Annotated in this window: 42 protein-coding genes, 1 tRNA gene and 9 pseudogenes (1 of these 52 running past the window's edge); 15 read left to right on the top strand and 37 right to left on the bottom strand. The window is 37.6% G+C overall.

From position 1 onward, the window contains the following. The 6 genes and pseudogenes from JCM21531_RS05060 to JCM21531_RS25005 all read right to left on the bottom strand — a co-directional run. Positions 1-126, bottom strand: partial view of a M56 family metallopeptidase gene (locus JCM21531_RS05060; RefSeq protein WP_038287927.1) — the beginning only. Its footprint begins 2,049 nt before the window's first position; 126 of the gene's 2,175 nt are visible here — the first part of the coding sequence; its start codon is at positions 124-126; its stop codon lies off the left edge, out of view. Between the two features lie 2 nt (positions 127-128). After that, positions 129-490: pseudogene (locus JCM21531_RS05055) on the bottom strand (BlaI/MecI/CopY family transcriptional regulator). A 113-nt stretch (positions 491-603) separates the two neighbouring features. Further along, positions 604-1,785, bottom strand: coding sequence for an aminotransferase-like domain-containing protein (locus tag JCM21531_RS05050; RefSeq protein WP_038287948.1), 1,182 nt, complete (start codon positions 1,783-1,785; stop codon positions 604-606). Positions 1,786-2,491: 706 nt separating this feature from the next. Next, positions 2,492-2,980 carry a flavodoxin domain-containing protein gene (locus JCM21531_RS05045; protein ID WP_038287925.1) on the bottom strand — a complete coding sequence of 163 codons (489 nt, stop codon included), beginning with the start codon at positions 2,978-2,980 and terminating at the stop codon, positions 2,492-2,494. 195 nt (positions 2,981-3,175) lie between these two features. Beyond that, positions 3,176-4,405, bottom strand: coding sequence for an SGNH/GDSL hydrolase family protein (locus JCM21531_RS18240; protein ID WP_500784526.1), 1,230 nt, complete (start codon positions 4,403-4,405; stop codon positions 3,176-3,178). 132 nt (positions 4,406-4,537) lie between these two features. Further along, positions 4,538-5,616, bottom strand: a pseudogene (locus tag JCM21531_RS25005) (rhamnogalacturonan acetylesterase); the annotation flags it as partial. A 317-nt stretch (positions 5,617-5,933) separates the two neighbouring features. Between JCM21531_RS25005 and JCM21531_RS05030 the strand changes: the two are divergent. From JCM21531_RS05030 to JCM21531_RS05000, 8 genes are all read left to right on the top strand, one after another. Then, on the top strand, positions 5,934-6,572 hold the full coding sequence (locus JCM21531_RS05030) for a TetR/AcrR family transcriptional regulator (RefSeq protein ID WP_038287923.1): 639 nt from the start codon (positions 5,934-5,936) through the stop codon (positions 6,570-6,572). Between the two features lie 19 nt (positions 6,573-6,591). Next, positions 6,592-7,152, top strand: a complete 561-nt coding sequence (locus tag JCM21531_RS05025) for a hypothetical protein (RefSeq protein ID WP_038287920.1) — start codon at positions 6,592-6,594, stop codon at positions 7,150-7,152. Between the two features lie 82 nt (positions 7,153-7,234). After that, positions 7,235-7,957: a response regulator transcription factor gene (locus tag JCM21531_RS05020; RefSeq protein ID WP_038287918.1), complete on the top strand. Its 723-nt coding sequence runs from the start codon at positions 7,235-7,237 to the stop codon at positions 7,955-7,957. Next, positions 7,950-9,182: a sensor histidine kinase gene (locus JCM21531_RS05015; protein ID WP_038287915.1), complete on the top strand. Its 1,233-nt coding sequence runs from the start codon at positions 7,950-7,952 to the stop codon at positions 9,180-9,182. Before JCM21531_RS05020 ends, JCM21531_RS05015 begins: the two co-directional genes overlap by 8 nt. A 150-nt stretch (positions 9,183-9,332) precedes the next feature. Next, positions 9,333-10,016, top strand: a complete 684-nt coding sequence (locus tag JCM21531_RS05010) for an ABC transporter ATP-binding protein (RefSeq protein ID WP_038287912.1) — start codon at positions 9,333-9,335, stop codon at positions 10,014-10,016. Next, a complete protein-coding gene (locus JCM21531_RS05005) occupies positions 10,013-12,556 on the top strand; it encodes an ABC transporter permease (protein ID WP_038287910.1) in 2,544 nt (847 codons plus the stop codon). The genes JCM21531_RS05010 and JCM21531_RS05005 overlap by 4 nt, the downstream gene beginning before the upstream one ends. Positions 12,557-12,778: 222 nt before the next feature. After that, on the top strand, positions 12,779-13,120 hold the full coding sequence (locus tag JCM21531_RS20680; protein ID WP_243467242.1) for a hypothetical protein: 342 nt from the start codon (positions 12,779-12,781) through the stop codon (positions 13,118-13,120). Next, positions 13,095-14,597: a S8 family serine peptidase gene (locus JCM21531_RS05000; RefSeq protein ID WP_243467241.1), complete on the top strand. Its 1,503-nt coding sequence runs from the start codon at positions 13,095-13,097 to the stop codon at positions 14,595-14,597. The genes JCM21531_RS20680 and JCM21531_RS05000 overlap by 26 nt, the downstream gene beginning before the upstream one ends. 228 nt (positions 14,598-14,825) lie before the next feature. Here JCM21531_RS05000 and JCM21531_RS04995 read toward each other — a convergent pair whose 3' ends face one another. Together JCM21531_RS04995 and JCM21531_RS04990 are read right to left on the bottom strand one after the other, a co-directional pair. Further along, complete coding sequence (locus JCM21531_RS04995) at positions 14,826-15,326, bottom strand: hypothetical protein (RefSeq protein ID WP_038287907.1); 501 nt, start codon at positions 15,324-15,326, stop codon at positions 14,826-14,828. Positions 15,327-15,630: 304 nt separating this feature from the next. Then, entirely contained in the window at positions 15,631-16,440 is an 810-nt protein-coding gene (locus JCM21531_RS04990) for an alpha/beta fold hydrolase (RefSeq protein WP_038287905.1), read from the bottom strand. Between the two features lie 266 nt (positions 16,441-16,706). Here JCM21531_RS04990 and JCM21531_RS04985 point away from each other — a divergent pair, with 266 nt between their 5' ends. Further along, positions 16,707-17,303 (top strand): NAD(P)H-dependent oxidoreductase, encoded by a 597-nt coding sequence (locus JCM21531_RS04985; protein WP_038287904.1) that lies wholly within the window; start codon positions 16,707-16,709, stop codon positions 17,301-17,303. 78 nt (positions 17,304-17,381) lie between these two features. On the opposite strand, the gene JCM21531_RS18235 is transcribed toward JCM21531_RS04985, so the two are convergent. The 3 genes and pseudogenes from JCM21531_RS18235 to JCM21531_RS04970 form a co-directional block, all read right to left on the bottom strand. Beyond that, positions 17,382-18,239, bottom strand: a complete 858-nt coding sequence (locus tag JCM21531_RS18235; protein WP_094184736.1) for a phosphotransferase family protein — start codon at positions 18,237-18,239, stop codon at positions 17,382-17,384. A gap of 127 nt (positions 18,240-18,366) precedes the next feature. Then, positions 18,367-20,061 (bottom strand): annotated as a pseudogene (locus tag JCM21531_RS04975) (vWA domain-containing protein). A 54-nt stretch (positions 20,062-20,115) separates the two neighbouring features. After that, positions 20,116-20,856: a hypothetical protein gene (locus JCM21531_RS04970; RefSeq protein WP_038287903.1), complete on the bottom strand. Its 741-nt coding sequence runs from the start codon at positions 20,854-20,856 to the stop codon at positions 20,116-20,118. Between the two features lie 821 nt (positions 20,857-21,677). Between JCM21531_RS04970 and JCM21531_RS04965 the strand changes: the two genes are divergently transcribed. The 3 genes from JCM21531_RS04965 to JCM21531_RS04960 all read left to right on the top strand — a co-directional run bounded on the left by JCM21531_RS04965 (position 21,678) and on the right by JCM21531_RS04960 (position 23,912). Beyond that, positions 21,678-22,754 carry a hypothetical protein gene (locus JCM21531_RS04965; protein WP_157833648.1) on the top strand — a complete coding sequence of 359 codons (1,077 nt, stop codon included), beginning with the start codon at positions 21,678-21,680 and terminating at the stop codon, positions 22,752-22,754. A 124-nt stretch (positions 22,755-22,878) separates the two neighbouring features. Beyond that, positions 22,879-23,019, top strand: a complete 141-nt coding sequence (locus JCM21531_RS19130) for a hypothetical protein (RefSeq protein WP_162149299.1) — start codon at positions 22,879-22,881, stop codon at positions 23,017-23,019. Between the two features lie 188 nt (positions 23,020-23,207). Continuing rightward, entirely contained in the window at positions 23,208-23,912 is a 705-nt protein-coding gene (locus JCM21531_RS04960; RefSeq protein WP_038287899.1) for a hypothetical protein, read from the top strand. 246 nt (positions 23,913-24,158) lie between these two features. Here the strand turns inward: JCM21531_RS04960 and JCM21531_RS04955 are convergent, their stop codons facing one another. Continuing rightward, on the bottom strand, positions 24,159-24,362 hold the full coding sequence (locus JCM21531_RS04955) for a response regulator transcription factor family protein (RefSeq protein WP_038287897.1): 204 nt from the start codon (positions 24,360-24,362) through the stop codon (positions 24,159-24,161). A gap of 410 nt (positions 24,363-24,772) precedes the next feature. Here JCM21531_RS04955 and JCM21531_RS04950 point away from each other — a divergent pair, with 410 nt between their 5' ends. Continuing rightward, on the top strand, positions 24,773-26,014 hold the full coding sequence (locus JCM21531_RS04950) for a C1 family peptidase (RefSeq protein ID WP_038287895.1): 1,242 nt from the start codon (positions 24,773-24,775) through the stop codon (positions 26,012-26,014). Continuing rightward, positions 25,993-28,176, top strand: coding sequence for a Kelch repeat-containing protein (locus tag JCM21531_RS04945; protein WP_038287893.1), 2,184 nt, complete (start codon positions 25,993-25,995; stop codon positions 28,174-28,176). The genes JCM21531_RS04950 and JCM21531_RS04945 overlap by 22 nt, the downstream gene beginning before the upstream one ends. Before the next feature lie 146 nt (positions 28,177-28,322). Here the strand turns inward: JCM21531_RS04945 and JCM21531_RS04940 are convergent, their stop codons facing one another. The 12 genes and pseudogenes from JCM21531_RS04940 to JCM21531_RS04905 form a co-directional block, all read right to left on the bottom strand. After that, positions 28,323-29,435 carry an SLC13 family permease gene (locus tag JCM21531_RS04940; protein ID WP_038287891.1) on the bottom strand — a complete coding sequence of 371 codons (1,113 nt, stop codon included), beginning with the start codon at positions 29,433-29,435 and terminating at the stop codon, positions 28,323-28,325. Between the two features lie 100 nt (positions 29,436-29,535). Further along, positions 29,536-30,870 (bottom strand): annotated as a pseudogene (locus JCM21531_RS24315) (NAD(P)H-dependent oxidoreductase). Between the two features lie 514 nt (positions 30,871-31,384). Then, on the bottom strand, positions 31,385-33,580 hold the full coding sequence (locus JCM21531_RS18230; protein WP_094184735.1) for a M56 family metallopeptidase: 2,196 nt from the start codon (positions 33,578-33,580) through the stop codon (positions 31,385-31,387). Between the two features lie 199 nt (positions 33,581-33,779). Further along, positions 33,780-34,689 (bottom strand): annotated as a pseudogene (locus JCM21531_RS04925) (NUDIX hydrolase). Positions 34,690-34,884: 195 nt separating this feature from the next. Further along, entirely contained in the window at positions 34,885-35,334 is a 450-nt protein-coding gene (locus JCM21531_RS04920) for an Hsp20/alpha crystallin family protein (RefSeq protein WP_038287889.1), read from the bottom strand. Between the two features lie 312 nt (positions 35,335-35,646). Further along, entirely contained in the window at positions 35,647-36,018 is a 372-nt protein-coding gene (locus JCM21531_RS20650; protein WP_243467248.1) for a class I adenylate-forming enzyme family protein, read from the bottom strand. Between the two features lie 126 nt (positions 36,019-36,144). Continuing rightward, positions 36,145-36,716 (bottom strand): annotated as a pseudogene (locus tag JCM21531_RS23555) (AMP-binding protein); the annotation flags it as partial. A gap of 26 nt (positions 36,717-36,742) precedes the next feature. After that, a complete protein-coding gene (locus tag JCM21531_RS23550) occupies positions 36,743-37,279 on the bottom strand; it encodes an AMP-binding protein (protein WP_279378981.1) in 537 nt (178 codons plus the stop codon). A 253-nt stretch (positions 37,280-37,532) separates the two neighbouring features. Next, positions 37,533-38,786, bottom strand: a complete 1,254-nt coding sequence (locus tag JCM21531_RS20645) for a peptidoglycan-binding domain-containing protein (protein WP_243467234.1) — start codon at positions 38,784-38,786, stop codon at positions 37,533-37,535. After that, complete coding sequence (locus JCM21531_RS20640) at positions 38,759-40,990, bottom strand: peptidoglycan-binding domain-containing protein (protein ID WP_243467233.1); 2,232 nt, start codon at positions 40,988-40,990, stop codon at positions 38,759-38,761. The genes JCM21531_RS20645 and JCM21531_RS20640 overlap by 28 nt, the downstream gene beginning before the upstream one ends. A gap of 44 nt (positions 40,991-41,034) precedes the next feature. Beyond that, positions 41,035-41,808: a vWA domain-containing protein gene (locus tag JCM21531_RS20635; protein WP_243467232.1), complete on the bottom strand. Its 774-nt coding sequence runs from the start codon at positions 41,806-41,808 to the stop codon at positions 41,035-41,037. An 83-nt stretch (positions 41,809-41,891) separates the two neighbouring features. After that, on the bottom strand, positions 41,892-43,529 hold the full coding sequence (locus JCM21531_RS04905) for an S-layer homology domain-containing protein (RefSeq protein ID WP_243467231.1): 1,638 nt from the start codon (positions 43,527-43,529) through the stop codon (positions 41,892-41,894). 348 nt (positions 43,530-43,877) lie between these two features. On the opposite strand from JCM21531_RS04905, the gene JCM21531_RS18225 reads away from it, so the two are divergent. Then, a complete protein-coding gene (locus JCM21531_RS18225; RefSeq protein WP_094184734.1) occupies positions 43,878-44,045 on the top strand; it encodes a CDIF630_02480 family spore surface protein in 168 nt (55 codons plus the stop codon). 154 nt (positions 44,046-44,199) lie between these two features. On the opposite strand, the gene nifJ is transcribed toward JCM21531_RS18225, so the two are convergent. The 13 genes and pseudogenes from nifJ to JCM21531_RS04845 form a co-directional block, all read right to left on the bottom strand. After that, positions 44,200-47,727, bottom strand: coding sequence for a pyruvate:ferredoxin (flavodoxin) oxidoreductase (gene nifJ, locus JCM21531_RS04900; protein ID WP_038287887.1), 3,528 nt, complete (start codon positions 47,725-47,727; stop codon positions 44,200-44,202). 116 nt (positions 47,728-47,843) lie between these two features. After that, complete coding sequence (locus JCM21531_RS04895; protein ID WP_038287886.1) at positions 47,844-48,503, bottom strand: flavin reductase; 660 nt, start codon at positions 48,501-48,503, stop codon at positions 47,844-47,846. A 24-nt stretch (positions 48,504-48,527) separates the two neighbouring features. Beyond that, the gene (locus JCM21531_RS04890; protein WP_038287884.1) at positions 48,528-48,917 is read right to left on the bottom strand and encodes a bacteriohemerythrin; all 390 of its coding nucleotides are present in this window, start codon (positions 48,915-48,917) and stop codon (positions 48,528-48,530) included. A gap of 134 nt (positions 48,918-49,051) precedes the next feature. Next, a complete protein-coding gene (locus JCM21531_RS04885) occupies positions 49,052-49,807 on the bottom strand; it encodes a ZIP family metal transporter (RefSeq protein ID WP_038287882.1) in 756 nt (251 codons plus the stop codon). Positions 49,808-49,906: 99 nt separating this feature from the next. Then, entirely contained in the window at positions 49,907-50,491 is a 585-nt protein-coding gene (locus tag JCM21531_RS20625; RefSeq protein ID WP_243467230.1) for a class I mannose-6-phosphate isomerase, read from the bottom strand. Next, a complete protein-coding gene (locus tag JCM21531_RS20620) occupies positions 50,455-50,997 on the bottom strand; it encodes a type I phosphomannose isomerase catalytic subunit (RefSeq protein WP_243467229.1) in 543 nt (180 codons plus the stop codon). Before JCM21531_RS20620 ends, JCM21531_RS20625 begins: the two co-directional genes overlap by 37 nt. Positions 50,998-51,120: 123 nt before the next feature. Then, positions 51,121-52,157: pseudogene (locus tag JCM21531_RS04875) on the bottom strand (glycoside hydrolase family protein). Positions 52,158-52,161: 4 nt separating this feature from the next. Then, positions 52,162-53,327: pseudogene (locus tag JCM21531_RS04870) on the bottom strand (glycosyltransferase family 4 protein). Positions 53,328-53,436: 109 nt separating this feature from the next. Beyond that, positions 53,437-54,480: a nucleotidyltransferase family protein gene (locus JCM21531_RS04865; protein WP_038287880.1), complete on the bottom strand. Its 1,044-nt coding sequence runs from the start codon at positions 54,478-54,480 to the stop codon at positions 53,437-53,439. A gap of 60 nt (positions 54,481-54,540) precedes the next feature. Next, positions 54,541-55,539, bottom strand: a complete 999-nt coding sequence (locus JCM21531_RS04860; protein ID WP_038287878.1) for a glycoside hydrolase family 130 protein — start codon at positions 55,537-55,539, stop codon at positions 54,541-54,543. 308 nt (positions 55,540-55,847) lie between these two features. Next, on the bottom strand, positions 55,848-56,327 hold the full coding sequence (locus JCM21531_RS04855) for a DUF6530 family protein (protein WP_038287875.1): 480 nt from the start codon (positions 56,325-56,327) through the stop codon (positions 55,848-55,850). A gap of 150 nt (positions 56,328-56,477) precedes the next feature. Continuing rightward, positions 56,478-57,240: pseudogene (locus JCM21531_RS04850) on the bottom strand (tRNA threonylcarbamoyladenosine dehydratase). 352 nt (positions 57,241-57,592) lie between these two features. Beyond that, positions 57,593-57,668, bottom strand: a tRNA-Asn gene (locus tag JCM21531_RS04845). Positions 57,669-57,671: the final 3 nt, after the last annotated feature.

Below are 57,671 nucleotides of genomic sequence, written 5' to 3'. Positions count from 1 at the left end.
ACCCCATAAGGCATAAGATATGACCTTTGGGGCTTTTTTCAATAATAGTCTTACAATTATCACGCAAAGGATTACATAACTTGCGGTAAGGCTCATCTTTAAAACAGTAAGAAACAATTCAGTCATTTTTACGCCTCCTTGTGCTCATCAATCAGCCTTTTTAGCTCTTCAGCCTGTTGTTTGCTGATTTTTTACCGCTGATAAATGCTGTCAGAAACTTCGGCAAGGAGCCTCCAAAAGTATCTTCAACAAAAAGCACACTTTGCTTGGCGTAATATTCATCCTTTGTAATTAGAGATGTAACCATAGCATCTTTATTTTGAAAAATGCCCTTTTCACATAATTTTTTGAGCACTGTGTATGTTGTGGACTTCTTCCAGTTCATTTCTTTTTCACACAGCTTTACAAGTTCGCCGGAGCCAATCGGCTCATTCTGCCAAATTAATTCTGCAAACTTTTTTTCACTTTCTGCAAGTTTATATTCCTTCATGTTAATCCTCCTTGGTCTATTTATTATAGACTTCATATTATTAGTCTATAGCAAATAGACCAAATAGTCAAGGATATTAAAAATAAGATTTTGATAATTTTTTTGATTAAATTTTACTTTATAAGTTGATTTATAGCTGCCGACAAGCGCTTTATTCCTTCTTCTATCTTTTCTTCAGTAGAATTTGTGTAATTTAGCCTCATTGTATTTATTCCTTTTTTGGTAATATAGAATGGGTCACCCGGAACAAAGGCAACATTCTGCTTTGACGCTATGTCGAATAATTCTAATGCCGAAAATCCTTCAGGCAAAGTTGCCCATAAAAACATTCCGCCTTCCGGCTTTGTGCTTTTAACCTCTTTAGGAAAATACTTTTCAATCATTGAAACCATACAATTTCTCTGTTCCCTGTATAACTCCGTAATCTTTTTAATATGATTGTCAATATCGTTATCAACCAGATACTGATAAACAATCCTCTGAGAGAAATAGTTTGTGTGCAAATCCGAAGCTTGCTTTGCAATTATCAGCTTCTCCATTATTTCACGTTTGGCACATATCCAGCCAAGGCGCATTCCCGGGGCTACGATTTTCGAAAAAGAGCCTAAAAGAATAACATTATCGCCCAGATAAGTCTTCATTGGCGGTACATGTTCTCCTATAAATCTTAGCTCTCCATACGGGTCATCTTCAACAAAAATTGTATCGGTATTTTTCAATATGTTGGCTACGCCCTCTCTATTTTGTGCCGTATATGTAATTCCGGAGGGATTTTGAAAATTCGGAACAGCGTAGAACAACTTGGGATTACACTTATTCAAAACCTCTTTCAATGAATTTATGTCAACTCCATCATCGCGCAACGGAACAGTATGAAATTTAGGTTCAAAAATTGAAAGGGCTTGAATGGCGCCCAGGTATCCGGGCTCTTCCAAAATAATATCATCATTCTTATTTAGAAGGACTTTCCCAATCAAATCAAGTCCTTGTTGCGAGCCGCTAGTGATTAAGATTTCGTACGGGTCAATAATTATGCCTTTTTTCTTTAAATATCTTTCGGCAATATATTGTCTAAGGGGCAAATACCCCTCTGTAGTGCTATATTGAAGTACACTACTGCCATCATCATTTAAAACCTTTTGAGTAGCTTCCTGAACTGCTTCAACCGGAAATGAGGCAGGATTGGGAAGGCCACCTGCAAAGGATATTACTTCTGGATTGACAGTTGCTTTAAGAATCTCCCTTATAAAAGATTTGTGAACATTATTCATCCTATCTGCAAATTGAATATTCATCATTACTACACCTCACTTCAAAAGTTAATTTTCCAAATGTTATCACAATATAACTTAAATGTAAACTAGTTTTTACTTTTATATTTTAAATCGCAATGTAGGAAATGTTTCTAAAGCAAGGCTTTTCTTCTTCTGCCGATATTAACAAAAGCTGGGGAAGAGTACTTAGACGGTAAGGATGTCTTTATACTGACCCGAGGCTTAAAGGGAAACCCGCTTTCAAAGTCCGACAGATTTGGTGACACTCGTGTCAAATTCGGTGAGAAGTACGTAAAAAGCATCGCAAGGCTTCACAAGGCACTTAAAGCTATAGAAAAAGACATTTCACCGGATGAAGTAGATTTATATAAAAACGTCATCGACTGGGCCTGCCAGCTGTCAAGAAACAGAACATTCAGTGGAACATGGGGATTGATGACAGTTTTTTTGACGATTATATCGAAAACTTCGGAATTTTATTTGTATTGCCTTTTTTGAAAGCAATGACATGTACAAAGAGCTGGCAAAAACAACTCGCAAAATGCTTAAGTTTATAATTGAAAATAAAGAAAAAATAGCAAATGTTTTTAAGAAATCTTTTGATTAAGCTTCTTTCCCTAAATTGTTTTAAATCTGTAGCACTAAAAGCGCGGACTATTTTAAGCCCGCCTTGGCTCTATCATTAACTTCCGGCTAAGGCGGGCTTCTTTTACACATTTGATTTCAATTACTTGTTTTTGCTTACCCATTGAAGTACAGGTTCAAGATTTTCCTCTCTCACACCATCAAAACCGTTTTCAATGTTTGAAATAGCTTCTTCAATTTTCGCATCTTTGTCTTTTCGGCTTTTTAGCATCTTTAAAAACATGGACAGCAAGATTTTATCCATACCCTGAAGCTCTTTTAAAGGCAAACATCCGCCGCGCAAATAAAAAAACGGTATTCCTTTTATCTTGTTCCTTGCAATAACTGTTTCTTCATCAGGTTCAGCGTTTCGTGCGGTACCTGATGCACAAACAGCCTTAATATTATGCTTTTTCACTTTGCCAAGTCCCTGTATCTTGCCGGCTTTTATCCAACCAAGAAATATGATTTCTTCATCTTTGATATCTTTAGGAAGCTCCTTTACCCGATAGGCTTTGAGCTTTGTCTTTTGGGCAAGCATATCGGCATATTTCTTGGTAAAACCCGTTTTAGACTCATAAACTATTATCATTTTGTCCAGTACCCCCTTAACTCCGACATAGCTGTTTTACGTCGCGTACCAAGCATTAGATTTGTCACTTCTATGTTATTATAGCACATGGTTCAATAGAATAGTTTTCATTTTTTGTATTTTTTGCAACTGTTCTGAATTTAATACATCACCATTCAATCTTTTATACCGGTATTAGTTTTTATGAGTCATTAGTCAGTTGGCCTTTAAATACTTCGAAATATCCAAATTTATTTCTTTAACACCTTCCGCCACCAACCGGGCAATCTGCAAAGCTCCCTTTTCCGTAAAGTGCGTATAATCCGTATTATTCACAGATACCATAAAGAGCTTGTATGTTTCATTATAACCTATCGAAGTGTAGTAATTTAAGCTCTTTGTCATTAAGTCTATAAGCTTTACATTCTTTTCTGCCGCTACTTGTTTCATAGCTGTGCAATAATCCGGGAAATCATTGACAAAGACATTGTTTTTATAATTAAGTCTTCCTACAGGAGTTATCAATACCGGTATGGCTCCTTTTTGACGTGCTCCGTCTACATATTTTGCAAGATACTCTTTATATGTCGTATATGGAGCAGCATATCGATCGGGATTACTTATGGTTGCATCATTATGTCCAAACTGAATAAGCAAATAGTCCCCTGGTTTTATCTCATTTAAAATACTGTCCAATCTTCCTTCATCCACAAAACTTTTGGAACTTCTTCCTGCAATTGCCCTATTGGCAATAACAACGTTTGAAGTAAAGTATTGGCCTAAAAACTGCCCCCATCCGGCTTGCGGTGCATATGATGCTCCATATGACTGTGCTGTGGAATCGCTGGCTATGTAAATTGTAATTTTATCTTCAGATACCGGCTGAAAAGCACTTGACAAAAATACTTTAAGATAGTCAACATTTGGGCCGCCATCGGATGCAATAGCTGTTGCCCTGATAACGTTATTTCCTTGATTAAGTTCTGCCACTACACCAGCTTCGCTCCAAGATGTCCATGCTCCTGTGGAAATAAAGTCCATGCTCGGCTTAACGATATTGCCGTTAACCGTTATTTGCATGGGTCTATTGACAGTAGTTCCGTTCGCATACCTAAATATAAGAGCATATGAGCCTGATGATGGCGCATTAACATTCCACTCAATATAGCCCCCAACTTCATTGTGATAATTCACATACGAGCTTCCCGTATATCCTGCATTGACAGTTTCCAGAATGGCATTGTATATTACCGCATCCTCAGCCTGATATATTACCGGCTCATTTTTTTGCTTTTGCACCGGAAACTCGTTAATAGCTTTTAATATAAATCTTTTCAGCAGTTGATAGTCCGTTGAATCTATTGTGCCGTTTCCGTTTACGTCAGCCGCTTTAGCACCGTTTTCGTTCGGAAAAGAGTCTATTTGCTTTAATAAATATCTTTTCACCCATGCACAGTCTGTGGACTCCACAGTTCCATTTCCGTTAACATCACCATAAACAAAGCTGCTTGGAGTGGGCGTAGGAGTTGGTGCGGGCGTACTTATAGGAGTTGCAACAGGTGCTTTTAAAAGATCTGACAATTCCTCGGCTACAATACGCGCAAGCTGTGTCGCTCCTGCACGGTTCGGATGCAAGGTATCATCCGGCATATACAGCGCAAGTGTTGCCTGTGGCCCTATTGATGTGAAATACGCGGAACTTAAGACATTAAGGTCCACCAATCGAACACCTTGTTCTCTGGCCACTTCTATAGTAGCCCTTCTATACCATCTGTTTTGGGAATCATGTACATTTGATGAATTAAAGTCGGTCGCCCTGCCTTGCGGTGTTGACAATACCACAGTTGCACCGGTAGCTTTGGCCTTTACCACCATGTCGGTCATAATTTCTTTGAATTGTGCTTCGGTTGTTGAGTTTTTGGAATTGGTATCATTTATGCCTAGTTGCAATATGAATATGTCGCCGGGCTTAAGATATTTCATTATCGCTTCAAATTGACCGTCATCTCGAAAACCTCTTGCAAATTGGCTGATGAAGCCATATTTCTAATTTGAAAAGTGTTGGTATCGACAAATTTATGGAGCATCTGTCCCCAACCGGCCTGAGCACTTGAATCCAGCGGATAATAGTTGCAAACGGTCGAGTCTCCTCCAATATATATGGTCCTATTGGTTACAGGAATATCCGATATCTTTTTTATTTCAAGGGCACTAAGAGTAAACGGAGTACCTTCTTTTCCCTCAGTCACCAGTATGTTTAACTGTCCGTCGGTAATAGGGATTTGAAACTTGTCCGTTGCACAGTTACCGGTCATATTTATTATCTGATAAACACCTTCTGCTGCCACACTGGCTCTTGAAGTATTTCCCAAAGTCACCTTTACCTCATATAAACCGTTACTAAGGTCCACATTAAAAGTATTATCACTCTTTGTACCATATGTCAGAAATTGAACAGCATCGCTTGTAAGACCGCTGCCTGATGCCGAAACATTTTTCATATTCCAGGGAGTATTAAAACCATAGCCTCTTGATTTATCGTAAGCCATGGAAGCACTAACACCTATGTAACCCGGTTCTACAGCACCCCCACCAAAATCAAACTTGTACTCATTTGCGGCGGCACTAATATGTAAGTCTAAAAAACAGCCAAACATTGATATTATTGTAATAACAATAATAACCGAAAATCCTAATTTTCTTTTCCGCACAATATCCCCTCCAACCTTAATATCCAATACCCTAAAAAATTCTTTCTGTTTTAATATAAAATACGTAGAAGTAAGTTTTTTTAAGGGTATTTTTTATCTTTTTTTCTTTTCACTGTTTTTTATATTCCCTTTCGGCCCGGGATTTTCCAAGATAGAAGCATTTAATTACTCAATGCTGACAGATTGACAATATGACCATGTGGTCATATAATGTAAGTAAGAATATGACCATGTGGTCACTTTTCTTTGAAAGGAGACCTACAGTGCCAAAAGAAACCTTTTTTAACCTGCCAAAGGATAAAAGAAACCTGATAATCTCAGCTGCTGTAGACGAATTTTCTAAAGCCGGCTATAATACGGCCAGTATAAATCAAATATGCAAAAAATCAAACATTCCCAAAGGAAGCTTCTATCAGTACTTTACAGACAAGCTGGATCTATACGTTTATATAATGACTTTAGCTATAGAAGAAAAAATCAAGTTTTTCTCAAGTGCCATAGCAGAATTTCATGCTCTGACTTTATTAGAGCAGTTTCGTTTGCTTTTTCTCAAAGGTTTGGAATTTGCAAAAAAACATCCTCAATACGCTGCCTTGGCTGACCAATTTTCCAAAGAAGATAACGAATCGGCTAAGTCGGCAGTTATAAAGGAAGGAGAGAAGCAATCGGAATCATTGTTTATGCAAATGATAGACAATGCAAAAACTAAAGGTGAAATAGACAGCAAAGTTGACTCTTTAGCCTTATGTTTACTGCTGCAATCCTTAAACAGTACAGTTGATAAATATATGATTGGCAAGTTCGGCAACATTAGTTATGAGCATAATCAAGAAGACATAAATAACTTTGTAGATTCGCTCCTAGATATTATATTTAACGGGATTCAGAAAAAATCTGATTAAAATTTAAAGGAGGCTTACCATGAAAAGAAAAATGGATTTTGTATTCGGAATGCTGTTTGCAGCTGCCACTATAGTATTTATCGTATTATTTCTAACTAACAATACGTTTTTTAATTGGGCATTTGAAAGACATCATAATATATTAAGCTGGTATATTAGACCATTATTTATAATACCTATAGTCATATTTGCATTTAAAAAAAGTTTTACCGGTATATTCGCTTCAATATTTGCACTATTTACAAGTATGTTCTGGTTCCCTGCCCCGTCCGCAAGCAATCCTCAAGTTTTAGAATTTTTAGCTTTTGAAATGGATTATCTTAAGGGTCCATGGACTGCACCCAAAATAGTAATGAGTCTGGCAGTGCCCCTGTTTTTCTTCATGCTTCTTATGGCAGCATGGAAAAGAAACTGGAAATTGCTTTTAGGTGTTATCATAGGAGCAGCTGTTCTAAAATTTATCTGGAGTATTGCATTTAGCGGTGAAGCAGGCATGTCTATTCTAAAACCTGCATTACTGGGCTTGATTCTATGCGTCGGTGTATTAAGTTACTTTTTGAGAAAAATAAAGCGCAGCTGACATGTCACTTAATTATGGCAATCTCATAATTCTTTATGGTAGAATTAGAAAAAACACATCATTGAATTGGAAGGTGTTTTTATTGGACAATAGAATTTTGCTCGTAGAAGATGACGAAGACCTTGTAAGGGGAATATCCTACACCCTAGAAAAAGAAGGCTATATTGTAGATAATGCATCTAATCTTACGGAAGCCTTGAACAAAATGAATACCAAAAAATATAATCTTATACTGCTTGATGTAATGCTTCCCGACGGCAACGGATACGATTTGTGCAAAAAAATCAGGGAAAATTCATCAGTGCCAATAATATTTATTACCGCCTGCAGTGAAGAACTTGACATAATAATGGGTCTCGACTTGGGGGGCGATGATTATATTGTAAAACCCTTTAAAGTCAGAGAACTGCTGTCGAGAATCAGAGCTGTTCTGCGAAGAAATACAACCCTTCCGGAGCATACCTCAAGAAATACTATTATTTCAGGTGAAATTAAAATAGACCTTATAGAACGAAGGCTGTGGAAAAACAACGAAGAAATAATTCTTACTCCTACCGAGTTTAAAATAATAGCATACCTTGCTCAAAATCCGCTGATGAACCTTGACAGAAGCCGCATACTTTCGAAATTGAGCAGTACCGGAGACGAATATATTGACGACAACACTTTGAATGTCTATATAAGAAGAATACGGACCAAGATTGAGGACAACCCTTCCCAACCGAAATACATTGTTACCGTAAGAGGCTTTGGTTACAGATGGGTACAAGAATGCACCGGGAAAGAGAGTGAAAAACATGTTTAGAAACAGAGAGCAACAGCTTTTAGTGCTTTTTGCATTAATAACAACAGTATTTTTTTCAATTCTTCTTATAATAACCTTGTCAAATTCGCACAACAACTTTGTCTCAGAGGTTGTTGAAAGGGACATCGCAGTCATAGGAAGACTTGTTATGAGCCATCCGGAGCTCGAAAAAGACATAGCGGCAGCTTTTTCATCCTCCCTCAATGAAGAATATTATGTCGAAGGACTTAAGGCCGCAGCTATGCTTGGCTATACCGAAGATTTTGTAACCGACACAGGATTTCTAAAACAAAGCAAAATCAAATACATTACAGAGGTAATTGTACCCGGCACACTCATTTTTTTTGCCTTTTTCATTTGTGCATATATACTGCTAAACAGAGTATTTAAAAAAATGACCCTAATCTCAAAAGAAATAGAAAATGTTATGGACGGGCAGGCTAACATAAATTTACCCGAAGATACCGAAGGTGACACAGCAATACTATGTTACAACGTAAATCAGTTGACTTCAAGAATGAACAGTCTGATTGAAAAGCTTCAGACGGAAAAGAATTTCTTAAAAAGCATGATGTCCAATATGTCTCATCAAATAAAAACCCCCATAGCATCCCTGAAAATGTTTAATGAAATACTAGAAAAGGACGGTGAAAAGGCAGAAGTACGAAAAGAGTTTATTCAAAGAAACACCCGGCTTATTGAACGTATAGAAAGGCTTGTCGAAAACCTTTTAAAATATTCCAAAATGCACTCCGGTGCCATAAAGCTCAATATATGCAAAGGCTGCATTACCGATGTTTTAAATGATATACTGGATGCTCTTTATCCCATCTTTAAGTCACGGAATCAACAGGTTATTGCAAAATTTAATGATATCGGAGAATCTTCCTTTGATGCCGATTGGATGTATGAGGCACTGGCAAATATAATCAAAAACGCCTCCGATTATACGGAGCAAGGTAAATCAATTGAGATTTCTGCATTTAAAGATATAGAAGGAATAAAGATAAGAATAAAAGATACGGGTCCGGGCATATCTTCCGAAGACAAGGGCCGCATTTTCGAACCTTTTTACACAGGGCGAACCTCTTTAAAAAGCAATGCAAAGCATCGTACGGGAATTGGCCTTGCACTTTCAAAAATAGTGATTGAAAAACACAACGGATATATCACCCTCGATACAAGCCCCGGCAAAGGCAGTACATTTACGGTAATTCTTCCTTGAACTGTCCCGGATGGGCGTGTTCAATAGTAATATTAAATGCAGCAAAGATTACTAAACTGTAAGGTTTTATAAATTGAATAGTAAGAAACCCATATTAAAATTATTAATGTGTACTGCATTATCTCATTCGGAATTATGGGGGGATTAAAAATGGAAGTCCTACGGGCGGAACAACTGTCAAAGGTTTACGGTAAGGGCGATACTGCAACCATTGCCCTTGACAATGTTAATTTGACAATTAACTACGGAGATTTTATTGCCATAACGGGTCCGAGCGGCTCCGGCAAAAGCACACTTTTACACTTGTTAGGAGGTTTGGACAAGCCCTCTGCCGGTAAAGTTTATTTGGAAGGCAAGGATATTTACAAGCTGAATGAAAATCAGCTCTCTATTCTTCGCAGAAGGAAAATCGGTTTTGTTTTTCAGTTTTTTAACTTAGTACCGGTACTTACCGTTAAGGAAAACATAATTTTACCTATTGTCATGGACGGAAAACAGCCGGATATGGAATATATCGATGATTTGATTCAAACATTGGGGCTTGAAAGCAAATCCAATGCTCTTCCCCATACCCTCTCCGGCGGGCAGCAGCAGCGGGTAGCCATAGGAAGAGCTTTAGCAGCAAAACCTTCTGTAGTTTTGGCCGATGAGCCTACAGGAAACCTTGATATCAAAACAGGAAGGGAAATAATCGGACTTATAAAAAACATGTCCAGAAAATATCAACAGACGGTAATCATTATTACCCATGACCCTTCGGTGGCTTCGGAGTGCAACAGAATAATACACATAGAAGACGGGCAAATAACCGGTGACGAGGTGATGACGGCATGAAACATGGCTTTTCTATAGGATATAAATATGCTGTCCGCCAGCCCAAGCGAACCCTCCTTATTCTTATAGGAGTTGCAATTGCTGTAATGCTGATGACTGCGGTATCCATAACCACACAGATGTATAACAGCCTGTTGATTAAGCAAGCCACCGAGCAATATGGAGCATGGCATGCGGCCTATGAAACCGACAGTTTTAAAACGGTTGAATTGGTAAAGCAGCATGCCATGGTGGAAGAAATAAATGTTTTACTGCAGCATGACTTTTATTGGGTAAACGAAAATAAAAAAATTGCTCCTACAACGGCATCACAGCAAGGACTGGAGCTTACCGGGATTGTTCTGTCAAAAGGGCAGATGCCTCTATCTCCCAGTGAAATGGTCATTGAAGACTGGATGGCTGATATTTTAAATATTAAAAGCTTTCCAACCCAAATGGAAATGAACGGATTGATTTATACAATCACCGGTACCGTAAAAACCAGGGCCGAGTCCCTTAGAAGAGGAACTTCTATAGGACTTACGGTTTATGACTTAAATACCGGCTTAATAGAAGAAGGTGCAAAACATAGCCTTCTTATAAGGTTTAAGCCAAAAGCCGATATAGAAGAAGCAATTGAAAGCCTGAGAACTGTTCCGAACCTTTATGCAACGGAAGAAAAAGACGGTTTTTTGCATCCCAAAGAAAATACCGTTCTTCTTAGAGCAGAGGGCAAAAAAGGACGTGACACCAACGAAGTATTTATAAATGTTTTGGGGCTTGTCATATCAGGTATCGTATTGTTCACGCTTTTTATATCAATATATAATATTGTTAACATATCAATCTACGACAGAATAAGGCAATTCGGTCTCTTAAGAGCCGTGGGCCTGTCTCCGGCACAGCTTTTTCGCATGGTAATACAGGAAACGGTCATGATTAGCTTAATTGCAATTCCCATAGGAATCTTGGCCGGAATCGGTATATCACGGTTAATCCTTGTCAGATTCGGATTTTTCTCCATGAGCGGTATGCCGTTGATTATACCCATTGGAAAGCTTTTAATAGGTATAATAGTTTCCATAGCATCGGTTCTGTTCTCCTGCGCCATACCCGCCTCAAGGGCGGCACAAATATCCCCCATAGGCGCAATAAGAAGCGGAGCCGGATTAAAGATAAATGAAAGCAAGATTAAATCCTTCGGCCCATTCCTGTTTACCAACATTAAAAACCCGTTTGTTTTTCCCGTTGTATTGTCCTTCAAAAATTTATGGAGAAGGAAGAAGAGTTACATATTCACGGTAATCACGCTTAGCCTCTCCACATTTCTTCTTATTGTATATTCCTTTGTCGTAAAAAGCGACAGGGCGCGTACAGCAAGCAGAATAGATGCCTATCCCGTTGATTTTATGATATATATAGATTACTTTGATTATTCCCAAGATGAATTCGATAAAGATATAGAATCTCCGGATAAAGACTTTATTGCTTCCATAGAAAATATTGATGGGATTCGGGATGTGTTTGCACCGACTGACTGGTATAATTGGAATGAGCATCATACTATTGGGCACATACCGAAATTTTTGAAAGTAAAGATTGATGCCGATAAAGTATCTAAAAGTTATTGGAATGATTACGTAATTCAAGAAAACAATGGGAAAATGGTTTTCGGTTCTACAGCAATAGGTTATGACGACAAAGAGCTCGAAGTATTGAAGAACTACCTGTGTGAAGGCTCTGTTGACGTTGAGCTATTGAAGAAGGAATTTGTTATCTTCATACCTAAGTATAATATGCAAATAAGCGCTAGAAACATACCCTATACCGACCTGAAGCCGGGCGATAGTGTTGAAATTTCACTAAACGGTAAAAATGTAACCGCTACAGTAGGAGGTTTGTTTGAAAAACTCCCTTTTGCACCAAACCACTGGATAAACGAAGGCTTCATGGTGGTTATGCACAACGAGAAACTTGCTGAATTGTCTGAAAATACTTCTAAATACTACAGTATTTATATCACTGTGGACGAAAACGCAGATCGAGAGCAAATAGAATATGAGCTTGGGAATATAGCCGGAAACAAAAAAGGATACAAAGTATCGGACCTTGTCAACAACCCATACAAAATTGAATTAAGAAAACTGCAGGCGCAGGTAGACACCGCAATATACAGTGTATTGGCATGCATTGCAGCAATATCAATGCTGACAATACTAAATACAGTCAGTTCCAATATTATAGTGAGATTTAAGGAATTGGGAATGTTAAGAGCCACCGGTATGACTGGCAATCAAATCAGCACTTTAATAAGGTGTGAAGGACTGTTTTACGGTTTAACCGGCTGGCTGGCCGGGACAATAACAGGCCTTGGAGCTTCGTATATTATCTACAGGATTATTCAAAGGAACGAAGCAAATGTTGTATGGATAACCCCATGGCCTGAAATATTGATTGCTCTTGCAGTTTGCTCGATCGGCAGTATTATTTCAACGGCTCTTCCCCTTTCAAAGCTGAGACGTATTAGTGTTGTTGAAAACATAAACAATATCGAATTCTAGATAACACTCCAGCTTGACTTTAAATTGGGGCATAGGAAAAGGAGGCATCCCCTTTTTCTATGTCCTTGTTTTCATGAAAATTTCAACTTTTTTCAATTCTTTTGCATTCATTTTTTCCAAGAATTCTTTATAATAGTATTTATAATGTAAGTTTAGGTTACATAATGCGTACGCTAAACTTTTTCAGAACAATATTCAAATTGTCAAGAAGGAGGTATTTTTATGAGTTTCAAAAAGCACATAGCAAAGTTTCTGGCTTTAACAACAGTAATTGTAGGAACATTTGCAGGAAGTCAGTTTGCATTGGCAAATAGTAATTCAGTTGATTTAGGGCTAAAAAGCAATTATGTCAATTCAGATTATTCTTTCGGAGAAGGAAGGGTAATTGCTGTATTTAAAGAGGGATATGATATAAGTATTATAAGTGATAAGCTGCAAGATTTGGGAGTTGAATCGTTCGAAGATTTGACAAAAGCCCAAAAGCCTGCAAAAGCAAATGATAACAGCACTGAAAAAAAGAAAAAAGAAAAAAATTTACTTGTTCCATCTAAAGGACAAAACTAAAGATGGAGTGCTAAAGGCGATTGAAAAGTTAAATAATGAACCTAATATTGCATATGCTGAACCCGACTTTCTGATAGAAACTGCAAGTGAAGAAAGTAATAACAAAGAAAAAACAAAAAATCCTATGGAAATAATTAGTGCATTAGAAGCAATGGGACTATGTGCCGGCAATCAGGATGTAGTTGTGGGAGTTATAGATACAGGAATTGATTATAATCATCCTGATTTGATAAATCATATGTGGGTGAACACAGCCGAAGCTAATGGACTTCCGGGAGAAGATGACGATGGAAACGGGTATCCGGATGATATTTATGGGTATGATTTCGGTGCTGACGACCCTGATCCTATGGACATAGGAGACCATGGCACACATTGTGCGGGAATAATTGCAGGGTTTGGACCTAATGTAAAGATTGCCTCACTTAAGCATCATAGCGGAAATAAATCTAAAGATATGGACAATTGGGTTTCTACTATGATTAAGGCAATTAATTATGCCGATGCAATGGATATTAAAATTGTAAGCGTTAGTTTGGGAGTACATAAAATGCACATAGGAGATAGGTTTTTTGATTCTCAGGCTCTAAATGATGCGATAAGCAATGCAGACTTGCTATTCGTAGTAGCTGCCGGAAATGCCTCCCACAATATAGAGATACCAGAGGATTTTACTTATCCTGCAAGCTGTACTGCTGAAAATATTATTACTGTTGCAAATACCGATAACGATGATAAACTATATCAATCTTCAAATTATGGGGTTGTTTCGGTTGACCTTGCTGCCCCCGGGACAGATATTCGTAGTACTATTCCAACACATCTCGCAGGACAAGACGGACCTTACGGCATAAAAACAGGTACATCCATGTCTGCACCGCATGTGGCAGGAGCAGCTGCTCTGTTGTTATCTTCAAATCCGTCTTTAACCACACAACAATTAAAAGATCTGATTTTGTCCAGTGTGGATTATCTACCGAGCTTACAGGGTAAAGTTGCTACAAGCGGAAGGCTAAACGTTGCAAAAGCCATGAGAAAGATTAGAACTTCTGTCAAAATTGGAGATTTAAACGGAGATGGAGATATAAACTCCCTTGATTTCGCGAATCTTAGATCATATTTACTTAGGTCAAACCTGACATTTGAGCAATTAGCTGCCGCTGATTTAAATGGGGATGGATATGTAAATTCCCTCGACATTGGTATATTTAGAGGGTATCTATTAGGTAAGGGCGTCACATCAGATATCGGTAATAGTCGCATATATACGTATGGCGACATTGACAATAACGGAATAGTAGACGAGAATGATTATATACTGATATGCAACCATATTAACGGTACCGGGCAAATACCGGATGCTAGTCTGTTTGCTGCAGATGCTGACGGAAATAATATTATAGACCAAACCGATATAACCCTTTTAGAAAAATATATCACAGGAAGAATTACTCATCTACCTGTCGGAAATCAATAATACATATCTCAGCTAAAAAACTTTGATAGAAATAACATAATTATTGTCAATTTATTCGGATTCTATCTATAACTTCGAATAAATTGACAATTTTTTATGTTCTTCAGCCTACTTAGATTTAGATTGAAAAAGGGCTCTGCCCCAAAAATTTATCCTGTTTTGAGACAGTCCCTTTTTTTGAATCCCATTGCATTTAAGCATCTGCCCATCGAAAATTCAAATGCCTTATCATTTAAAAACAATAGATGCCTTTTTATTATTTACCAATGCCGGAAGCGAAATCTTTTCAAATACACTGCCCTTTACAACCTCACCGGAAGCAATCGTCACTTTTCCCTCAACACTTTCAGCAAATCTCTTTTCCAAAACACACCACAACTCATGAACTTGTTCTTTTGTCAAATCAAAATCCGGATCAAACATATCCAACAGCATGAATTCTTGTGCAGCTTTTGTTGATTCAATAGTGCCATAATCAATTATTTGGCTAAGGCTACTATATATCTTTGGAGTATAATCAACTTTTTTATACTCAATATCTCTATTCCACTTTACATTCTGCAAGTATTCAATTTCTTCATTAAAGTAATTTATATTTTCAGGAATGTATAAAATATCAGGTCCAATTACCATTGGTTCAATAGGAAGGCATATTATCTTGTCACTGCCGGCAATAACTAGACCTTTCCACAGCATTTTTAATTTGCTACCGTTTTTTAACTCTATCATGTTTATCCCCCTTGATATTCAAGAATAGGCTTCCTTAAATCTACATTGCTTTATGCAAGTCATAAAAGGTGTACCATCTTAAAAAACTTCAATCCCATTTTAGGTTACTGCCGTGGAATAATCTTTATTAATAACCATATTGTACTAATACGATTTATCTGCCCTACTTCTTGAATACACCTCAAAAAGGGGAAAATCCAATTATTCCTTTTTCCTATTATAACCTTTCCGTTTTTTAGTGTCAATTTTAAACCAGTAAAAAGCTATAACAAAGGTCTAAATTATAGGTAAAATATTCAAAAAATTAACTTTCTACAAACCTTGCAAACAAAGCATTAAATTCGTCCCTCTGATCATAAAAAACTCCATGTCCGGATAATTCAAACGGTACCAACCTAGAGTCTCGAATCATCCTTTGTTGTATCTCTCCCAACTGGAAAGGAACCACTTTGTCATGAACACCGTGAATTATTAAAGTAGGCACATGAATAGCTTCCATATCGACGAATAATACTTCGTTAATCCAGGTCTTTGCAATCGCTGCCGTTGCCCATCCTGCTGCCTGCAAACCCAACTGGAAAAACCAATCGGAAAATGCTTGGGATGTATGTTGAAAGAAAAATCTACTGCCAAAATCCCTAAGCATTTGAGGACGGTCACTATATGTACCTTCAATTATCTGTAATACTGTCTCTTCATCAATACCATACGGAAAATTGGGACGTTTGATTAAACTTGGTGCAGCAGCTGCGATAAGGACCAGCTTACTTACCCCGTATCCTTTATGACGCCCCATATATCTTACAGCTATTGCACCGCCGGTGGAATGCCCGGCCAAAGTAAAATCGCGCAAACCTAAAGCTTCCACTACACCCCTCACATCATCGGATAGAGTGTTATAATCATATCCGCAAAACGGCCTATCCGACTTCCCAAAACCCCTTGTATCGATCCCAATACATCGATACCCTAATTGGGGCAGCTTGTCAAATTGGTATTCAAACAGGTTGTGATTACCCGGCCAGCCGTGTAGAAAGAGTATTGTCTTTTTGCATTCCGGATTTAAATCCTCAACATATAGGTTTACATTATTCACACGAAGATAATAGCCCATATTTTCTCCCCTCAATGAATAATTTATAGATTATTGTATTCATTGAATGGGTTTCGTGTGCTGATACTCTTCACCAAGTCTATTTATCTTTACCAAATTATTATAGAAAGTAAAATAAACAAGGGTACCGCTTTTACTCTATAATATTTCAAACATTTATTTTATAAAAATATACAGTGTAGATACCACATATTGACATTAGCAGGTAATTTATATACAATATGTTTGACAATATTCGGTTATAACAAGATTTGGAGGATTAGGGCATGAAAATTCTTGTGATTTTGGGGCATCCACATAAAGGTAGTTTTAATCACGCAATTGCGCACACCGCTATTGAAGCTTTAAAAAGCAATGGGCATGAGGTAGTGTTTCATGACTTGTATGAAGAGGGCTTTGATCCTGTTATAAGGTATGAAGAAATTCCAAGAGACGGAGAAATTGATAGTGTAATAAAAACACACTGTGAGCAAGTTGCAGATGCAGATGGAATAATAGTTGTACATCCAAATTGGTGGGGACAGCCTCCGGCAATTTTAAAAGGATGGATTGACAGGGTAATACGTCCCGGTGTAGCTTACAAATTTGAAGAAAACGATAGCGGTGAAGGGGTTCCGATCGGCTTGCTGAAGGCAAAAGCTGCCATAGTGTTTAATACATCAAATACTTTCCATGACAGAGAAATGAGGGTTTTTGGCGATCCACTCGAAACTATATGGAAAAATTGCATTTTTGGACTATGCGGCGTAAATAATTTTTATAGAAAAATGTATGGGGTAATTGTAACTAGCACTTTAGAAGAACGGCAGAAGTGGCTTGATGATGTGAAAGAGGTAGTTAACAGGTTTTTCCCTTGTGCCTAGTCGTCCCCTACGGACTGTAAAACTTGATTCTGAAAATTCTATTATAACTTATTTGCCCCTTCAATAAAAAGTGAAAGACTAGACCCTTTTTAAAAGTTTACTTTCCAGCTCCATTATATTCTTCTCCAATAGGAATATGTCTTTTCTTTCTTCAACCCCTATCCACACTTTATCGATAATAATCCGATATATGAAATTCATATCGATATTGGCTTTTGCAACTTCACTATAACCATCCAAAACAACATCAAGAACCTCTATCGGAATCATATAAAAATCTATTGCCGGGTCTGCCAAGCCGGCATCGCCCCAGTCAATCACAGACAATAACCGGTCGTCTTCGGTGCACAAAAAGTTAAATGGATTGGTATCTCCATGGACAAAACACTTTTTGTATGTAAAAACCTCATCTTTGTATTTATTTTGAATCAGATTTAATAAATACGAAGATTTGCTGCCGGTATCATTCAGGCCTTGAATTATCATATCTTTGGTATAGTCCCTATCGGGGTTGTCAAGCCAGCCTTTCGGGTCCTCAAAATGTTTAATGTTAACATGTATTTTCCCAAGTTCAAAGCCTATTTTTCTCCATGTATTATAATAGTTGAGATAATTCTCCATTTCACCAAGGGTAAAACCGTAAACCCTTTCCCAAATGGAATATGTTTTATTTAATATGGTATAAGAATCATCAAAACATATCAATTCCGGTGTTTTTATTCCGTTTGATTTTGCCAAAGGTGCTGCTACCGACTCCGTGAAAGCGTCCGAAATTGCATCCGGATGGTCCGTAGGAATTCTTATAATATAGTTTTCTGTTGCATATATTTCATTTGCGATACCATGGGTATTTAATTTAATACACGGTTCATTTATGCGATTTTTACGTAAAATCTCCAAAATTTCCTTCTTCAAATTTTCCTTCCCATTATCCATTGTTCATAACACCGCCTTCTATCTTGAACTATTACCGATACTTTCGAATTCTCCCAGCCTTACATAAAAATCTCCTCCTTGGTTTTGTCATTTATGATTTGTACCAAGAAGGAGATTAAGTCCCTAATTACATTTGGGCGTTGAACAAGCTTCCCAATTGATATACAACATCCTCTGTATCCGCATTTATACTTGCAGCTTCGTTTATTTGAGACAGAGTCTCCAATGCCTTTATATTTGCGTTATACCCTATGGTGTAAATCGGAATTCCAAAAGATTGCATCATACCTTTTATATCATTTAACGAGTGACCATAATTTGTCTCACCGTCACTTAACACAAACAACATCAACTTGGCATTGGGGTTTTTGGCTTTTTCTTCCCTAAGCATTTTAGTTGCCACAACTATTGCATCGAACATTGCCGTATTCCCGCTTGCACTCAAGCTTTCAACAGCACCTACAAACAAAGACCTCTGGTTTAAATCAAATTTACCGATAGGAAGATTTATGTTTACGTCTGTTGAAAAAGATACAAGCCCTATGGAAGCATCCGAACTTATGTACTGCGAGCCGGTTATAAGAGACTGCTTCAATCTGTTGAGAGGCTCGCCCGCCATACTTCCCGATACATCGGCAACAAATACTGCTACGATATCATTGTTAACGTCCTTCTTTTCTTTCCAGAGCTTCTGAGCTTCTATTACGGTTTCGCCATCGATATCGGCTATTTCGGGAGAATACTCATTAAGCCTGTTAAAACCGTAGTCCGTTGCAAGCTCTTGTGACTTTGCATTTTTGCAGAACTCGATGAATTTATCAAGTATTTCTTTTTTCTCAGCGCTAAGATTTCCGACAGCATACATGGGACTGTCATGTCTTACACCAAAAGGAGTAAAAACATAATCCTTTTTCAGCTCCGGAATATTCTCATAAGTCTGATACTCCAGTATAAAACCGTCAAGAACACCGGACTGAGCAGATTCCCTCATTTGTAAAGTGGTATAAGCCACAAAAGGAATATTGGTCTGGAATTTTTCAAAACCTTCAATGGCTTTTTCGCTCAATATGTTTTTACTGTCAAACGTACTTAATGTTGAAACAAGAAAGTTCATTCCCGTGGAGCTCGCAAAAGGATTTGTATATCCCATTGCAATTTCATTTGCTGCAACGGCCTCAGTAATATTTTTCAAGTTTATTGAGCCGTATTTTTCAACCAATTCATTGTATTTTCCTTTTGAAAGAAGTACTCCTGCAACATTGCCGGCAAGCCTCTTTTCCACAAGGGATATTTCCACGCCGCTTGCTTGATCATTTCTCCCCAAAGCTCATTAGAAGGTGTAAAGGCATCGGGAAGATATTTGCCGGAAATTATGTAGTCCGTTGCCAAACCGGATGCAATTCCCCTGATTCTTACAGAAACAGGTTCACCGTTTACTTGTATATTGGCTCTGTTAAACTCCCTTGCCACATCAACAAGCCATCCGTCTTTTTTCTCCCCGGATTTTTCAGTGGAAGAAAATTTCTATAAAGCTGCTTGTGGTTTCTACCACCTGGGGAGGGTACTTAGAAATATCAGGTAAAGTCTCTTTGAGATCCGGAGGATTTATGTTTACCTGCCCCTTCCTAGGCTCAATAATATTTACTGTTATATCTTTATAAAGCTTATCCATTTTTTTCTCGGCACTTTCTATTGAGGTTACTTTCTGGCTTTTTCCAATGTTTTGTGTCAAAGAAATTCCACCATAAATAAGCCCAAATACCACTAGAGCTATCCCCAGTAAAATTACTATGGTTTTTAAGTTCTTATTGCTCTCCAACATTTGCATAGCCTCCCTTTTCCTTAAAGTCTATTTTAAAAGCAAACCACCAAACAACTATATATAATACTTTGATTTTTTTATGAGTTCATCCATCTCCTTAATCTCCTTCAAATTATCAATTTCTCCCGCTTCAAGTAAGTCGTGCTTTGAAATTTCAAGAAGAAGCGCATCGAGCTTTATAATTATCTCCTCATTATCTTCTATTGCGTTTTTTACAAAGTTAATGTATTCGTTATATATATTCATTTTTGAGGCGATAACCTCATCGGAAAACTTTTTTTGTGCAATATCATATCTGAGTCTCTCATAGTCTTCCTCATCAAAAGCGCTTATTTTGTTTAAAATACTTTTAATGTTGGATAAAAAAACATATTCAACATCAAATATAGTTGTTTTAAACTTCTCATAAACTTTGTCAATAACATTAAATTTTTGACTGAGCATGTTAAATATTTTTTCTTTCTTTTTATTGAAACGCTCAACCTGTTCTTTCATTGTAGTAATACTGTCGTCAAAAGTCTTCTTGCCATACGATTGGTTGAGTACAACAATACATTCCTGGTAGTTTTTTATATCGCTTACCTTGATTTGAGGTGTTTTTTCAAATAAGAGTGTATAATTTCCGTAAATAAAAAATGCCAAACTCAAAAATATTGCAGTACCTCCGATAGCAACACTAAGCGCATCGGAGTTAGTTAGGCGTATATTCATTATACCCGGAGAAAAAAGTATTACATTGAACAATGCAATCCCAATATTTAAAGCTGCAATTTTTAATATCTTCTTTGTTTTCACTATATTTTACACACTCCTAAGCTAAATTAATGCAACTATAGCAAACACCTCTATATTTTTGCTAAATTTAGTATAGCATTAAAATGCCAGATTGTTAATATAAATTTATCTAATGACGGTTTAAGACACAACAGCCAGATATATTTATTTGTGAAAGAACCCTTTCAAATTAATTGATGAATTGAATTCGATATATTAACATAAAATAGGCTCTTTTCAATCTTAGTTGAATAATTAAATGTTATTATAAAAAATAGATGATTTAAAATTATAAAATGCCTGTATTTCAACCAACTCTGGAAAGAACCAAATTTTTATTGACATTTACATTATATACAAATTCAAATATAAAAACTTATGAAATCTTAAATTAATTCCAATGTGGATAATCAAATATCAATACTCCTTTTTACAACTTTTGCATAATTGGGCGTAGATAGTCGAAATTCCCAATTTCAGCTCGCAATATTCGAAAGGTTTTTCAGAAGTCTTTTATCAGGTAAAACTAAACTAAATTAATACTTGATATAAAATCAAAAATAAAGTATTATAATGTTGCGTCCTTAAATTTACTAAATTACAAATATCTATGCTGAATTCTTTCAGAAAAAAGATTGCTATATGCCAATCACAAAAAAGACAGTATTATCCTATGTATCTCCTAAGTTCTTCTTTTAAAACAGTTCTATAGCAGTTCGAAATATATTGGGTGCATTAATTGTGTCTAGGAGATACAGAACTGTACAAAGTTAGATTGGTCACTTAACAAGTTGATTATATGTTGTTCAAAGGAGGATTTTTAGGTAATGAAGTCAAAGCAGTTGAAAATTGAATTGCAAAATAATATTAACAACTATTTGTACAATTCTTGCCTTTTGTGTATTATATTAGGGAATGAAAACTTTTATCCATGGTTTTACGAGAATTATACGCAAATATTTTACAACGACAATAAATGGAGCAGATACAGCAATAAAGAAGTATGGCTGGATTTTTATGGCGGATGGATTGCTGCTCAAAGTCTGCTTGAATTCATTAAAATACCTAGAAAATCCATAGCAAATATCGATATAATTACATATATAAAAGACAAGATAGATAATCATAAATATGTTTTTACTTTCTTGGATGAATATTATGTTAAGCCTAATTACATGAAGTCTAACTCTCACCGTGTACATGATATTTTGGTTTACGGTTATGACGATTTTAGTGAAAAACTCACGGTAATTGGATTTGACAATAACCATAACTTCACAAGTTATAATATATCCTATCAAACATTTGCAAAAGCCTTTGAAAATGGCTTAGCCCTTACAGAAAGCGAAGAAATATGGAACCAAGACAATTTATACGGAAGACTTTTTAAATTTCGCGAAAAAAACAGCCAGTTCTTCAAATTTAACATAAAGAAATTCTTGCGCGGCCTTCATGATTACATTTTTTCTATCAACTCTGCACAAAAAGATTTTCCTGACAGGACTGCAGATAAAGAAATAGAATATTTTGATATCTATTTTGATGAGAAAAACATTTTTGGCATGGAAATTTATGAACACTTGCCGGAATATCTCTATAATGTAATCAAATATGATACAAGATTATCTTACGTTCCATTCCACACCCTATTTGAGCATAAAAAAGGTATGAAAGACAGGTTGATTTATATTGCAAAAAATTTTAAGGTAGATGATAAATTTGAAGAGTTGATTGATAGATATAATCATACCGTAAACGTATTTAATTCCATGAGGCTTGCAGCTATGAAATACATTATAGACAGCAAAGAGTCTATTATTAAAAATCTTATTAACACAATAAATATTGAAAAAATATACGAAAAAGAGATACTAGCTCAGGTATATGAAGAGATCTGTAATCTTACTGAATATTATTAGTGTTGTGCAATAAAAAGTAATAAATTGTATTACCAATAAAATGGCAAAACAAAAGAATAAGCAGACCAAATGTGGTAGTTTTGAATTGACCAAATAAAAAACTATTTCCACGGGGGTCAAACTTATGACTGATATAATAATTCTATTAGGAAAATCGAAGGCCTCGACTATAATATATGGTCTGTATCGCCAAGTTTGCATACTCTTGTGCAGAAAAAGGGTAAGTCTTGATGATGTAGTTGCCAAATTAAGGGTTGCTGTATAAAGTTCTACATTTTTCTATACAAGTCTAATTGATAATATAAATTATATCTAATGTCAATTTTATGCGGAAGCATCCGGTATTATTATTTACTAAGAATTCTTTCAAATTAATTGATGGATTGAATTTGATGTGTTAACATAAATATCATATACTTATATACTATTTTTTTGTTTTTGGAAGGAAATCTTATGACATCAAAAAAAATGACTGTATGCAGATTGCAGATAGAAGATGATATGGGAAAATTTTATCTAAAAAAGACGTTAGGCAAAATAGCTTTATTATTAATCCCTATTTTACTTTTAACTTTTTTATCGGTTCCTTTATCTATTATGATAGGCGAAAAATACGGCACTGATTCTCCCCAAATCGGTGTTTTCTACTGCTCAATGTTTTCTCTGCTTATAATATTAATAATAGGCTATGTGATATGGTTAAATACAAGCGGATTTGAAGAAAAGTGCCTTCAGTATATTTTTGTAATTACTTCTTCAAGTCAACTATGGGTAATTAATTGCTTTGACCCGATAATTCAGGCGATTTTTAAAAGTCCCCGTTCCGACATCATGGCCAATCTCGGATTTTATGGCATAATCTTTTCGCTATCTCGCAGAACACAGTATATTTTAGACCTTGCGTGGAAATTGTCCTATGTAGGTGATTTCGATGTAATCGGTTATTTTTCAGATAGCTTAAACCAAGGGGCACACCAGGTTATTTGGGGCCAGCGTATTAGCAAGGTAAGTAATCTCAAGGTACATAAAAATTATATTACTTTTAATACTGTTGAAAAATCTAATGGTTTTAAAGAGAAAAAGCTTCGTTACAAAATAAGCAGAAAATTCACCAATTCTGACGAGCTTATAGGCGTTCTTAAAAAGCTTAATAAATAATGCAGGGGCCATGCAGCCTCAACCGCCAAAGAAAAAAGGGTTGACGCAGGGTAGTATTTAATTGTGCATTACTTTCAATCTCCCTGCGTCCATCTCGCAAACGGTATCACAAAGCTCCTGTATATCTTCGGAATTATGAAAAGTCACAGATGGCGGTAAGAGAAAAAAGGAGACTTGCCTCAGGTAATATGCTCGGCCGCATAAGGCGTAGATAGCTGATAAATACAGCTGCACCGGCAGTAACGGCTAAGCCGCCCATGACAGCGGCAGCAATGCATTTGGACAAGGCATAGGCTGTTTTTTCACTTCTAATTCGATGCGTACCAGCAGAATTAAGACATCAAAAGGCTTTATGATATAATCCTCTGCCCCGTCGCGAAGCCCTATAATTTCTGAAGAAGCATCATTTTTTGCAGTAATATATATAACAGGAATATTGTATTTCTTCATAGTATTCATATCCGGAATATTGCAGATTGACCGCGATGCCGTCTAAAATTGCTTTATCATCCTCCACAATCAAAATCCTGTTTTTAACCATGGTTTCACCTCGAATAAATAGTATGCCCTTCATAATTATATCATCGACAAAAAGCAAAAACCTCAATAAAAATTAACGTTTTATTGTCGGAAACATTCTTTTTACGACATAATTATCCTTTAAAACGAATTATTTCATATTTGATTTCATTTTTGTCGACTTTATTTACTTTTTTTGAACAATATCCTATAATAAATAAAAGAACTAAAACTAATTTATGATATGGAGGTGTATAAAGCATTTATAGCCACAAATTTATAATTTTTCTTGTTCTTTTACAAACGAGAATTTAAAACAAAATGAATGGAGGAGGTACATTATGAAAGTAAAGGTTAAAAATTCAATTTCAAAGCTGTTTGTCTTTACTACTGTCTTAACACTTATCTTATGTCAAAGCATTTCAATTTTTGCCGCAGGTAATCTATCATCAAAAACGATTGAGCCAATTAGTACAATTAGCAGTTTAGAATCAGCCGAAAGCGAATCATCAAACGAAGCATTCATTACAGAAGATGATAAGAAGTGGATCAAAAACAACATGATTGATACTAAAGACGTTGAACTAAACGAACTAGGACTTGAAAGGGTAAACAAAGCGCGTGCATCAAGAGGACTTGGCAAGCTGACAGCATCTGTAGAATTCGGACAAGAAGTAAAAGAAAGTTCAAGCAGTATTGATGAAGGCAATCCCAAAATGAAATTGGCAAATAGAACATCTTCAGAAGTGCTCCCTTCGAGTGTTGACAATAGTTTGCTTGACGCGTTTCCTCCAATCGAAAATCAAGGTGTTCAAGGCTCATGTGTAGCCTTTTCTACTACATACTATCAAATGACACATATGACTGCCCTTGTGAAAGGATGGAATACCAAAAATACTGATCTTACAAATAAATTCTCACCTGCGTGGACATATAATATTACTAAAGCTGCTGGTCCTAATACAGGTACAGGCTTTTCAAGAGCTTTTAATTTGTTAAAAAACTCCGGCTGTGTATTTTGGAGTGATTTCCCTCATTATGCGAATAGTAGTACAGCTTATAAAGCCTGGCCAACCGATCGTTCTTTATGGGAAAAAGCTCTAAATTACAGAATCGATAAAATGGGTTATATTGATTTCAGTGACGGCACTGACACCCCTATTGAAAATGAAAATGACGAAAATCTAACTGCTATCAAAAAAATGCTGGCTAACGGTTATGTACTGACCTTCGGTACATATATTGATTCCTGGAGATATTGCACGGCAGGAGATGAATCTGTCTGCTATATGGTACGAGGTGCTCAGGGCGATCACGCCATGACTATCGTGGGATACTCAGATGATATAACCTTTGATGCCAATTTAAACGGTATTATTGATCCAGGAGAAAAAGGTGCATTTAAAGTAGTAAATTCATTTGGAAGCAATTGGATGAGAAACGGATATGTCTGGCTTGCTTATGATGCTCTCAACTGGGTACCAAAATCCCCTCCAATCCTAATGTATACGGTGGAATCTTTACAGATCCTCCGGAAAGGAGATGAGCAATCCATGGCAATATGTTATTCTGGTTTAATGTAAAAGAAAGCTATACTCCCATGCTCACTGCCGAATTGGAAGTAAGCCATAAGTGCAGGAATCAGCTTCGAATATCCTTCGGTTACTCAACAACGGATGATACAACTATTTCTCTACCTTACTGGTATGAAATCTTTCCAAATGATTATTTGGCTTTTGATGGGACGACTGATGAAGATAAATATGCATCTCTTGTTATTGACCTAACAAATTTATATACACTGAAAATGGACAACCCTGACGGTAACTGGTATTTACGAATAGAAGATTCGATTGCCGACGGCATCCCGGGCAAAATAAAAAGTTTTAAACTGGTTGATAAAACAAGAGGAATCCAAATACCCTCATCAATAACGAGCGTTACAAGTTTCGATGGCAGTAAAATTGAAGTACCTATTTATTATTTTCGTGAAGCAACAACAAATGCATCGTGGTCCATACTTAAATCTCAGCCATACGGAAGGCAAGACGCAGCTTATGCTTATCTCGACGGCGTATTTTATGCTATTGGAGGTGTGGAGAAAAGAGGGCCGGGTATGACGAATGTTTCTAGCGTTGAGGCATGTGATACCGGTACAAACCCATGGACCTGGACCCAAAAAGCAGATACTCTCACAACGATTTATTCCCCAAAAGCTCATGTTATCAATAACAAAATATATGTAGTAGGTGAAAGCCCTTCATGGACTATTGTAGTTGACGAGTACACCCCTGCAACCAACTCATGGGTTCGTAAAATTCAAGTTCCGTTAACTAATGGAGACATAAAAAGTGCAGTAGCAAACAACAAAATTTATATCTTTCACAATCAAGATGATACTTCAAAATTATATGAATATGATCCGTCCACGAATACATTTAGAGATGAAAGCCAAATTGCAACCTTATCCGAAGTATATAGCGAGTATACGCTTTCTACTGCATATGGCAATATTTACCTATTTGGCAGTAATGGCCCCTCCACTCAGACTTCTGTATGGGAATACAACCCCAACGGCAATATTTGGATAAGAAAATCGGATCTTCCTTACTCATACATTTATGATGCAGTATCACTGAATAATAAAATTTACACATTAGAATACTATCTCGGTTCCGAAGTCTATTATACCGACAAATATGACGTTTCATATATAAAAGAGTATAATCCGTTGGATAATACTTGGACAGAAAAGCCTGATATACTACCTGTTTCCGGTCGTTGCAGCTTAGCTCTTATTGATAATAAAATCCTATTAATCGGAAATTATGTCCCGACTAATCCAACCAGCCCAAAGTTGTATGCATTTTATCTTCCGGGCAAATGGACTGAAAAATCAAATATGCCCTTGCCAAAGGCTTATCACACATCAACAGTCCTCAACAATAAAATATATGTTATCGGAGGAATTGATGACGACCTCTTGCCTACAAATACAGTTCAATATTTCAACCCATCAAACAACTCATGGACTCCGGCTACCAATATGCTTACGGCAAGATATAATGCATCATCTGCCACATTATCCGGTGCAATATATGTGGCTGGCGGATTCAATTCTGGCTACTTAAAAAGTGTGGAAGCATATAACCCCAGTACAGGAAATTGGCAGTCCAAAGCAAATATGAATATCGCCAGAAGCTCTTTTGGACTGGCTTCAGTCAATGGAAAATTGTATGCCATAAGCGGTAAAACCACTGGAAATGTACGTACCAACACCGTAGAAGAATATGATCCTTCAAGCAATCAATGGAGATTTGTAGCAAATATCCCCACTCCTCGAAGCAACTTTGCAACTGCTGTGGTAAATGGTGAAATATATGTCATAGGCGGCTTGTACACATATGGTACAGATTCAAATGCCAAATGCCCAATTATCGAAAAGTACAACCCCATCACAAATACATGGACGAGAGTTGCAGACATTCCTACAGCAAGAAGCAATTTAGCAGCAGTAGCGATTAACGGTAAGATCTATGCAATGGGTGGCCTTCAAGACTTCGTAGGAGTTACATATATAACTGAAGAATATGATGTCGCAAGCAACAAATGGAAAAAAGTTGCGTATTCCGGTACAGAAAGAGAAGGCCATACTGCATCTGTTGTAAACAATAAAATATATACAATTGGCGGATGGAATCGTTCTTCAAGCCTCGAAGAAGTTGTTGAAGAGTTTGTTCCATAAATATGTCCCTTAAAATACTTTTTAAAACTATGAGGTATGGATATCCATACCTCATAGTTTTTATAAAAATATATAGCAATCTGCAATTTCTAAACAGCAATTTGGCAAAATAATACTTGTACATCCATACAGCAATTACAACAGAATCAGATTATCAACGCAACCGCCATTAATATTAATAGATAAACTATGTTTGCCAAAGTAAACCAAAGAAAATACCGTCCTTTAAGTTTATCATAATGATTTGCAAATATTTTATAGGATATTAAACTTGCCATGGATGCAATCAGAGTTCCAAGTCCTCCAATATTCACGCCTTTCAATAATACCCGGTAGTTGCCCGTAAATTCGGATAATAAAAGTGCCGCGGGGACATTACTTATCGCTTGACTTGCAAAAACGCTTATAACAAGCTCCCGGCCGGTTATCAAATTTTGCAAAGTTTCCTTTACTGCAGGAATATTTTCCAAATTCCCTGTAAAAATAAAAAAGCAAATGAAGGTCAATAGCAAACTATAATCCACTGATTTTAAAACATCCTTTTCCATTATAAAAACTACAATTAACACTAAAAGCAATACTGCTATATAATGCAGAATTTTAGCAACGCTCAAAAGAGATATAGCAAATAAGACCAAATAGATTATATTCTCTATAAGCAAAATTTGGGGTTTTGATTGTTCTTTAATAACTACTGCTTCCCGTTTACCCTTTATAAACAATAACGAAATTACCAGCAAGAGTCCGGAAACTACGGTATAAGGAAGCATAAACAGAACAAACTCCAATATTCCAACTTGAGACAAGTTATATAAATACAAATTCTGGGGATTTCCTATGGGAGTCAACATACTGCCCAGATTGGCTGCGATTGTTTGAAGAACCACCACAGGTATAACCAGCCGTTCCTGCCCCGCCTTTTTCAAAGTCAAAATGGCAAAAGGAACAAAGGTGATAAGAGCAACATCATTAGTAATTAACATACTGAGAAAGAAACACAAGAATACCAGTACAAAAGCCAATTGCCATACCTTTTTGGTTTTCTTAAGCAGGCCAATGACTAAAGCATCAAACAGGCCGTTTTTTTGAAGCCCTGCCATAACAATCATAAGACTTAATAAAATCCCCAGTACACACCAGTCTATATATTCCATATAAGCACTTGTGGGCGGGACAATAAAAGCAGAAATACAAGCAAGTATTGCTGCCACTACAAGTACAGCTTCCTTTTTTATAAAAGCAATTATTTTATTTTTCATACTTTACACCCTTTACATTGACCCAATAAATTCATCCGCTCAAATTTTTCAATTATTTCACACGTTCCAATCGTCAAGTTTAATATATCCTAGCAATATATCAATGCTGCTCCAAAACCTTTTTATACGGCGCAATCATACCTTCATTTATTTTATTTCCCATTTTAGCCCTAAGCTTTGGAGAAGACATAAGAGAGCCTACAAGATACATTTTTAATGCTGTCCCTCTTTTCTTTTGAGGAAAGTCGTATAATCCATGTTCTTTGTAGAAACGGTGATCGGCTTTCATCAAGCCGCGCATTAGCCAAATTAGATCCTGAAAATTTTCATTCCTCCAACACCATAAAAATTTCTGGGCTGGACATACTTATGGCTAATTGCATAATCAAGCCTTGAGGCAAGTCTGTCTATTTCTTCATCCGGATTTATTTCATCACACGCAACTCCCGTAAGAAAATTTCCTCCAACCTCGCTTCGGCCTTCAACAATTATCTGTAGATTGGTCTCAGACGGATAATTTCCGCAAATCAAATATCCTATGGGCTTTCCCATAGTCACCGGTCTATGTCCGTTACAAAACTGCCTGTCGTCATACATTTTAAAAATGGAGCCCATGGAATGATCCTTGATGGAAAACGCATATATTATAGCATCTGCAGTCTGAATATTCTTACGCAGGAAATCATCAAACCCATCCTTATAAATGCATTTTTCTGTAGCGGCACAATTAAGGCAGCCTAAACATCCTCCCTGAAAAGGATACTCGGAAATATTGACAATGCGGCTCCTATATTTTAGAACTGCTCTAAATCTCTCAATCATATCATTAAGCTGCTTGTCGTCTTTTGCGCAATCCGTAACTATAACTACATCTCCGCCCTTTTTCTCCTGGCTTGAATTGACAGGACTAACCGGAATATGCGCCGCAGCTACAGGACTCTTTGGATTGGTTTCATATACATCATTTTTCATGCACCAGCACACATATTCAAAAAACTCTATTGCAGTTTTGCGTCCGCTTTCTGTCAGAAGATCATCATATCTGCTGACAGTCCTTTAATATATTTCATGCCAAGGTCATGGCAATTATCCTGAATATACTTATGGGCAGTGACATCGTAAAAGTGTTTGGAAGTAGTAATCTGAGTAGCAAATTTTCCCGACACATCAAGCCGGATGCCTTTAAAAGCTCTATAAACCGATGCAACTGACTTGGTGCAATAAAGGTATAAACAGGATAAGAGAAAATAATCAAATCCGCATTTGTTATCGCCTCACTCACAGTTGAAAAATCCCTTTCCAGGGATTTAATTTGTTGACCGACACGAAGAAACTGAAATCTATGCTCTGAAAACTTCTTTTCCAAATACAATGAAGTTTGCAGTGTAATGCTATATTCACCTTTAGGACTCCCGTTTAAAACCAAAACGTTCATATTGTGCCTCCTGTAATTTTCCTACTTCCAAGCTTCTTGCAAGTACATCTCCCACAGGTAACTTTTATTAAAGAATTTCTCTTTAAAATTATAACTTTTTCTGATATTCCAATATTATTCTTTGATAGGTCGCTTAAGCTTCTTATCCGGATTTATATGAATTCTCTATATCATATTTTGTTAACTTGTAAACTTTCTTTCGCTTTATTGCTTTATCATTATATATCAGATTTTTAGATTTTGCATCTCATAAAAAGTTACATCTAAAAAGAATAGTTTTGGAATACTTCTTAAATATCCCTTGGATTAAGCATACGGAATTTAAGCACTCCTAAACGAATCCTGAAGATATTGTATAATATTGGAATACACATTCACTATTTAATATACAATACCACATACCATAAAAATCCCCACTCATGTAGATTATTCTATCTAAGTGGGGTTTTTATAAACTTTCAATTCCTAAGTGCTTTCCAACTTTTTATGCATATTGATTTACATTTTTATTATTTTAAAGTACCGAAAATTCAAACTCATCACCGTAAGACTTGATAAGCTTAGCAGATGTAAGGCCATTTTTCTTTAAATGCTTGGCAAGGTTATCATGCATCAGAATGCGGATATCCTTATAATCCGAGTAATGCTCAAGAATTTGATTTGCAAGTCCCTTTATCTCTTTTCCCGATACCGGCATCGTGCAAAACTCCTTGATGGAAGGAGCAAATCCTGCGCCATCCCTTGCTTGCTCATATTTTTCAAGGACATAATTGCCGCTATCATTTTTTCGATAGGTTATTGCCACCGGAACAATGCTGCCGCTCTCTTCCGACAAAGTGTCCTCAAAAAGCCTGTATCTGGCACTGTAAGTAGTCGCAAAAACTTTTAGCAGATTCTTTTCCTCATAACTTCCGAAGATTTTCGGTGCAACAACTACAAATCCTTCCCCTTTAGGGTCTGAATTCATCTCAATTTCCGTGTTATAAACAAGCTTTTCAATGGGATCGTTACCGTCATATTCATAATTGGGAAGCTTTCTTTCTTGACGGATGGACAGTGAATTATACCACTCTCTCGGACTTAGTGAATCATCGGTAACATTATTTCTCGGACCTAAAAGCTCTTTACACAGTCTCATCATGATATACCCCCGAAGTCCTTCATCATTTCCCTCTTCAAACTGTGAAAGCAAATATTCCAGCGCCTCTTCTCCGTATTTCAAAATATTTTCATATACTTCCCTATGGGCATTGATATAATCCTGCGGATTAGAGGATATGTCTGGCGATGACATTATGACACTTATGTTTTCTTCTATAAGCTCTTTAATGTCTTCATTTTTGGCAATGCCATATGTGCCGTTAATTAGCTTGCCAAGTTCCTCCTCGCTTTTGGCAAAATCCCGCACATCTTTCCCGCATCGCTTGTTTGCCCACTCCCGCGTGTATTGTATAGAATGCGGGGATGCTCCATCATCCAGCGTAAAATTGATATTTTCAACGTTGCCAATCAGGGAAAACATAATCAACGCATTAGTTTGAAACTGCTGTTGGTTTGCTTCAACACTATATATGTTTTTAGTTTCGGTATCCGTTTTGAGATTCACATTTACTCCATAAGGTTCACTGTCTGTATAAAGCTCAAAAGAATCATAATCCACGTTGTCGGGAAACTTTAATGAAAAGATTATACCTCCAACTTTTGAGTTGTCACCCACATACTGGGTTTTATTTTTTAAAAGCTGTGATAAAAGATTATTTTCAACCGGTTTTTGAGTAACCGGATTAGCCAATAAACCGATTCCTGCGGCTATAGCTACCACCAACGCAACGGCAATCAACCAAAAAGTTGGCTTTTTGTAATTCAATACATTCTTGATTCTGTCTTTAACATTTCCCTCGCCAAAAGCCAGCGGGCTTCCATTTAAAATATGTCTTTCGGTTGCAAGGGACAATAATGAATTGGCATATGGCTTTTTAATATCCAAATCCATTTCTTTTAAAACTCTTTCGTCACAGGAAAGCTCCATATCCTTGCTCATTAACCTGAATGCAATCCATACAAAGGGATTAAACCAGTGTATGGCTAATATTAAGAAGGCTAATATTTTAATGATATAATCTTTGCGCTTGATATGGGTTTGCTCATGCAGCAAAATATATTTTCTTTCAGAGTCATCAAGTCCGGCCGGTAAATATATCTTGGGCTTTATTATTCCTAATACAAATGGAGTTTTCAAATTTCGGGCTTCGAAGATATTCATATCTATTAGCTCTGCATTTTTAAGCTGCCTTTTTAGCTTCAAAACCGACACCAAACTGTAAATAAGTAATGCTATTATTCCCCAAACCCAGATATATGCTCCAATTTCTATATAAATCTGCAATAGATTTACGCTTGCTGCAACATCCGGCTTGGGAAGGGACTGGTTTGCAAGAAAGTCCATTGCTTCAATACCGCTATCAATTTTCGGACTTTGCTGATAGATGATTTCATGGGAAATCGGAACAGTATTCATATTCCGGGGCAGAAGGCTAAACATGCTCTCAAAAGAAAATGGAATAATAAGGCGAAATGCCACAACAGCCCACAAGGCATAGGAGATGAATTTTGGAGCTTTTTTAAGTAACAGCCTAAGAAACATCACGCATAGAATTACATAGCTTGCTGTAAAGCTCATATTTAAAACGGAGAGAAATAACTCACTCATTATTGCACCTCCTTGTGCCCACAAGTCAATCTTCCAAGCTCTTCATTCTGATGTTTGCTGCTTTTTTCGCCGCTTATATGCTTTATTTCACTTTGTGAAAGTTTATATACTTTCATTTTAATCCTCCTTGGTCTATTTGTTATAGACTTCATATTACTAGTCTATAACAAATAGACCAACAAGTCAATAATGTTTTATATTATTCGGAGGCATCGTTCCAATTCGGGTTAAACTTGAATAGTTTTGAAGGTCTATGCCCTGCATCTTTGGTGTACTCGTTTGTTTCAATCACCATATCGGCTATTTTTCTTCTAAAGTTTGCTTTTAACAGCTCCTTGTCCAAAATCACCTCATACACCTGCTGGAGCTCCGTCAATGTAAACCTTGCCGGCATGAGGTTAAACGCAATATCCGTATACTCAATTTTATTACGCAGCCTTTCAATTGCATATTGTATAATTTTTGCATGGTCAAAAGCGATACCGTTTGATTCGACAATTTCTCTTTCTACTCTGGATATTTTTCCTTCAACTGTTTTTACAGTCTTTATAACCGCTGAAAGGTTTTCCTCCTCGTTGGACAGCTTCAAGTTATACACCTCTGCAATATATATCCCTTTTCGGTCAACGTTTTTTGCTCCTGATACATATTGCATGATACGGTAAACCACTTTGCATCATCAGCATCATCACTGGCCTTGATATTCAGGTTGGAACTGTCCACCAGCGCCATATAGGAAACGCTTATTACCCTTGTGCGGGGGTCCCTGTTTACATCTCCCCAAGTATAAAGCTGCTCCATATATATATTGTCAATATTTGTCTCTTCTTTCAACTCCCTTAAAGCTCCATCTTCCAGATTTTCATCCATATTAACAAAACCGCCCGGAAGCGCCCATTGTCCTATATACGGATGGTCTCCCCTTTTAATCATCAACAATCGCAAAACCTTTTGAGGAAGCTTTCTATAATTCTCCTTCTTTTCATCAGTCACTGTAAAATCAGCATATCCACTGTCATTGACGGCCTATCAAATTTGCTCGCATCATAAGCTGCCAAAAACTGCTCCTCGGTAAGTCCTTGTTTATTAAGCTTTTTTGATTCGCTCATTGTTTCACCTCGAATTTGAAATTTGAGTTTTGATATTATCATTCTGTTAGTATCATTATATTTATTTATTCCACCTTTGTCAATACTCCTGAAAACCCATTTTTCCCTTCTCTTTTTCTCCACATTCGACACATATAGCAACTTACTTTTAAATTAAAAAAGCTCCCCCGTGTATAGGGGAGCCCTATTTAAATATTAAGATATATCGATTCTTCTTCCTTTAGAGCAAGTTTCTTTCTTAGGCAATATCAATGTCAATACACCTCTTTCATGCTTTGCCGTAATCCTGTCACTGTCAACATTCTCAAGAGTAAATGACCTTGACATTGAACTTGCTCTTCTCTCTTTTCTTAAGTAGTTGTCTTTTTTCACTTCTGTCTGTTCATCCCATTTGGCACTTATCGTGAGTACATCACCATTAACTTCAATATTAATGTTCTCTTTATCTATTCCCGGCATATCAGCTTCAAGTATATATTCTTTATCATTTTCACTTATGTCAACTTTCATCTGATTACTGCCGTAAAACGCCGGAAAGAACCCGCTATTGAAAAAGTCGTCAAAAAAGCTGTCAATATCAAAAAGGTCTACGTTTCTTCTTTGAACACCCATTCCTCTTCTTCCAAAAGGTACTATTCCGAACATAAACAACACCTCCAAATTTTTTGATATTGCTTTTTGACTTTTAATTATCTTTCTATATTATTTATACAATTTTCAAGCTATATTATCAACTTTAGACTTTGACTTTCTTTGACCTTTTGTTTTTAATAATAATGATTAAACTAAATTTCCTTTATGGATCTCAAAATATCTCCATATTTCTATTCAAATCTATTCTCATTTGGTGTATTGTGTGAGTTGTCTATTTATCTTTTTTGTGAAAAATAAGAATGGCCTTGCCAATATATCGGTCAAAGCCATTCCAAATTAATATATAAAACGTGAAGGGCATTATTAGCTTATTGTCTCAACCTCTACCAAACCTACTACACCGTATTTTTCCCTTAGTCGAGGCTTTTCAATCTTTCCTGTAGGATTTCTCGGTATATTGTCAAAAATAATTTTTTTCGGTCGTTTATAGCGCGGCAATGAAATACAGAATTTGTTTATTTCCTCTTCGGTACACTCGCAGCCGGGCTTTAACTCAATAATAGCGGCTGCTATTTCTCCCAGACGCTTATCGGGTAGTCCAATAACTGCTGCATCCTTGATTGCTTCATGTGCCCGTAGAAAATCTTCAATCTGTACCGGATATATATTTTCTCCTCCGCTGATAATTACATCTTTCTTGCGGTCTACCAGATAAATGAAGCCGTCTTCATCCATTCTGGCCATGTCCCCGGTCAAAAGCCAGCCGTCCTTGAGCACTGCGGCAGTAGCTTCAGGATCCTTGTAATAACATCTCATTACACCAGGTCCCTTAACAGCCAGTTCTCCTACCTCTCCCTGTTTTACAGGACTTCCTTTTTCGTCTACAATTTTAGCCTCCCAATTATAGCCCGGCAAGCCTATGGCACCTACTTTATGAATATTTTCAACGCCCAAGTGGACACATCCCGGTCCTGCAGACTCACTAAGACCATAGTTGGTATCATATAGATGATGCGGGAAATACTTTTCCAGCGATGAATCAAGCTGGGAGGTACCGGCTGAGCACCAATATGCATGAGTCTCCATTGGGAAAGGTCATAATCTTCCAGCTTCAATTCCCCTCTGTCAATGGCATCCAGAATATCCTGAGCCCACGGAACCAAAAGCCATACAATTGTAATTTTCTCTTCGGAAACAGTTCTTAATATCCATTCCGGCTTAATTCCTCTTAACAATACTGCTTTGCTGCCGGCCAACAGGCTTCCAAACCAGTGCATTTTCGCACCGGTATGATAAAGGGGCGGAATACACAGGAAGTTATCCTCACGGGTTTGTCCGTGATGTTTCTGCTCTGTATAACAAGCTGATACAAGACTTCCGTGGCTATGCAAAATTGCCTTTGGAAATCCTGTAGTTCCCGATGAAAAATATATTGCTGCATCGTCATCATCAGTAATTTCTATGTTGGGTGCTTCGGAAGAACAATTAGCGGTAAGACGGTCATAGCTTTCAGCAAAAGAAGGACGTTTTCTCCTGCAAATAACAATAATTTTACATTTGGTATCTGGTCATAAATGTTTTCCACGCGACCGATAAATTCCGGACCGAAAACCAAGGCTATGGAATCGGACAGGTTAAGGCAGTATTTTATTTCCTCGGCTGTATAGCGGAAATTCATCGGTACCGCAATAGCCCCTGTCTTCAATATTCCAAAATAAATAGGCAGCCATTCCAAACAGTTCATCAAAAGTATAGCCACCTTGTCGCCTTTTTTAATTCCCCTCTTGATTAGGAGATTTGCAAATCGGTTTGCCTTCTCGTCAAAAACACGCCAAGTCATATCTCTGCGATACTCCCCTGCAGGATTGTTTTCGATGAGTTCGTACTCTCGCCATATAACATTATGGCTTTCCTGAAGATCCAGATTTATCTCCGTCAGACATTTTTCATGACCGTACAACGCAGCATTGCGCTCCAAAAATTCAATAATGGGCATTTTCTTTTTCCTCCGTTCTACCAACACAACCTAAAAACTGTGCATGTATTTTTATATTAATGAAGCCATACTACATACGTAATACAAGCTACCATAATTAATTATAAGGCTACGGAAATAATTATTCAATAGATTAAGAAAAACTAACTTAGGAAAGCTAAAAGAGCTACAGTTCATGTTGGGCGCTCTAATAAGAGAGCACTAACATCTTTTTGATGAGTGCTCTCTTATTTTATGCTACAAAAACTTCAATTTATTTTTTTAAATATTCTACCACTTCATTACGCAGAACAGTATAGGTATAAAGTTCTTTAGCTTTCTTGTCCGTATATGAAATATCATGCCATGTTTGTGCACTACCGTCTAAGTCCTGATTTTCATCTCCTATATCAATGTATCCTTTATGAGGTCCGTGTTTACCATTAGAGTGTGCATATTTTATTTGAGTAACTTTTCCATTTGTTTTTATAACTTCATATATAACGATAACATGGCCACCATTATCGGTATTCATTATAGCTCCCGGAACAACGTCTTTTGCCTTGGTTATTTTTTGTCCAAGTTTAGTACTTGTAAGTGATGCGGCACTAATTCCATTTCCATAGCCGGTTTGTCCGTGGGTCTTGTGAATCATTCCTTCTGTTGCTTCATTAAGCACATAAGCTACCAATCCCGAACAGTCAATTCCTACTTTATACCTGTTTTCAGGGTCATCTGCAACACTCTGGAATTTGGACGGATCTGTTGTTTTTCCAAGTATGAAGTTTCTTATCTGTTCCGGTGTTGCCTTACCTCCATAACGTGTACCTACAGTCTGATAATAAGGCAGTTTTACTTTAACCCCGTTAATACTAAAATCTGTATATTGTTCCGCCAGTCTTTTTAACTTTAAACTAAAGTCATCCGTATCGGAAATATCAGGAGCTTTATCAACAACTAGTTCAAAATAAGAATCTTGATAAGAGCCCTTTATTACATATTTTCCTTCAGCGGGTGCTGCAACTTTCCATTCACCGCTCCTTAGTTTATTTAGGGTGGCCTCATCTATTTGTCCATTAACTACAGCACCATTTTGACTCTGATATAATTTCACCAAAGCTGCAGTTTTTGGTCCATAATTTTTTCCATAACCTGAATCGCCACTTACAATTTTGAGATATTCCAGACCGCTTCCAAGGTTTTTGCTAAGTAAATCATGGACTTCTTTAATGTAGTCACCCTTTACTGCACTGGTATCACCATATTTTAGAGGAAATACATTTTCAACTGGCTCCGGATCCGGTGTACTCTGCGGGGCCAGCGTCGCTCTAATTGTATAACCAGGATCATATTTTTCGGTTTTACTATTGTATATAACCTCATTCATCCACTCTAATTTAAATACAACTGACGGTTTTGAATAGCCACTCTTCAAAGGTATCTTTTTAGAGTTTTTAAACAAATTCGAATACTTTTCAGAAGGTTTTTCACCATTGTTGTCTACCAAAGAACCAAAAACAGTCTCCACATTTTTCCACCAACCGTCATGAGTTGCATATACCCATGGGGTTTAAGCTCGATTATTTCATTGGTATTGAGATCAACTGTTGCTGCCACTGTAGCATAATTTAAGAATTGGTACAAGTTACCCTGTCCGCCGGTTAAATTAGGTTGTGAAACCTTTAGCCCTCTTACAAATTCAGAAAACTGCTCTCCATAGTACCTATATGCATTTGCCTTTCTTAAAAACTGGTTGTCCAATGCAGCTGTTAAATCTTTTTCAAAATCCGGCTGGATATAATGTCCCCCATTACTGTCTCTTACCTCAGGATTTGTGTTAAAACTTCCTGTACCTTCCTGAATTATTATCGCCAGAAGTAGCCTCGGATCGATATCTAAACTTTGGAATTTCAGCGAGTTTGCGTATAATTTCTCAATTTTCTTATCATCCCAGGTTAATGCATTAATAACCTTAGCTTCGGTATTATAAGCTGCAGGTGGCGTTATACCGTTTTTTGCACATTGGTCAAGGTACCTTTTTGCAAATCTTGTTTTGGTTACACCATTGGATACCCAATCATGTGCAATTCTTGAATTAATGAGATTCAATCTTTTAGTCAACTCAGCACTTGGAGACAAAGACCTTCTTTCTTTTTTAGCGTCTGAAATCTCCTTCTCCAACTCTGCCGCAGACAAAAACCTCAGCCTGCCCCCCAAACTTTGGAAGTTCCATTCGCCAGTTCCTACAGCAGGCGACTTGTCATTCTTTAATGCAGAATCTGAGAACAATACATTCCATGTTTGGTCACATACGACTCCTTTAAATATTCCACTGTCATTTAGGCCGTTAACTCTCTTAAATTCACTGACAGCAAAGGAAGTATTATAATCAAATATTGTGTTAACAGTCAGCGGCAAATTATTTTGACCAAAATATCCCAATTCGTTTAATCTCTTTTTAATTTCATAAATATCCTTGTTTTGCCCGCTATTGTAATATTCGGAAATCCATATATTATTTATTTTTATTTTTCTCTCATCAGACTTAATAAGAGATTTACCGCTCTCATCTACTATATGGACAGATATCCAATATGAACCATTGATGTATTTAGGCTTCTTATTTACAGCATCCCAGTCATTTGACACAAAACTAAAATTATAGTTCTTTTGCTCGTGTTTGTATCTTTGTTTGGATGAATCAACCATTATCGGAAATTGGTCGCCATCTTTACGTAAAAACAAAGCAATATCTTTACCGGTCAAAATATCGGCATATTGAACTATGGAAAAGTCTTTGATGCCGGTTACAGTTTCTAACGGCGATATATCCCCTGTCCACTTAATTGAGCTTTCCACCTTTACTTTATTAACCTCTGACTCAACAATTATGTTTCCATATTTGTCAAGCAATACAACTTTAAACTCCCTTAAACCTGAATCTAAAATATTTAAATTGGCCCTATATCCGATAAATAAATCGCTTAAATGATCCGGATATTCTTCAGGCAATTCAAAATTAAACTCACTCATAATAAATTTTGAATCAAGAGCAGCATTGTATTGCATCCAGTTTCCATTTAGCAACCTGAATAACAATACCGCTTTATCCACCTGCTGTTCCGTTACAATCGTAGCTATTGCATCAACAGTATACATACCTCCAGAATATCCACTGGTGGGAGTTATTCTAACGTCTACAGCATTTTTATTAAATGCTTCCTTGAAAGTTTTTATTTTTAATCCAAAAAAGTTAACTGTAAATACTTTTAAAAACAAATCACCAATTAAAAGGTATTCTCCTGATGCCAACTCAAGTAACTCTTCTTTATTGGAAATACCCTCCAATTTTTTTAGCATTCCATTAGATAACCTTATCCAAATACCATCACCATGAGTTACACTGACTATGTTGCTAATAAGCGCTTGAAGCTCGGAAGAAAAAGCCTTTGTTATATTTGCATAAACACCTCCCGTTTCAGTATACAAAGCCTTATATACTGACTGATAACCGGAAGGTACAATTGCAGATACAACAATTCTATCTTCTTTTAATTTTTCTATCACCGTTCCCATTGATTGAACATCTTCAAATCTTGTAAATTCTTTATATGACACATCGGTAAAAAGCATAATAAATTTATTCACACCAGGTCTGAAATCCATTCTTCTTGCCTCTTCCAATGCATCTACGGTAGATTCCGGAGCATCTCCTCCTCCGGTTGCTCTCATATTATTTACACTAGTAATAAAATCATTTACATTATCAAACCATCCTAGATTTTGGTGGAATTCATACCATCTTCTTCTAAATCCTTGTAATCTATTAACCCCAATCTCACATCTACGTTATTTTCTATTAATGTATTTACAAAGTTTGTAATATTAGTTTTGACATTATTAATTACTGAGCCCATTGAACCGGTTGTATCGATAACAAAAACTATATCTGCCTGTCCTATTTCGGCAACCGGTGGTATAGCTTCTTCTGCGGGGTTTGCAAGTTTATCCAAAATATCTTTTATGCCCCAACTTTGTGCAAACCTCACTATATCTATAACGCCATAAATGCTAAAATGATCAACTGTTGTCTTTATCGTATTTGATTCCTCATCTACTTCTGTCTCTAAAAACTCAATAGTGTCATTTGTCTCATCATAATAAAAAACTGCCAGATTGTTTATATCGGTAGTCTTTAAAATTTCCTCACTTATTTTAAAACTAATTTCCGCACTTTCAAAATCCTTATCGGTCTTTATGTCTATTGGAAACCCTACGACACCAACAATATTTTTAATACTTTCGTGTTCGGACGCATTTTCCACAGTAGTATTAATATCAAAATCAGGCACTCCGAATATGCTAATTGAAGGAAGTGCTTTATTTTCAGGAGTCAAAACGTCTCTCAAAGTTTCTTCCGATAAATTCAGGCTAACAAATTTTTCTGAATCTAAAATGCCACTATTACCGGTATCAGGCTTTAGAGGGGCAAAGCCTTGCCCCAATTCCAATCCATCATCAAGCCCATCTCCGTCCGTATCGGAAATCAACGGATCTGTTTTATAAGTATAAATCTCATCATAATCACTAATACCGTCTCCATCTGTATCTTTTAACCATGGATCTGTTTCATTTAGAAACTCATCCAGTTTGAAAGTCCATCTCCATCAATGTCAAGATCAACATCCGGTACATTCATACCATATGTTACCTTGCGTGTCGGATCAGTACCCAAAATCCTAAATTCATAACCATCAGGAAGTCCGTCTCCGTCCGTATCGGGATTAAGGGGATCCAATCCCAAAATTATCTGCTCTTCTTTATAGCCATATTTTTCAGATACCAGTTCCACTCCTTCAGTTCCCAGCTCTTCGTATTCAGGAGCATTATAAAAAATTGATACTATTGAACCTAATTCTAAGATAACCCATGCTTTCATTTCCTCATAATCTGTTAAGCCATCTTCATCGGTATCGGGATTTAATGGATCTGTTCCATAAATATTAATTTCTTCATAATCTGAAAGTTTATCTTCATCGGTATCGGAATTTAACGGATTTGTATTATATATGTACACCTCTTCATAGTCAGACAGTCCATCTCCGTCCGAATCCTTATCATTTATATTTGTCAAAGTTTTAGTAAGTTTATTTCCATATTGGTCTTCTATCACTAAAATAATATTAATCTTAAAATAGTCCTTGTTAAGTTCAAAATCTTTGAGTGTCCAACCATATGGGGTTTTGTTTTCATTAAATATTCCTTTTTCTTCTTCTTTTGGACCTAGAGCTATTAACCCATTTGTAATATTATCTTTTTCCATCTTAGGAGTTTCCATATCAAATCCATAGTATTTCACATTGTAGTACATCTTTTTTACATTTTCTTCGTCAAACACGCCTTCGATGGTGGCTTTTTTCTGTTCTTCATTGAAAATTCTAAAATCCCCGCCCGATACATATAAAAAGTCATCAACCGATTTACCTTTAAACGGCCCACTTTCAATTGTTGAACCGGAACCGGAAGGTGAAGATGATGTCACAGGCTTTGGAGTAGGTGAAACCAAGTCATGAGTTGTACCGGGAGTTTTTTCGGGTATTTCATCCAAATCCTTGTCAATAAAATTTCTAACATAATTTGCAAGCAAAGCAAAAGCTTCTGCTCTTGATGCATAGTTTCCCGGTTTAAAAGTACCATCCGGATATCCATTTATTATATTTTTTAATTTGCATGTCAAAACAGCCGCATAGTACCATGAATTCTTTTGAACATCAGAAAACACATCAACATCAGGAAGAACATCCTCCTCATGCCAATTATTAATTTTTACCGTTAATGCAGCAATTTCAGCCCTGGTAATCGGATTATTAGGTTTGAAACTTCCATCGGGATATCCTTCAAGAATTCCATTACTCGAAGCTTTGTCAACCGCTTCTTTGTACCAATCACTATCTTTTACGTCATTAAATAATTTTACTTTAGTATTTAAAACTTTAAGATTGGGTTTTGTTTTTAAAAGAACGGTAAGATATTCAGCTCTGGTTATGTATGTATCAGGTTTAATTATATAACCATTGTCGGTCAAATAACCTTTTACCAAACCACGTTCTGCCAAATACTTGATAGACTCCTCAGCCCAGTGTCCTGAAATGTCCCTGAAAAAAATAGTGTCCTTTCCGGACGATTCTGCAAAAACACAGTTTGCAAATAATTGCATTAAAATTGTAAGTACGAGTGCTAAAGATGTCAGCCTCCCCTTGAAAAATTTCATTTTAATTCTCCCCTTTATATAATTAATCTAAAAAATAATACCAATATATGATAATTGTACATTCTCTTTTTATATTATCTCTTTCTAAAAACAAACCTCCGCTTATTGCTGAGGCTGTACATCCTGCAATATGTTTTGAAAATATTCTTGCCTTGACTTACCAATAGTATATTATTCTTCTGAAAAAAAATCAAGATATTCCATACATTCGCTTACGGTTAACCTATTGATATTATTCCTAAGATTTGAAATGTCTACCTGTAAATAATGCACAGTATAATAAATCTCCCACGATATAAAATAACATCGACGCAACAATATAAACACAGTCTTGTTTGGAGTGATAAAATGGCAGAAAAAAACTATAAGCAAAAAAACATGGCAGCACCAATTGAAAAACACAACACAGCAGCTTGGGCAAATATCGAAAAGAAAAAGCCTGAGTCTGGAGTTACCATACCCAGTGAATTGCAAGTAGAAAACGCCAAGGAATATGCTGATTCAAATCAGAAGTAAAAGATAATGCAAACACCATTGTGACAGCATACTAATAAAAGCTCGGGACATCGAGTCCCTTCGCTTTTGCCTCTTTCATTTCATTCCAAGAGGCCAAATAAAAGAGGCTGTTGCACCAATCTCCCGGTGCAGCAGCCCTCTCACATACTACCTATTACGAGTACTTCTGCTCTGCCATCCTCTTATAAGTCTCATAACGCTCTCTTGCATCCCTTTCTGCAGCATCAAACATTTCTCCTGCCGCATCCGGGAATACATTCATAAGCTGTGAATACCTGATTTCTCCGCGGAGGAAATCCTTGTAAGGTGCAGACGGCTCTTTCGATTCCAAAATAAACGGATTTTTACTCTGCTCTTTAAGCATCGGATTGTATCTGTACAAATGCCAGTAACCCGCCTCGACAGCACGTTTTTCCTCAAATATGCTTGTACCCATTCCGGTCTTTATACCATGGCTTATACATGGCGAATATGCAATTATAAGGGACGGACCTTTGTAGTTTTCTGCCTCCACCATGGCTTTCACGGTCTGGTTCATATTGGCACCCATAGCTATCTGTGCCACATACACATAACCGTAACTCATCGCCATGAGACCCAAGTCTTTCTTCCGAACCCTTTTACCTGCTGCTGCAAACTTTGCAACAGCCGCTGTCGGAGTTGCTTTTGAAGACTGACCGCCGGTATTGGAGTAAACTTCAGTATCCAACACAAGTATATTTACATCTTCACCGGAGGAAAGAACCTGATCCACTCCTCCATAGCCGATGTCATAAGCCCATCCGTCTCCTCCAATCATCCAGAAGGACTTCTTGATGAGATAATCTTTCTTTTCCATTATCTCTTCAATTATCCGGTTGCCCTTATAATCATAGTCTTTTAGTGCTTCAAAGATGTGCTTTGTAGCTGTCTTTGAGCCTTCTGCCTCATCCCTCGCATCAAGCCACTCTCTGAAAGCATTTTTAACCTTTTCATCAATATCCGAATTTATTGCAGTCTCCATAAGGTCTGCAAGTCTCGCCCTTATCTGCTTGACTCCTAAATACATTCCAAAGCCATATTCCGCATTATCTTCAAACAAGGAGTTGGCCCAAGCCGGTCCTTTACCCTCTGCATTGGTGGTATAGGCTATGGATGGTGAGCTTGCTCCCCATATAGATGAGCATCCCGTTGCGTTGGCAATCATCATTCTCTCGCCGAAAAGCTGGGTAAGAAGTCTCACATAAGGTGTCTCACCGCATCCCGGGCAAGCTCCGTTAAACTCCAATAGCGGCCTAATAAGCTGACTTCCTTTTAAGGTATTGCGATCCAATAGATTGTCCTTTTGGGTAACGGTCATCGCAAACTCCCAGTTGTCGGACTGTTTTTCTATTTGCTCTTCCGCAGGTTTCATAATCAATGCCTTTTCCTTTGTAGGACAAACATCAGCGCAATTGCCGCATCCGGTACAGTCAAGAGGAGAAATTTGTACACGGAAATGCAAATTCTCAAATCCTTTTCCAATAGCCTTCTTGGTCAAGAAGGTCTCCGGTGCACGGCTCTTTTCCTCGTCATTCAAGAGGAACAGACGCACTGTACTGTGAGGGCATACGAAGGAACACTGTCCGCATTGTATACATTCATCAATCTGCCATTCGGGAATCATCGGTGCAATTCCCCTCTTTTCATAAGCCGTAGTACCCAAAGGATGCGTACCGTCCTCCATTCCCACAAATGCACTGACAGGCAAATCATCGCCTTCATTTCTAGCCATTACCCTTTGAATATTTTTCACAAATTCCGGTTCATCCTTCTTCACAGGCAACTCTTCATCAGAAGCATTTTTCCACGATTCGGGAACATTCACCTTTATCAATGCTTCCTGTCCCACGTCAACAGCGGAATTATTCATCTCCACTATCTTCTGGCCCTTTTTACCATAAGATTTTTCAATAGAATCTTTGAGATATTTTACAGCATCCTCAATCGGAATTATGTTTGCCAGCTTGAAAAATGCCGACTGCATCACCATATTGATTCTGTTGCCAAGACCAATATCTGAAGCAATCTTTAAAGCATCTATTACATAAAATTTAATGTCGTTATTTGCTATATATCTCTTCATCGCCGCAGGAAGGTGTTCGTCCAGTTCCTTCTCATTCCACGGGCAGTTAAGTACAAAAGTACCTCCTTTTTTAAGTCCTTTCAGAATATCATAATTGTATATGAAGGACTTATTGTGGCAAGCAATATAATCGGCGTTGTATACAAGATACGGAGAACGCAAAGGCTTCGGACCGAATCTTAGATGGGAAACGGTAATTCCCCCTGATTTTTTACTGTCATAGGAGAAATACCCCTGAACATACATGTCGGTATTGTCCCCGATTATTTTTATTGCCGATTTGTTTGCTCCTACCGTACCGTCAGAGCCTAGTCCCCAGAATTTGCAGCTTATTGTACCCTGAGGCGTGGTCTCGATTATGTCCCCTTCGGGAAGAGACAAATTGGTTACATCGTCAACTATACCGATAGTAAAGTTGTTTTTCGGTTCTTCCTGCTTTAAATTTTCGAATACAGATATGATATGGGACGGTCTGGTATCTTTCGAACCCAGTCCATACCTTCCTCCCACTATAATCGGCCTATTCTCTTTTGTCAGGTAAAGTTTTGACACATCAAGATACAGCGGTTCTCCAGGGGCTCCCGGCTCCTTGGTTCTGTCAAGCACTGCAATTTTCTTTACTGTGCTGGGAATCACATCAAAGAAATACTTTTCGGAGAAAGGCCTGTAAAGGTGCACTCTCACAGCACCTACCTTTTCACCCTTTGCCATAAGGTAATCAATGGTTTCGTCAATGGTATCGCAAATAGAACCCATTGCCACAATCACATATTCCGCGTCCTTTGCCCCGTAATAGTCAAACGGGCGGTATTCGCGGCCTGTAATTCTCTTTATCTCCTGCATATAGCTTGCAACAATATCCGGAACGCTGTCATAAAATTTATTCTGCACTTCTCTTCCCTGGAAGTAAATATCCGGATTTTGCGCCGTACCCCTTGCAACAGGATGCTCCGGATTTAAAGCCCTGTCCCTAAATTCCTTTATTGCATTATAGTCAACAAGCTTTGCAAGTTCATCATATTCTATCAATCCAATCTTCTGGTTTTCGTGGGAAGTCCTAAAGCCGTCAAAGAAATGTATGAAAGGAATCCGGGATTTAATTGCCGAAAGATGCGCAACATATCCCAAGTCTGCTGCCTCCTGAACATTGGATGAGGCAAGGAGTGCAACTCCGGTTTGACGACAGGCCATTACATCCTGGTGGTCACCGAATATTGACAGGGCATGGGTTGCAATCGCCCTTGCCGAAACATGCAATACTCCGGGCAAAAGCTCTCCTGCCATTTTGTATAGGTTCGGAATCATCAGCAAAAGTCCTTGGGAAGCAGTATAAGTAGTCGTCAATGCTCCTGCCGCAAGTGAACCGTGCATTGCACCGGCAGCACCTGCTTCGGATTGCATCTGCACAACTCTGACCGGCTGTCCAAAAATATTTTTCTTTTCGTGGGCTGCCCACTCATCTACTGTTTCCGCCATAGGTGATGACGGTGTTATGGGATATATTGCTGCAACATCCGTAAAGGCATAAGATGCATAGGCAGCGGCCTGATTTCCATCCATCGTTTCAAATTTCTGCATTTTTTCACTCTCCTATTCTTTCCCGCAACATTTTGGTTCCTATTTTGAGAATTACACAGGAATCACTTAATTATTTCCCAAATTCATCTCGATAAAACACTCTTAAATATTATTCCTTATTCCTTCTTTATAAATACCGATTTTGGCTGTCCGCATATCGGACAAACATAATCTTCCGGCAAATCTTCAAAGGGAATATCTCCTGTGTATTCATATCCGCACACACTACATACATATTTTTCTCTTTTTTGGAGGGGTATATTTTCTTCTCCATTCTCCAACTCAATATACGTCGGTGCATTTTTAGGACTTCTTCCTTTTATTACCTTATGGTAATAGGAATAGGTCATGGGCTCTTCTTTTGAAATAAAGTCCGCATCTAAAACTTTGCCCAAAAAGACAGTATGGGTGTCTGTCTCCATCTTATTAATTACCTCGCAGATAAGATAGGCACACCCATCCGTTAGAATCGGCATATCATTTTTTATGTCATACTTGACAGAATCGAATTTATTAACATCCTTGCCTGTCTTAAATCCAAAAGTCCCTATAATTGCCGGGTCCGAATTCAGAGACAGAACAGTTAGCGCAAACCTGCCCGTTTTTTCAATGCAACCGTTTGTATAGTTGTCATGGTGAATGCTGATTGCAACCGTCGCAGGTTCTGCCGTAATTTGCATGGCACTGTTGACCACACATCCGGTCGGACGTTCTTCGTCCCACACGGAAGCAATGTAGACCCCGTAAGATAAATTCCATAAAGCGTTAATATTCATCTCTTGTCTCTCCTTTTTGTAAAATCACTCTGCAATCAATTTATCCTGTCTATATATATGTTCCACAAGCCATGTAGCTAAAAAATTCAGCAACTCCAAAAGAGTATCTTTTTGATTTTCATCGACAACATCCGGAGTATATTCATTTATTTTCTGTATAAAATCATCGTGGGCAACTTTCTGAGAAAGTAGCCTTTTGTATCCAATACTTTGCATGTACTCTTCTTCATGCTTAAAATGATACCGGGTATACTCTTCAAGTTCTTTGATCAAACTCATTATGTGGTCATACTTGTCCGGAATAAACTCATTTTTCAGCAATTGGTAGGCTTCGTCGGCAATAGCAAAAAGCCGGGCATGTTCTTTGTCGATAAAATCAATTCCTGTAAAGTATTCTGGTTTCATTTCATACATATTCATCTCTCCTTTTCTCGCGTGTCGGGTATGATATTCATATTTTTGGACAAACTAAATTTCGTAGCAAAATCGACTATAAAATATATCGAATTTTATTTGTAATATGTAAATAAAATTATTTATAACCGTATTCAACCAATAAACATATCTATTATTAACATAACCGTGAACCCGACCAGCAGCGAATACGTCGCCAATCTTTCATATCCGTGGCTGTGCGTATCGGGAATCATTTCATCGCTAATGACATAAAGCATTGTACCGCCCGCAAAAGCTAACGCAAAAGGCAGTATTTTCACCGAAATTGAAGAACCGAAATAACCGATGAAAGTTCCCACTACTTCCACCAATCCCGTGGCAGAACCAAGCAAAAGAGCCCGTTTCTTGCTCATTCCTGCAAGAATCATGGGCGAAATAATCACCATACCCTCGGGTATGTTTTGCAATGCAATACCAATGGCAACCGTCAGAGCATTACTTATGTCTTCGCTTCCAAATCCAACTCCGGCCGCCAATCCTTCAGGGAAATTGTGAATTGCAATCGCAAATACAAACAGCAATACTTTATTGAGCGATTCGTTATGCATATGTTTTTCGACGTCTACTCCCGACAAGTTGTGCAAATGCGGGGTTAATTTGTCCATGAAATTTAGAAATATCGCTCCAAAAAAAATGCCCAGAACCGTAATCCAAATTCCCGACCGTCCGGCCATCTCTGCAGAAGGTAAAATAAGCCCAATTACTGCAGCCGCCAACATAACTCCGGCCGCAAACCCCAGTATTGCATTATTGAATTTTGGCGATATATCTCGGAACATAAATCCGATTAATGCTCCCACAACAGTTGCTCCGCCAACGCCAATTGCCGTTATTAATACTAAAAGCATTCTGCACCTCTTATTACAAAATTTTTTGCCTATCAGTACAGATTATTCTCTATCTTACTTAATATACCCTGCTAATCCAACAGTTAATCAAAAAAAATTTTATATAACTACTTCAAGCGGAAATTTTAGGGTTTCTGCCCCGGCTGCATTTTTAATTATTTCTTCATGGGAGATGCCTTTTTCCCTCAAAGAATCATAAACCTTTAATGCAGAATCCGGCACATAAATGTGAAGCGCCAAAAACGAACCGTAAACCATATATTTCCCCATATATGCGGGAATAAACACTGTTTCCATGGCATATACCTTTATCTTTCCTCCGGAATATTTTATTTTGGCCTCACCGTCCAAAAACATAAATACCGAAAACATCCCTTTTGAATTTAATTCAATGAACCCTCCTTTACTTTTAATTTCCTTTACACAAAAATATTCATTTATGGCAAGATACTTTGATTCTATTCCATTATCCCAGTGTATGGTTATTCCTTTATACAAAGCTCTTGAATTGTCAAAAGAAAGCACATCCAGTGCTTTATTTATATGAAGTGGTCTTTTGTTGCCTTGAGAGTCAGTCCTGCCGTAGTCATAAAGTCTGTATGTAAGGTCAGAGTTCTGTTGTATTTCGGCAACCACGAGCCCTTCGTTTAATGCATGTACGGTACCTGCGGGGACAAAAACCACGTCACCTTTTTTACTTGAATCTCTCTATACAGTCCGTCGTGCTTGCCTTTCAAAATAGAATCACGAATTTTTACCGGGTTTTTGCAAGTTTCAGCAAATCCGTGAATAACCGTTGCCCGTGATTTTGCATCTATAACATACCACATTTCGGTCTTACCTAGGCTGTTTTCGATCTCTTTGGCATATTCATTGTCAGGGTGAACCTGAATGGACAAGCGGTCGTTTGCATCTATAAATTTTAAAAGCAGCGGAAATCCTGTATTCATTGATGCGGTAGTAAATTTGTCGCCAAGAATTTTCTTTCTTCCGTATTTTTTTATTACATCAACAATGCTTCGATTCTTTAAGACACCGTTGGCAATTTTGGTTTCACTTCCGGGGATGGCAGAAAGTTCCCAACTCTCTGCCACACGTCCTTTTAGCGCGGGCTTTCCCAATCTTTTGAGATTATGCCCTCCCCATATATAGTCCTTGAACACAGGCGTCATTTTATATGGATATAACATGATAAACACCTCCGATTATTGTCAGTAATCAAAAGAAGCCTATCTTGTTTATTAAAATGACTTCATGTGCATCAAGCTATACAAAATGCCATTGTAAAAGAATATTCACTTTTATAGATTTGCCTATAAAGACTTGATTTCCGATATTTTTAAATATGATATTATATAAGATACCAGGCTTTCTGCGCCCATATTGAGATTTACTCCTTGCTCGGTCAAACCGTCATAGCAGCCTCCGGTCTCATTGTCTATAAGGCGTATTCCTTTGGAATTCATTCCCTCATACCAGGAATTGCATATTTTCGCTTTTTCAAAATATTTCGTTTTTCCCGTCAGCTCAAAAGCCTCTAAATAGGTTAAAACAGCTTCGCAGGCCTCCACCGGCTGTTCATCGAATTCCGCCTGAATTTTGCCCTTTTTTAACCATCCGTTGCAGCCGACAGGCTTGAAATACCCATCCTTAAAAGTTATCTTTCCCAGAAAGTCCAAGCTCTCTTCTGCGGTTTCAAGAAATCTTTTTTCTCCCGTAACCTTGTACGCCGCCAGAAGGGACCACGGAAGAACGTTGTTGCAATATGCCACAATGTTTTCAAACCACTTCCATTCCCCGTCCTTATGCTCATCGTATTGGCGGCAAAGGGATTGGGCTATATTATATACAAGTTCTTTTGAATCATTATTATCGAAAAACGAAAGACCTATTGCAGAATATGCCTTGCCCCTCAGATAAGTAAGTTTATCTGCATGGGGCATGGCTTTATTAAAAATCTCTAAAAGAGCATGTCTAATCCCTTTTGGAGTAAAATCACAGGAAAGAGCAAATCCAAGTGCCCACAAACATCTTCCGAAGCAGTCGTCAGAACCTTCGTCTTCAAGCCATCTTCGGTCATATCCCATGAAGTTTTTGAACTTGCCCTTTTCATTCTGCGCGTTTATCAAGAAAGATGAATACCTGTAAACCAGATCAATATATTTTTTCTTTCCATACCTTTTATACAACATCAGCGCCATAATTAGGCTCTGGCATTGTCATCGGTTGTATACCCATGATTCGGATCCGGAAGGGAGTATTTGGAGTGCTGCAACATACCCGTATCATCGGTCATTCGGAAAATGTGGTCGTCTCTTATATTTTCGCAGTGCATTAAGCCGTCAATCATCCTATCATGCTCCCCGAGAGTTATGTTTTTCAAGAGTGTCGATAAAAACCTTGGAATAGCTATTGGCCACATTTTCCCACATCATAGTCCTTCCAAGACTTAATGTCCGCATCTCCATCTCTTTCTTTGCCTCCGGATTCTCAAGTACGTATTGAATATGCTTTGCCAGAGAATCAGAATCTCTAAACTCTGCCAAAAGTCCTCTTCCTTCTGCAAGCATTTCCTGGGCATAGCTGTACGGAGTAGATATAATTACTCTGCCGTACCCTACCGCATATGCCAAAGTACCGCTGACCGCCTGATCTTTTCCGAGGTACGGTGTCATATAGATATCCGACAGTTTAAGATAGTACATAATTTCATCCCTTGTGAGATATTTGTCTACAAACCAAACATGTTCCTTTATTCCGAGTTGCTCGACCATTTGCAAAAGCTTTTCCCTGTAGACCTCACCATATTCCCTTTTTACACAAGGATGCGTCTGCCCGAGGATAAGGTAAACGATATCCTTGTACTTCTTAGCCACTTTTGCGATGGCTTCAATTCCATATTCCAATCCCTTTCCGGGCTTAACAGCCCAAAAGTGCTGATTACACTGCGATTAGAAAGCCCAAATTTTTTCTTTAGTTCCTCCCTGGATTCAAGTTCTTTATACGGTACACCATGGTGTATCACTTCAATTTTGGCTGCGTCAATGCCATATACCTCTTCTAGGATGGGTATTGTATTTTTCGCCATGGTAACTACCTTTGCACTTTTTTCCCCCAGTACTTGCAGTATTTTCTTTTGTTTTTCCAATGGGCGGGGTAGAACGGTATGCAGCGTGAGGATAAAGGGAATTTGAATATTGTCTACAAGGTCCAGGATATATTCTCCGAATTCACCTCCAAATATACCGTACTCATGCTCTATCACAAGAATACCGATATCCGAATTGTTAATCTCCTCCGCAATCTTTGTATAACTTTCCCTGTCGTGCTGCCTAAGCTCCATGATTACCCTCTTGCTGTAACCGTAATCATTGTCACTTACAGCAATAACTTTAGGGTTTGGTATATTTTCTATCTTGTCAAGCTCCCTCACCAGGTCATTGGTAAAAGTCGCAAGTCCGCACCCCCTTGGAGGATAAGTACTTAAAAATGCTATGTTTCGAATTTTGTCTAAAGTCATTTCAAAACCTCCTATTATATAGTTGCCGAATATACTGCCGCCCAATATATTACAGCTTACATGTATTATCTGTCTGTTTCGATTGCCTTACTCAAAGAATATTTGCCCTTTATACCGCTATCGGGTGACTTGAATTTTCTGTCAAAACAGAATTGCATCTTTCGCTATCCTTATCAATTGTACAATTTGACATAATCACTGAATTCATTACCTTTGCTCCTTTTTCTACATTAACATTATCCCAAACAACGCTGTCCTCAACCTTTGCTCCCACTCCGACAAAAGCATTATCGAATAGAACCGTATTGGGACCTACCACCGCCGAGGGACCGATTACAACATTTTCACCAATGTATACCGGACCCCTTATGTTTGCGCTCCTGTCAACTTTTGCACTCTCACTGATGAATACGCGATTTTCTCCAAAATCATAATTTCCGATGGGCACAAGTCCTTTTAATATATCTTTGTGTACCTTAAGATATTTTCCCGGCGTGCCCAAATCAAGCCAGTAGCTGCATTTATCGTACACCGCCATTTTGAATCCTTTTTCTAAAAGCAAAGGATAGGTTTCCCTTTCAATGGACACCGCCCTTCCGCCGGGAATATGATTTAAAATTTCCCGTTCAAAAATATACACCCCTGCATTTATCAGATTGGATTTGCTCTCGTGGGGCTTGGGCTTTTCTTTAAACGCGGTAATAAAGCTATCGTCGTCATGCTCAATGACTCCATAAGCCGAAGGATTGTCAACCCGGGTTACGGCAATGGTTGCCATTGCACCTTTTTCTTTATGGAAACGTATCATATCCGCTATATCTATATCGCTCAATATATCGGCATTAAATACAAGGAATGTGTCGCTCAAAAATTTCTCCGCATTTTTTATAGCCCCTGCGGTACCCAAAGGTTCCTCCTCGGTTATATAATTTATTTTCGCACCGAATTTTTCTCCGTCCTCAAAGTATTTGTCAATTTTGTGCGGTTTGTAGCATGTGCTCAATACGATTTCATCTATACCATAACTCTTTAGCCTTTCTATATTCCTTTCCAGCAGCGGCTTTCCCATAATGGGCACCATTGGCTTGGGCAAATCGTTTGTAATCGGTCTTAATCGAGTTCCAAAACCGCCTGCTAAAAATAATGCCTTCATGCATATTCCTCCTATCAAGTTTTGTTGTCCTAATTGTTGCCGGTAAATTCAACGTTTTTGTCAAATTGCCTTTTGTTCGGGACACCTTTTTATATATTCCAGTAAATCGCTAAGATTCGCTGTTGCCATTGCAATGCAAGTATCTGCGGCTCCATAATATATCTTAATTTCCCCTGTCTTTTCGTCATGAATCCATCCGCAGGGGAATACCACGTCATCCACATCTCCTTCTCTTTCATAAAATTCCTGAGGACCAAATACCCATTCATCACTTCTGCGCAATACCTTCGAAGGATTTTCAAGGTCCAAAAGCGCAAGCCCAAGCCTGTAAATTGAGCCGGATGCAGTCTGTCTTACCCCATGGTACAGTATAAGCCATCCATCCGGAGTTTCAAGAGGAGGACAATTAAGTCCCACTTTGTTGGCATCCCACCATCCGCCTTTTCTGGCTTTGATTAATATCTGATGCTCGCCCCAGTATTTGAGGTCATCTGAACGGGAAATCCATATATGTGCTCCCGGCCCGTGATGCGCCGAAATCGGTCTATGTATAAGAACCCACTTCCCGTTGATCCTCCTTGGGAACAGTGCAGCATCTTTATCTTCAGGAGGCATAATAGCTCCAAGTTTTTCAAAGGTCTCAAAATCTTTCGTAAGCGCCAAAGATACCAATGGTCCGCCTTTGGAATATGCAGTATAAGCGACAGCATATTTACCCAGTTCTTCAATCCATGTAATTCTCGGATCTTCGACGCCCCACTCCTCTTCGGGGAATTTTTCGGGCTCAGCCTCAAAGGTAGGTTTGTCATCAATTATCCAATTGCTTATACCGTCATCACTGATTGCTTTGGTTAGATGAGAAAAACCTCTTCTGTCCTCGACTCTTGTCAGCAGCAAAATCTTGCCGTTATAAACGGTTGCTGCGGGATTAAAAACTGTGTTTGCTGCATAAGGCCAGTTTTTGGCCGAAAGGATCGGATTTCCCGAGAATCTTTTGAAAAGCTCTTTGTAAGAATGCCTGTCAGAACCCATAAGCTTTGTTTCAAACCTGCTTGTCATTACCTTCACTCCTCCATCCCAACAGTATTCTTCACTTACTTTTCTATAATATTACATTCTATTGTCAAAAGCGCTTTAAGACTCCTCTATTTAACAGATAGAATATTAATAACGATAAAACGCTATAAATATAATATCAATTAACTAAAGGAATATTAAAACGCTTTATTAGCACTCACCAATAATGAGTGCTAATAATATTCTAATGAAGATTTTCATTATTGTCAATACGCCTTTGAAAAAATCCCCTTAAGACCTCTCATTTTGCCTGAAAAGAGTAATTTTTCATATGGGGAAATATTTTTTTATCAATATCCCATTTCCTTTAATATTCTTGACAAAGTGCGAAGTCTCTCTCCAATAAGTTCTCCATCCTCACTAAGTGCCTGACTAAACAACTTAATATCCTCATCAATCTTTTCGTTTTCAGTACATACGGATACTGTCATAGCGTCCCCCTGCAATCCCACTCTGTCTATAACAGGTTTTTCTGTGTCGTAGAGTTTTTCATACCGATACGCATCCTGAAAATGAAGCTTCGCTCTGCAAACAAGGATTGCCAAATCAAGAACTCTATGAAGGGGCAATTCTTCGGATTGTCTGGACCATTTTTCGCCTGTGTATCTCCAAACCTTGGCCGAAATATCCACCTTTCCACGGTCGTTCCATTGCGCAAGTCCCAAGGAAAGTCCCTTTGCATCTGAATTATAAGCATATCTTCCGTCAACATTTTCATAGTTTTCGCATACAATAACCGGTTTGTGCTTTAAATTAGTAGGTATTCTCATTTCGTATTTACCTCCGTTTCATTACAACTTTAGTAAATTACTAATTTAGTAATTTACTAAAGAGATTATATCATTTTTTAGTTTTACCGTCAACGATTAAATATCAAGTTATTAAAAATAAAATAATTCCGGCGAAAATGCCGGAATCGCTTATTCATTTACATTTCCAATTATATCTTTGATAACTTCACCAGCAATTATCAAACCCGCGACTGATGGAACAAAGGATGTACTTCCAGGTATGTTTCTTCTGTCAGTACATTTTCTTTCTGTCCCCGGTGCAGATGCAATTCGTTCTGCAACTGATAGCCATGTCTTCAACAGGCTTTTTCGGTTCTTCGGCGGAATAAACCACCTTCAACTTCTTCACTCCCCGCTTTCTTAGCTCATATCTCATAACCCTTGCAAGGGGGCAAACGGATGTCTTATATATGTCCGCCACCTTAAGCTGAGTAGGGTCAATCTTATTGCCGGCCCCCATAGCGCTGATAATCGGAACTCCAAATTCCTTTGCTTTCATAACCAGCTCAATCTTTGCCGTCACCGTATCTATGGCATCAACAATATAGCTGTAAGATGCAAAATCAAATTTATCGGAATTCTCCGGAAGGAAAAAGCATTGATGCACTGTAACATTTGCCTTCGGATTTATATCTAGAATTCTTTCCTTCATAACATCTACTTTGTACTTTCCTATCGTTTTTCTCGTGGCAATAATCTGCCGGTTCAAATTGGTTAGGCATACCTTGTCATCATCTACAATAGCAAAATTTCCTACCCCGCTTCTGACAAGGGCTTCCACCGTATAGCCTCCCACTCCGCCTATGCCAAAGACTGCAACCGTTGCCTGTTCCAGCTTTTTCATTGCTTCTTTTCCAAATAGTATTTCTGTTCTTGAAAATTGATTTAACATATCATACCTGCCCTTACATTGTAATTTTATCTTCTTACATTATTTCTTCTTGGTAAGAATTGAAAAAAGTAAATTATAAAAATTTATTTAAAAATTCTCCTTAGTAAATTATAAATAAAAGCATCGATATCATCAAGAACCATTGTTTTTTTCTCTATTTTCATTCATCTTCTAGTATTCCCCATCGTAAAAAATACATCATGAGGCCAGTCAAGATTTCTTGAAATAAGAATTTTGAATAAATGCATTTAGAATAAAAATTTAGAACAAGAGTTTAGTATTCAATCAACATATCTTTCCAAGCAAAATAAAATAGCCTAAACCTTTATCAGGCTTAAGCTATTTGGATCTATGGCTCCTCAAGTAGGACTCGAACCTACGACCCTGCGGTTAACAGCCGCATGCTCTACCGACTGAGCTATTGAGGAATA

It is taken from the genome of Acetivibrio straminisolvens JCM 21531, assembly GCF_000521465.1.
Taxonomy (GTDB): Bacteria; Bacillota; Clostridia; order Acetivibrionales; family Acetivibrionaceae; genus Hungateiclostridium; species Hungateiclostridium straminisolvens.
This window is presented reverse-complemented; position numbering and strand designations above follow the sequence as displayed.

Coding starts and splice junctions, on each gene's coding strand:
- JCM21531_RS05050 (WP_038287948.1), bottom strand. CDS start 1,785: ATGAATATTCAATTTGCAGATAGGATGAATAATGTTCACAAATCTTTT.
- JCM21531_RS05045 (WP_038287925.1), bottom strand. CDS start 2,980: ATGATAATAGTTTATGAGTCTAAAACGGGTTTTACCAAGAAATATGCC.
- JCM21531_RS05025 (WP_038287920.1), top strand. CDS start 6,592: ATGAAAAGAAAAATGGATTTTGTATTCGGAATGCTGTTTGCAGCTGCC.
- JCM21531_RS05015 (WP_038287915.1), top strand. CDS start 7,950: ATGTTTAGAAACAGAGAGCAACAGCTTTTAGTGCTTTTTGCATTAATA.
- JCM21531_RS05010 (WP_038287912.1), top strand. CDS start 9,333: ATGGAAGTCCTACGGGCGGAACAACTGTCAAAGGTTTACGGTAAGGGC.
- JCM21531_RS05005 (WP_038287910.1), top strand. CDS start 10,013: ATGAAACATGGCTTTTCTATAGGATATAAATATGCTGTCCGCCAGCCC.
- JCM21531_RS20680 (WP_243467242.1), top strand. CDS start 12,779: ATGAGTTTCAAAAAGCACATAGCAAAGTTTCTGGCTTTAACAACAGTA.
- JCM21531_RS04995 (WP_038287907.1), bottom strand. CDS start 15,326: ATGATAGAGTTAAAAAACGGTAGCAAATTAAAAATGCTGTGGAAAGGT.
- JCM21531_RS04990 (WP_038287905.1), bottom strand. CDS start 16,440: ATGGGCTATTATCTTCGTGTGAATAATGTAAACCTATATGTTGAGGAT.
- JCM21531_RS04985 (WP_038287904.1), top strand. CDS start 16,707: ATGAAAATTCTTGTGATTTTGGGGCATCCACATAAAGGTAGTTTTAAT.
- JCM21531_RS18235 (WP_094184736.1), bottom strand. CDS start 18,239: ATGGATAATGGGAAGGAAAATTTGAAGAAGGAAATTTTGGAGATTTTA.
- JCM21531_RS19130 (WP_162149299.1), top strand. CDS start 22,879: ATGACTGATATAATAATTCTATTAGGAAAATCGAAGGCCTCGACTATA.
- JCM21531_RS04960 (WP_038287899.1), top strand. CDS start 23,208: ATGACATCAAAAAAAATGACTGTATGCAGATTGCAGATAGAAGATGAT.
- JCM21531_RS04955 (WP_038287897.1), bottom strand. CDS start 24,362: ATGAAGAAATACAATATTCCTGTTATATATATTACTGCAAAAAATGAT.
- JCM21531_RS04950 (WP_038287895.1), top strand. CDS start 24,773: ATGAAAGTAAAGGTTAAAAATTCAATTTCAAAGCTGTTTGTCTTTACT.
- JCM21531_RS04945 (WP_038287893.1), top strand. CDS start 25,993: ATGTTATTCTGGTTTAATGTAAAAGAAAGCTATACTCCCATGCTCACT.
- JCM21531_RS04940 (WP_038287891.1), bottom strand. CDS start 29,435: ATGAAAAATAAAATAATTGCTTTTATAAAAAAGGAAGCTGTACTTGTA.
- JCM21531_RS18230 (WP_094184735.1), bottom strand. CDS start 33,580: ATGAGTGAGTTATTTCTCTCCGTTTTAAATATGAGCTTTACAGCAAGC.
- JCM21531_RS04920 (WP_038287889.1), bottom strand. CDS start 35,334: ATGTTCGGAATAGTACCTTTTGGAAGAAGAGGAATGGGTGTTCAAAGA.
- JCM21531_RS20650 (WP_243467248.1), bottom strand. CDS start 36,018: ATGGATGAAGACGGCTTCATTTATCTGGTAGACCGCAAGAAAGATGTA.
- JCM21531_RS23550 (WP_279378981.1), bottom strand. CDS start 37,279: ATGCCCATTATTGAATTTTTGGAGCGCAATGCTGCGTTGTACGGTCAT.
- JCM21531_RS20640 (WP_243467233.1), bottom strand. CDS start 40,990: ATGAGAGCAACCGGAGGAGGAGATGCTCCGGAATCTACCGTAGATGCA.
- JCM21531_RS04905 (WP_243467231.1), bottom strand. CDS start 43,529: ATGAAATTTTTCAAGGGGAGGCTGACATCTTTAGCACTCGTACTTACA.
- JCM21531_RS18225 (WP_094184734.1), top strand. CDS start 43,878: ATGGCAGAAAAAAACTATAAGCAAAAAAACATGGCAGCACCAATTGAA.
- nifJ (WP_038287887.1), bottom strand. CDS start 47,727: ATGCAGAAATTTGAAACGATGGATGGAAATCAGGCCGCTGCCTATGCA.
- JCM21531_RS04895 (WP_038287886.1), bottom strand. CDS start 48,503: ATGAATATTAACGCTTTATGGAATTTATCTTACGGGGTCTACATTGCT.
- JCM21531_RS04890 (WP_038287884.1), bottom strand. CDS start 48,917: ATGTATGAAATGAAACCAGAATACTTTACAGGAATTGATTTTATCGAC.
- JCM21531_RS04885 (WP_038287882.1), bottom strand. CDS start 49,807: ATGCTTTTAGTATTAATAACGGCAATTGGCGTTGGCGGAGCAACTGTT.
- JCM21531_RS20620 (WP_243467229.1), bottom strand. CDS start 50,997: ATGTTATATCCATATAAAATGACGCCTGTGTTCAAGGACTATATATGG.
- JCM21531_RS04865 (WP_038287880.1), bottom strand. CDS start 54,480: ATGAAGGCATTATTTTTAGCAGGCGGTTTTGGAACTCGATTAAGACCG.
- JCM21531_RS04860 (WP_038287878.1), bottom strand. CDS start 55,539: ATGACAAGCAGGTTTGAAACAAAGCTTATGGGTTCTGACAGGCATTCT.
- JCM21531_RS04855 (WP_038287875.1), bottom strand. CDS start 56,327: ATGAGAATACCTACTAATTTAAAGCACAAACCGGTTATTGTATGCGAA.